The following is a 54,281-nucleotide window of genomic DNA, read 5'->3' on the forward strand; positions in this document are numbered from 1 at the left end:
TCCGATCCGCAAGTGAAAAGTATGACGTTATCATTGGCACTTGATCAGTTAGAAGACATTGAGATTCCTGAAAGAACGCATATTTTGATTACGAAACAGAGTGAAAACTAAAAAGCCGCTGATCCACAGCGGCTTCAGTTTATTTGGTTCACTCTTGTGCATAGACGATGTCTGCGATGGCGTGGACTTGCGTAAGTATTGACTCAGGATTATTGTAATGAATTAGGCGAGGCGACAGAAGCAGTCTTATGGCTGCCGTGGGCGATTTTTGAATATGAACGCAGTAATTAGAAGCTAGTAATCATAAATTTTACTGGAGGTTTATTTAATGAATTATCTTGATCATTTAGAACAGCATTGCGGAGAATTCACGGAAGCATTTCCAATTGAGGAACTTGAACAAAAGAACGTCCAAATCTTGAAATTCAAAGATGCACCATTTAAGGAAACCTATACGATTGCATCCCTTGGATTACTTTTTCATCCACTCCAAACGGAAGTTGATTCACTGATGCATCAAGAAATAATGATGTCAGCGGAACAACCAGACGTTCAGGACGAGATCATTTATTTACTCTGGCAATTGGCTGAGTACGCTATGAGAACAGGACATGCATTTAATGCAGCAGAGTATTATCCACTCCCTGAAGGAATATTTGAAAAGTATCAGTTCTCCTCTGTTTATGTTACAAGTCCTGTATACTTTGATGAATCCTTCTTTCTATTTGAAACAGATTCTAATGTTGGGAATGAGCCAGATACCGTATTGCCAGTCTGGTTCGTACCGATTTTTGAATCTGAGGAGAAATATATTGAAAAACACGGAGCCAATCGATTCGAAGATCTTTTGTTTGAGACAGATGAGTTAGTAGATTTTAACCGTAAACCACTCGTGTAAATGGTTATTGATAGCTATTTGAAAGATAGAACATCGATCATACACGATCTGATAGAAAATCTTAGGGGTTTAGAGAATAATGGAGGATCAAATGAAGACGCCTCGTATACCTGACATCATAGCGAAATTAGAATTGGTTTTAGAAAATAAGCTTTCTAGAGAAGAAGTGTCTGATTGGGCTTATAAATGGATGATGGTTTTAGAAAATAAAGAAGGATGGGAGACTGCAGATTACGATATTTTAGTTTTCCAAGGCTTAACTACAGTGTATGGCATGGACTTACTCAATAGCCCTACCGAATATCTGCACTGTGAGGAAGATATCCGTGATTGGGTGAAAGAACTCCAAAAAATCGAGAATAACGATCATCAGAAGCTTAGAAAGAAGTTTAACTAAAGTCTTGATATATCGCACAATGACAGTAAATCATCTAGTGGATGCTTGAACTCCTCAAGTGAATTAGAAGAATTTCCATAACTGTTTTAAAAACAGGAGGTATGAATGAATAAGAATCAAATCATGGATTCAGGATGGAATCGTCAAACCATATGGCAGGGATGTATACTCGCTTCAATCGCTCATGCTATCTTTGTCGCGAATAACCCGGATTTTGCTTATGAACATTCGTGGGATGGTGATCATTACAGTACGAATGATGGTCAAGGCTGTAGAGGAACAGTAACATTTGGACAGGATTTTTTTGTGGCGGGCTTTCGAAACGAAGAATTTTTTGAAGAGACTATAGAAGCGAATGACTTGCTAATCGAAGCTCCAGAAAAAGTACAAAAAATAGCTGTAGATGATACTTTTCAATATCTATTAGATGATATTGAAGGAGTCATTCTCCCGATCGTCACTACTGTCTTGTGGGGAGATGATCGGCAATCTTTTTCTAGTCATCAATACGAAGAAATGATGGATCGGGGATCAAGTCTATTAGAAATACAGGCGTCGGGTTACGAAGCTGGACTGGTATATTGGGAAGAGTACTACGAACTCACGGAACGACAGCTGGTGCTCCTAGAAACATTATATCACTTGAAAATAGAGAATCCATCTCAGGTTATTACCTTATCAAATGAGGACATTCAAGTGTTAGATACGATTGATATGGAAGGAATTGAGGAGAGTACAACTTCTTTTTATGAGATTGATATTCATTGGTCTAGCGATGTATCTAACTAATCTATTCACTTACGTAATCTAGTTATGATTGCAAAGAAGCACACATCGTAAAAGAGATGTGTGCTTCTATTTTATAGACCCGAATAATAAACTTTCTTCGTCCGATTGATTTTTTCTACTACATCCTCGAACTTGAAATAAGATTATTAAGAGCAATCAGAAGTCAAACGTATCTGGATCCGGTCCACTCCGAAGATTTTCATTCAATTGGTTTAATCGCTCCATATCATCTGGAAGGATTTCGAAATCAGTAATACGCAGATTTTCTTGCATTCGTGAAGGCGTCATGGACTTAGGAATCGTGATGATATCCTGCTGAATATCCCATCGTAGAATGATTTGAGCAGCTGATTTCTTGTATTGTGTAGCGAGCTCCTGAACGATCTCATTTTCTAGAAGTTCCGCATTCATAAGCGGTGACCAGGCTTCAATTTGAATCCCACGTTCGCTACAGAATTGACGTAACTCTGACTGAGTTAGCTTCGGATGAAGTTCGATTTGATTGACGACAGGTATGATGGATGCATGTTGCAGTAAGTCTTCGAGATGGTGGATTTGAAAATTACTCACACCAATCGAGCGGACCTTGTCCGTTTGAACCAATTCTTCAAGTGCTTTCCAAGGAGCTTGATACTTGGCTTTCCCTGGCCAATGGATCAAGTAGAGATCGAGGTACTCCAACTGCATTTTTTCTAAGGATTCTGCGTAAGCAGCAAGTGTTTCTTCATATGATCCATGTGCATTCCAGACTTTTGATGTCACGAATAGTTCTTCGCGTGTTACGAGTCCGTCTTCGATAGCTTTAGCAATGCCTCTGCCGACACTTTGTTCGTTACCATAGATGGCTGCAGTATCGATGCTGCGATAGCCTTCGCGAATCGCAGTCACGACCGCTTGCTCGAGATCCGCACCGTCCTCGACACGAAATACGCCATATCCGACTTGTGGCATGTCCACACCATTGTTTAACCGTACTGTAGAGATTTTCATATTCATCTAGCTCCTTTATCAAAATTACAGCAAAAAAATCATGCTGTCTGTGTGACATCATCATATCGGGAGCAATCAGAAATAAGAAGACGGCACTTTAAAGTTCCATAGTCACCAAAAAGTGACTTTTCCTAAATCACAGGGGCGAGGGAAGTAAAAAAAAATCAAACAGCAAACAGCCCTGCATTCGAAAATGCAGGGCTGTTTAGGGAAGTACGGAAACATTAACAGCTATTCTTCAAGTGTTCATTTTGGAGATGCTGCTCTCCCCAGTCACATAAGACATCCATGGTCGATTTTAACGATCGTCCATAGTCCGTTAACTCATATTCGACCTTAGGTGGAGCTTGGTGATAGATGACCCGTCGAATGACACCGTCCTGTTCTAATTCTCTTAATTGCTGGACCAGCATTTTTTGAGAGACATTCGGCATGAGACGTTTCAACTCACTCGTCCGGTACTTATCTTTAAACAAGTGGCACAAGATGACGACTTTCCATTTCCCGCCGATTACTTTTAAAGCAGCTTCGACAGGGATGCTAAATTTACTCAACACGATAACTCCTTCATCCATAAAATTAAAATACAAAGACTGATTCCTTCGTTAAAAGAATTACCAAAACGAAATATAGCATAAGTTGTACTTTATTCAAAAGAAGTGAACTCGTATGACTATATCAACTAGTACTGAGCATTACTCGTGTTGTAAAGCAGGACGTTAGCAAAATATCCGATGTAGTTTTTCTTAGACGTAGCTGTACGTTATTTTATTTTGTTGCCTCTGCTTCATACTTCTCTAAAAATTCATTAACAGAGACCTTCTCATTTACTTCACTCGTTGATTTACTCGAGGAAATGGTGTGAGATGATCCTTTCAAATTATCTGGACTTGATTGGATTTCGAGCACTAATGTATCACCTAAACCCGTTTCAAGCCCACTTCCGAAGCTAAAAGTTCGTGTTACATAAGCTTCAGCATAATTTCGTTGATTTTCGGAGTACACTTTTACGTTAGAAATTTTATAACTAAATGAATGTAGCTGTTGTTTATCCACTTTTGTACTAGATAGAAAAATTAATACAGCCTCGTCGCGTGAAGATAATCTCGATTGATTGGTGTGTGCTAACGGCGTATTGTTTAAAAAATCCGCTTTTTGTTGCTCCAGGATGTTCGTGAAAAAAGTGAAGGCTTGCTCCTTTGAAATGGTTCTTTCAGATTTTTCCTGTGAAATATTAGAAGTCGCTATTGCGTTACTTATCAAAAAACCAGAAGATAGAAGTACACCTAGAGAGAGTGATAATAAAATAGTTTTCTTCAATATCAAAACCTCTTTCTGTTTTGTGGATAATGCTACTATATAACAAAAAAAACCAAAAAAGGAAAGATTGAAATGATGGGTAAATCGAATTCTAAGAAAATGAACAGAAAGAAAATAGTCCTGATCTGTTTCGGAACGCTAGCCATCATCATACTACTTATGCCGATTCTATCACCGGTTCTGTTTACGGATGCTTCGCCGAGGGGTGCTCTAAGACACGAACTCTATAAAGAAGGCTATTTTTATCAAAGTTACTTCGCAATCATTACGGAACAAGATCCACAAGCGGAGCGTTACCATATGTTTTGGTATCATTGGAAAAGTGAAACAGGCGGAACTCCTTTTGTCTGTTATTCGAAGAAGGTGAGTGAAGAAAAGTACGCGGTCTCTTGTGGTACAGGTCCATGACCCTATTTTTCGGACAAGAATTTTAATAAGAAAAGTGAATATATCATGCGAAATAGGAGTGCAGGCTGGTGCGATGGAAGCGTACATAGTTCTGCACTCCTTTTGTGAAAAATTGAGATATAAAAGAAAAAATCATACCCCAAACATCATAAATGTAGACCAGACATAGAAAAATTCCAATAAAACTTAATAAAAGAAAGTATCGTAATTAATAGTTGTATAATAACTTCATGAAACAAACATATTAAAAGAATACATAATCGGAGGAGACGTCGATGGTGGTACCGTTTATTGGTCTTGGTGTCGGGATATTCTTGTTGACGTTAGGCATCTATTTTATCCGCTCAAAGCATGCGAAAAAGACACCGCTAGCGGAACACGGGGGTAGCGTCGACACGGTGGATTCATTCGTACTCAGTATCATTTTGTCAATTGGCGTCATCTTATTTTGTTCGTTGACCGTCAGACATTATGGTTATGTCTGTGTCTTAGGTGGACTGTTCATACTATACGTGGTCAGCGCGGCATGGTGAGACCTATAAAAATGTAGAAGGTAAGATAAAGGGAGCACAAATCATGATTCAATTAGTAAAACAAATCGACGATCGTGTGTATCACATCGTCTTTCACCAAGAGGGGCGCACTTTATTCTGCCGGGAAGGTGTTGCCCAAAAAGAGCAGGCAATCGATAGCGAGGATATGGTGGAAAGGAATGAAGAGTCTGCAACGAAGCGGATTGTTTTTAAAAATCCGTTCCTCGCGTATCGTCAGAAAAAAACGTGGCTTCGTGAAAAATTAGACTATGGTTACATCCGGTCACCTTTTGCTCTGTCTGAAGCGATGGATTTTCGAGCCGACCGACGCATCATAAAGTTGCGTATTTTAAGCGCTCTATTGATCTTGTTCAGTGGATTACTGACGCTGACTGATATCTTGCCAATCCCAGGATACATAACACTCGTCGTTCTGATGATTTTCTGGCCGATGCATCTCGAAGGGAAATCTGCACGTGCTCGCATGTATCGCTGGTCAGGAGCACTTTTCATGTTAGCCTTAGCGGGCTCATCGAAAAACTATTTATCACCGATCAATCTATCGATTAACGGAGCGGTCTGTCTCATCTCAGGATTCATTCTCCTGTTGTATGCGTCAGGACAATTACAGGAACTTGCGACGAAAGGAATCACATATCATGACGAATCAACAAACGAAGGTGAGTGAACTCAAGCGCGACAATGGTCAAGCGACCGACTACTGGGTCAGTTACCGGATGGGGCGCACGCTGTATCAGGTATCCGTGCAAGAACAAGCGGATGGTCAAACGGATGAAGGGGAGGTCGTCAAAGAACGTTTTCCGTTTTATTTCGGGATGGCGAAACGAATGCTTGAGTTAGCGGAAGCGAAAGAAGCCCTTGGGTTTCGACCGTTGACCGAAGAAGAGAAAGCAGCGCCCGTCATCGAGGAAGAGGAAGCGCAGCTCGATCCTGCATTCTTTAAGCCCGCTATTAGGTACGCCTGGTTGATGCTTGGTCTCGGCATTCTTCTTTTTCTCCTTCCTTCGCCAATCCTGAACGGACTTGCGTTCGGGCTTGGCTTATACGTCTGGTATGAGACGTTCGGACAGCCAGGAATGCCGCGCAGCTATCAAAGGTATTTCCACGGGATGCTCGCGGGATTGACGATCTTACAGGTGCTATCAGCGTTAGAGTTCGAGCGCGTCGCGCAACCGTACTATGCGACGATTTGTGTGATTTCCGCGGTCGTACTAGTGCTGCTCGTCGTTCGGCACCGCTTGAAAGAGACCGATCAAATCGGTCAGGAGGAAAGTATTCGGGTTAGGAAAATAAAGGACTATTCTGACGTGGATCTTTAAAAACCCCTTTGCTTAACTTTTAGAAGGCTAGAAGAGTCTGTATTGCTGTAAAATATAGGTATCACTCGCATTTTATCAGCCTATTGAAAAGGAGAGTAAATCATGGAGTTACAATGGAACGATAATACTATTCTTGAACTCATACTCATCATCTGGGTGATCGGTGCCATCGTCATCATCGTGAGTCAGGCGCGGAGTAAGAAAAGCTTGAAAGCTAGCTTGATTAGCGGAACGATCATCAATCTTCTTTATACGACGGGCATTTCATTACTGTGGTTTTACACGATTGCTGTCGATGGGATCAGTCAGGTGTTAGTCGTCTATTTCTTCGTCGGCATCTTTACAATCCTTGAGTTTCTGTTCGTGATCGTTTTGTTGATCGTAAAACGCAAAAAAACAACAATTTCTTGATTAGTAAGGTAAGGTTAGTTAACACTAAAAAATCTTTAGTTTACATAATAAAGTGGAAGAAGGCATGTGTCTTCTTCTACTTTTTTGTAATTATGCAATCGATTGCATTCGTATGCTTATGTAACACCTAATAAGAGGAATTATATTTCTTGCAAAAAACTAGTTTTTATTTCACACGATTTATGCAAGAATAGAAAACAACAAACTGCGAGAATTTTTAGAAAAGTGAATGACTAGCTATTCATCCTGTTGAGTAGGAAAGAAAAGTCATCAATTTTCGAATTCTAAATAACTTATTTTTTGTAAGCCTGGAGGGGAACGTATGAAAGTGTTGAAGATGTGGAACCAAATCAGTTTAGTGAAACAAATCGCGATTGGCTTGATCGTAGGGATTATCTTAGCCATCACGATTCCTGAAGCGGCGAAATCCTTGACCATTTTTGGGACTTTATTTATTTCCTCCCTGAAGGCAGTCGCGCCGATCTTGGTCTTTTTCTTAGTTATGGCATCAATCGTGCAGCATAAAAAAGGACAGCAGACGAATATGAAATCAATCATTTTCTTGTATCTGCTCGGGACGTTCCTAGCGGGAGCCATTGCGGTCATCGTCAGTTTCGTTTTCCCAGTAAACATTCGATTGACGGAAGGTGCGGAACAATTGGCTGCTCCGGGTAACACGGTTGAAGTTCTTCAGAAACTTGTCTTGAATATGGTTGATAATCCAGTTAATGCGCTCATCCAAGCGAACTACATTGGCATTCTGACTTGGGCGATCGTGTTAGGAATCGCTTTAAAAAATGCGTCCGATACGACGAAGACATTTATCTCGAATTTTTCTGACGCCATTGCGAAAATGGTCGGATGGGTCATCAAACTTGCTCCTCTTGGTATCATGGGAATCGTCATTGGCTCTGTTACGGAAAACGGTCTTTCTTCATTGCTCGATTACGGGAATTTATTATTGGTATTGATTGGCACGATGCTTGTCGTAGCACTCATTGTTAATCCTCTCATCGTGTTCATCAACGTTCGTCAGAATCCATATCCACTCGTCTTCAAATGTATCCGGGAGAGTGGGATTACCGCTTTCTTCACACGAAGCTCAGCTGCAAACATTCCAGTCAACATGGAATTATGTAAGAAACTTGACCTCGATAAAGAGACGTACGGGATCTCGATTCCGCTCGGTGCCACGATCAATATGGCGGGAGCGGCCATCACGATTTCCGTCTTAACGTTAGCAGCGGTTCATACGCTCGGTATCCCAGTCGACCTTCCGACAGCCATCATCTTAAGTGTTCTAGCTGCCGTTTGTGCATGTGGCGCATCCGGTGTCGCTGGCGGTTCGCTCCTTTTGATTCCGCTCGCATGTAGCTTATTCGGGATTCCGAATGATATCGCGATGCAAGTCGTAGCAGCGGGTGTTCTCGTCAGTGTGTTACAAGATTCGTTTGAGACAGCACTCAACTCGTCGACAGATGTCTTGTTCACTGCGACAGCTGAATATCGAAAACGGTTGAAAGAAGGCGAACACCTCTCGATTAATCGTCAATCGATGAATGAGGAAGTAGCAGAAAAAGTCGTTAACGGCTGATTAGATTCACTATTATCTTAATAAGAAAAGGCATCCCAGTTGAGGATGCCTTTTCTTATAGACAACCCTCGTTTCGTGATTGAAATAAGGGGTTTCTACAAGCTATAATCCATTTAACCTTCTCCTAAAGCAACGTATTTTTTTAATTTCCCTTTAAAACTCACCAAAAGAATTTCATTCCTTTCTTTCGTAGAGTATATGACGGTACCCTTTGAGAGCTTCGTAGCAGTTCCATTATCAAAATCGTATTGATCAGAACTCATTTTCTTGATTTCTCCGACTTTTTTACTCTTGGTGACTTCTGTTTCCTCTGCCCATTTTACATCTGATTTGTAGATCGTATCATTTAGTTGAAAAATGTCAGCAGTAGAATCTTCTCCTAATACGTCTAGTGCTGTCGGTTTTTCACTTGTATGTTGCATTTTCACTTCATTACTACAAGCAACTAACGGCCATACAGTTATAATTGAGAGAGCGCATAACAAAACGATTCTTTTCATGACATAACCTCTTTCCCGTTTTTGTATGTTACTCCATGTCGACCATTTAACAACGGACTATCGGCAAAACAGGTCACAGGTTTCTGTTGTTCCATTCGTTTTAAATCCTGTCCGATGTATGCCCATCTGCTCACGAAACAGTCGAAGTGGGGCACACCCGTGACACGTGCGTTTCAGGAAATCGTCCTCGACCAATTCATGAAGTCAAAGTGAATCGAGTATCTCGACCCAAACTTGATAATAGATCTCTTGATCGAGGTGAACCGTTGCCGAACGTACGCGATAGTCTGGATTTTCCGCTAGATAAAAAGCAAGAATCGATGCGACTTTAAAGTCAAGGGTGCAATAACCGGTGATTGACCGACCATGGATCTCGTTCGTGATCGACTCCGCCCAGACTTCTGCTTCACAAAGCGTCTCGAACTGAAGCATCTCTTCCTTCCAACGAATCGACATCTTTATGTCCTCCTCTACTGTAGTTAATGTTATTATATGGAAGAAATAGTATGTTGTTCAAGGGGGGAACGTCAGACATGAGTCGTTTTGGAATGCATCGGGAAGAAATCAATCCGCCGCTCGGTGCTGCCTTCATCGGTTATCACCGAGAAGTCGGTATTGCAAGCATACACGATCCGCTATATGTCACAGCGAGTATCTTTGAAAGCGAGCAGACGACATCGGTCTTCGTCAGCATCGATAACATCGGCATGCTCGTCGCCGATACGGATGTCATCCGTGAAGGAATCGCGGGTCAGCTAGACGTGTCGAAGGAACAGATCACAGTCGTTTACACGCATACGCATTCGGGACCAGCGACAGCAGGAAACGAACCGTTGACCGTCGCCTATAAAACGATCTTGACGCAACAAGCGATCGTATCTGCCGTCAAAGCAAGCGAAGTGATGCAGTTGGTCGAGATTGGTTGGGGTGTGACGACCGGAAAACTCGGCGTCAACCGACGGGAGAAAATAAATGGACAAGCGGTGATGGGAACAGATCCGTCTGGGGTGGCGGATGACCGAATTGGAACATTGTTAATTCGTCGGACCGGTGATGCGGGTCTCGTCGGAGCGTTTGTCTTTTGTACGGCGCATCCGAACGTCTTGAAATCAGACAGTGTCGTCTTATCCGGTGATTATCCGGGAGTCACTTGAACGATACTCGAACATGCACTCGGCTGCCCGGTCGTGATTGTTCAAGGCGCGACGGGGAACATCAATGCGAAATATCGTGGTGACATAGAGAGTCTTCAAAAAATGGCATTTACTTTAAGTGGTCATGTCTTGACGACGATTCCAGACGTGTCGTTTCAACCGTTAACGCACCACCGGATTCAGTCATGCATTCATCCGATGCGCTTAACAGAAGTACCGGCTATGAACGTATTACGAGACATGGCGGATTACGCTGAACAGACATGGGGCGTCAGTGCAGCACGCTGGTTGGCATACGTTCAGGAACGATCGGGAGCAACACTCACCATCCCGCTCGAAGTTCAATTGTTTGAACTAAACGAAGGGTCGTTCTCAGGCATTCCGATGGAGCCGTTCTGTGAGACAGCGCTACAGATAAAGCAAATCCGTCAAACGGAACTCGCTTTTTTCGGGGGCTATACGAACGGTTACATCGGTTATTTGCCAACTGCGGAAGAACATCCGTATGGGGGTTACGAAGTGGCAATCAATCCCGTCGTCTACGGTCCAGTGACAGGGCTTTGGATGCCACCTGTACCGGGAACGGCGAACGACATCGTGAGTCACATTCGTCAACTCTATGAAACGAACAACAACCCGGCTTCTCTCCTTTGAGAGGCCGGGTTGTTGTGATTACGACTTGATTTTTTTGATGATCCAGAATAAAGCGAAAACAAATCCGCATGTTAGGAAGATAAATAAAAAGAGCAGAATGAGTAAGTTAGACATTTGTAGCATCGGAGACCTCCATGAATAGGTACAGCTAGATTTTCGAACTTTTCGAATAGTAATAGAGTAACATAGTAATTAACAAAATATAGGTAAATAGGTTGTTGTTTTAGATATTTCCTAATTTATTTACTTATTATATAAAAATAAGTTATTTTATTACATTTAGAAAAAGAGGGAATAACATGATCATCAAAAGACTTATTCTTAGTTTTGTCATCACTTATTTATTCCTCAGTTTGCTTTTATCCTTTAGCATCGGATATACGATCGATTGGATTCCCGAAGCAACTTTGACTCAAAAGATAAAAGGGTACGTCATTGAAGGGTTCACTCGTTTTAAAATTATAAAGCTTTTGATTGCTAAAGGTGGAGGTACTCGGTACAGCCTACTCTTCTTAAAACAAAGGGCATCGAGTTTATCAAAGCGTTGATTTCCTTTATTTTGAAACTTTTCTTTGCTTGATTCGTTTATTAGAATGAGGACGAGTCAACGTATTGGGGGAAATAAAAATGAAAAAGACAGTTGGTGCAATCATTTTAGCGAGCGGCATGTTGATACTCAGTGGTTGCGGAACAGCAGCAACACAAACCGATGTATTTGAACAACAAGGTACATATCTTGGCGATAACAGTAACGTGCGCGACATCGTTCAACAGTTACCACATGGCGATCAGTTAAAGAAAATGGAACTTGCGACGAAAGAAAAGCCGTATCAACTAACGTTACGTTATGCTGGATACGAAGAAGGACAGGTCGAACAAAAAAGTAATCGCACGGCAATCTATAATGCGACGGCACTGTTCACACTGATTCCGAATGTCGACCAAGTCAACATGATGATCGAAGATGCTTCGTATCACTTCACGAAACAACAGCTTCGCGATTGGTATGGAAAGGACTTTACAGCGTACGATAATGAAAAAGCCTTAAAGGCATTCACGAAGCCTTTTATTGAGGATGAACGGAAAGTAAAAGAAATACTAAATTGAAATGAAAAGTGGAAGTAGATGAATTGTTCATCACTTCCACTTTTTTGATATTGATTATTTTCCCGGCTTCGTCTTGTAGAAGCTGTAGAAGACGCTGATCAAGATGACGATGACGATCGTACCGAGCGACATCCAGATTGGCATTTTGTAGACGTCACTGAAAATCATCTTCGCTCCGATGAAGACGAGCATGAAGCTTAAACCGTGTTTCAAGTAGTAGAAACGATCAATCAAGTTCGCGAGGACGAAGTAGAGACTACGAAGTCCAAGGATCGCCATGATGTTCGCATAGAAGATGATGAACGGATCACGCGAGTATGCGAAGCTTGCAGCGACTGAGTCGACGGCGAAGACGATATCCGATACTTCGATGAAGAGCAGTGTGATCAAGAGAGGCGTGAAGAACAACTTCCCATCAATTCGTTTTGCGAACTTACCAGACGAGATGTCTTGTGTGATCGGTAAACGTTTCTCTAACCAACGAATCGTTTTGTTGTCTTCGAGCGACGTCTCTTGACCGATGTTCTTGTACATCATCCAGCCTGTATAGACGAGGAACGCTCCGAAGATGTAGTACACCCAAGCGAAGTTCTCAAGCAGCGAGACACCAGCGACGATGAAGATGACGCGGAAGAAGATTGCACCGAGAATACCCCAGAACAAGACTTTGTGCTGGTACTTCAATGGAATCGCGAAGTACGCGAAGACGAGTGAGAAGACGAAGACGTTATCAATCGCGAGAGCCTTCTCAATGAAGTACACGCTCGTATATTCGACAGCAGCGGCGCTACCTTGATCAATATAGAGCCAGCCTCCGAAGGCGACAGCGATCGCGATCCAGACGAACGTCCATGTCCAAGCCTCCCGAAGCGAAACTTCATGTGCCTTGCGATGAAAGACTCCAAGGTCAAGGGCGAGCATGATGAAAACGATGGCTAGAAAAGCAATGAGTAGTGTCAACAGCGCTTCCTCCTTTAAAGTGATTTGTTTTCTTTAATTTATTATAAGTTCATGAGAACTCAAAAGTAAAGAGGTAAGCGTGCTCTTTTTTGAAATTGTGAACAAAATCCGCCAAAGGCACTGCTCATGCGAACAGTGCCTTTGGCGGATTATGTGAGAGCTAGAGAATAAGGTACGGCATACAGAGCGAGCGTATCGACGATTGTAGTCGAGCTCATCGTACAATCATGCGATCGTTAAACATGAAAATCTTCTTTTACTGCTGTTCGAGACGACGTGAGACACCAGTCAAGATGACGGCAAGAATGACCATGATAGCGCCGACCCATGGCGTGTGGACGAGTCCAATCGTATCGGTGACGAGACCACCAATCGTTGCTCCGAGTGCGATCCCGATATTGAAGGCTGCGATATTCAAGGCAGACGCAACATCGACTGCTGCTGGGACATATTTTTCAGCCAACTGAACGATATAGAGCTGGAGTCCAGGGACGTTCATGAACGCAAGGAGTCCCATTAAGATGATACCGATGATACCGGCGACCTTGAACGGAATCATGAACGAGAGAGCGATCATGACGATAGCGTGAATGATGAACATATAGAACAAAGCTTTAATCGGATTACCATTCGCGAGTTTTCCACCGACGGTGTTCCCGATCGCAACCGCGATTCCGTAGACGAGCAGAATGATACTGATTAAGCTCGGACTGATTTTCGTGACGTCCTGCATGATCGGCGTTAAATAAGTAAACGCGACGAACGTCCCACCGTAACCGAAGGCAGTGATCAAGAAGCCCAGCATCAATCGTCCGTTCGTCAACAGTTTGAACATGTCGGAGAACTTAGCAGGTGGTGATTGTTTCAAGTCTTTTGGAATCAAGAAGAAGCTTGCGATGATCGCGATGATTCCGAGTGCGGCAACCGCGAAGAACGTCGCGCGCCAACCGAATGATTGACCGATGAATGTCCCGAGTGGCACACCTGTAACCGTTGCGACTGTCAGACCTGTGAACATTAAGGCGATGGCACTCGCTTTTTTATGCTCCGGTACGAGCTGGACAGCAATCGTCGCACCGATTGAGAAGAAGACACCGTGCGAAAAGGCAGTGATGAAACGGGCGACGATCAACAATTCAAACGTCGGTGAAATCGCTGAGACGAGGTTACCAGCGATGAAGACGACCATTAATGCCATCAGTAACGTTTTCCGATTCATTCGGTTCGTTAGTGCTGTCAAGATCGGAGCACCGACGGCGACACCGATTGCGTAACCAGAGATGATGAGACCAGCGAGTGTGATGCCGATATTTAAGTCACCAGCGATCGCTGCGAGCAGTCCGACGGGAACGAATTCCGTCGTACCGATCCCAAAGGCGCTGATTGCTAGAGCGAGCAGGGCAAGTCCACCGTTTCTTGGGACCTGTTCCTCCTGGATCCGTGAGTTTAATTGATTCATGGGGATTCCTCCTAAAAATGATTTCAGTAGGGATCGTGTTCAGTGGGCCCGACCGAACATGATCCGATTGACATAACCCCAGCATAACGGGGGTTGTTCCTTTCGGGAAGTACGTACTTTAAAGTGCGATAGGCACTAAAAAGTACCCTACTCCTTCATTTAGATACAAGGTCTAAAAGGAGGTTGTACTTTCCGTTGACAATTGCTATCATATAGCCAGCTAATCTGCTTGGGAAGTACGCACTTTCAAGTACGATAGGCACTAAAAAGTACCTATGCCCTTAACAGAATCACGAAAGGATGGAACATATATGCCATACAATATCCCGGTAGAAGCAACACTTGAAGTCATCGGTGGAAAGTGGAAGGTCGTCATCATGTGTCATTTGATCAAAGGCGAGCGTCGGACGAGTGAGCTCCGCAAGCTAATGCCGACGATCACTCAAAAAATGCTGACGCAACAATTGCGCGAGTTAGAAGAAGACGGCGTCATCATCCGGACGGTCTTTGAACAAGTCCCACCGAAAGTCGTCTACTCGTTATCCGAGTACGGCTGGTCGCTGAAGCCGATTCTTGACGCGATGTGCGCGTGGGGAGAAGGACATATTGATTTGACGGGTGGAGAAGTCGTCTCGTCATGACGAACAAAAGTGAGTCTCGCTCGAGGCTCACTTTTTTTGAATACATATGTAATGCGGGGAAAAAGATGGAGCAATCAATTGTTCAGTTCGATTCGATTACAGTCAGTTTCGAGAATAAAGCCGGCAGACGACAGTCAATTGATGAGTTTGCACAAGGATTCGAGCACGGCATTTTGTTTTTCGGTCATCCGCCGGAAACCAATGATATCAAAGTCGTCCTTGATCTGAAGACAAACTTTGGTGAACGGACGTTTCGATTTAACTTTTGCCGGATGGACCGGGCAATCGGTCATTATCTAATCGATGGGTTGGTCTGGAAATGGGTCATCTTGTGGGAATGGTATTACCAGTAGAGTTATCAAACGGGTGAGTCCTACCATATCAATCGTCCAAAGGAAGGAATTCGTGATTTTTATCGACAAATCGATGTACAAAATGAGACCTGTTCGAATGATTATTTAGAGTCAGGCATTCACGAGGAGGACGTATCGTGTACGGATAGTTATACAAATTTTGAGAACCTAGATTGGGTCACCGAAGGAGATCCGATTAATACATTAGAACGGATGCGGAACCAAGGTGTCTTTTTCGAGTATTATTTTAAAACCTGGATTGATTTAGAGCATTCATTGCCCGCGATTCGACGCGTCATGGATGAATTGTATGCACTATACTTGAATAATGCTTAATCAAATAAACACCGCTCCCTCTGTCATTGACAGAAGGAGCGGTGTTTTGGTTAGAACGCTTTACGTAGACCTTTTAAAATCGTCTGTTGCAGAGGACCAAAGTCCCCTGGAACCGTCCGTTCCATGAACAGGTACGGTTTTCCATCGACGATGAATTTTCGATCTCCAAGATACTCGAAGTGGCGACCGTCATCCTTTAATCTTCGCTTAACAGCTTGAATATGGTCTTCATAATGGATGAACCGCTCGTTAAACGTCATGACGATATTTCCTTTTTTGAATCCGAGTAAGAAGACATAGTAAAACCAATAGCCAACGAGACAAATACCAACGGCCAATAACAAATCATACATGTGTGTCGAGCTCCTTTCGTGTATACAGATTTTTACGAAACAATCTGTAAAAAGATTCAATCAATTTCAATTAAAAGTAAAAAAGTATTCATCCGAAGATGAATACTCGTTATTTTTGAGCGATATATCTCTTTTGATCGAAATCATATTTAAATTCAACGATCATCCAATCATCACCCGTTGGATTTCGATACGAGTAAAAGAGTGATGTCTGTTTTTCTGGATATTCGACTGTATTGTCATTATAGGCTTTTCCCATCTTAGAGTAATCTTCTGTGCGGTGAGCCGTCATGACACCGAGCCCTTTACCCGAAAGAATATGATCGAATTCAGCTATCGTCATGCCTGGTTTAAATTTCTTTCCTGGCAAGAGTCGTTTTTTCGAAGGCGTTTTAGGGGTGTATTCCTTTTACACAAGATATAACGTGTGACCTTTTTGTTTCGTTTTGAAGATCAGATGCATGCGCTGTAAAGACCAATGATCGTTTTTTTCATCGTACGGATAAAATGAGAAAGCGTATAAAGCATAGTCGTCTTTGATCTCACTCAATACTACCTTGTGATTGAGTGTTGTGACGCCATGTTCTTTCTTTATGTATTTCTTATGTGATTTTCCGTAGAGCGATTTTGCGACGTCTGTCGCGGTCATACCGAGTTTTAGTTTTTTGTACGACGTATATTCCTTTGTTGCCGCGTCGACAGAATGAGGTGCGAAAATAGCACCAATCATCGAAAGCGTGATCAGAAGCGCGAAGAGTACTTTAAACTGAAGAAGGTGTAATTTTTTCGTACGTGCCATCATGATTGTGTCTCCTTTGACAAACTTATTAAAAACCGTGCGTTTCTTTTCGTTTGAGATACCAGAGAAGTCCGAGTGTAAAGAAAAAACCAATCGCACCTATGATTCCGATGAACAGGAAACCAATGAGATCATTGCCGATATTCTTTTGAAAAAAATAGAATGAACCAAAAATCGCAGTGGTAATCATGAAAATATTCCGTAGATGGCGAAGTACTTGGACTATCATGGATAACCCTCTTTCTTAGTTTTTCGTTCGACGGATCTCGGTCGCGACAATCGAGTCCTTTGCAAACGTCACTTGAATCGTATCACCCGTTTGAATGGCAGACGTGTTATCCGTTTTGCCATACACGATCGTGTCCGTTGTGACGCGAATCTCTGTTAATGCATACTGCTCGTCCGGATGTTGTTCACTTGGAGCGACGAATAACGTATCACCTGTAATTTTCTCGACGGTACGTGCATCGTTCTCGTGTGTACAGGCACTAAGCGGTGTACAAAGGAATAGAATAAAAGCGAAAAGCCACCGACGTGTCGGCATAAACCAGGCACCTGCTTTCGTCTGTTAATAGGGTTAGATGAAATCTTATTATTATATAAATTTTACCAGTTATGATACTGATTGATGCGAATTAAAAAAACTTTCTTACTCCAAAACAACAGGAATTCGGATCGAAATCGGCGTATGATTAAAGGAATACCATCATCTCGATCAGAGGAGGAAATACGATGAAGGCAGCCATCTGTACCCGCTACGGATTCCCGGACGTCTTGCACATCACAGAGGTACCTCGTCCGGTTCCAAAATCAAACGATCTACTGATTAAAGTACATGCATCTGCCGTCCATTCCGGAGATCGTCGCATGCGTTCGCTCGATGTCCCACTGTTAGGGAAACTTCCAATGCGTCTGGCTATCGGCTTCAAGCGACCGCGACAACCAATCCTTGGCGTTGTTCTTGCCGGTGAAGTCGTCGAAGTCGGTCAAGACGTCAAGCAGTTTCAAGTCGGAGACCGTGTCCATGCCTTGACGGGATTTGGCTTCGGTGGATACGCCGAATATGCGTGCGTGTCTGAGAAACGTTGCATTGCTAAAATGCCACAGCACGCATCGTACACGGAAGCCGTCTGTCTCCCGTTCGGTGGTACGACGTCGCTCCATTTCTTCCGGAAACTTCAAATCCATCAGATGAAGACAATCTTGATTTACGGTGCGTCAGGCGCTGTCGGGACGGCTGCCGTTCAAATCGCTAAAGCAAAAGGGCTGCAGGTGACGGCTGTCTGTAGTGGACGAAACACGGAAAGGGTCAAAGCGCTCGGTGCCGATCACGTCATCGATTATACAAAGGACGGTTACGATGGATTGTTGCTGAAGTACGATGCCGTCTTCGATGCATCCGGGAAAATCAATAAGACGCAAGCGAAACGGCACGTCAAACAAAACGGTGCCTTTGCATCCGTCGCGGGGCAGGGTGTCGCGAGAGAACGGAAAGAGGATCTACACTATTTGAATGAACTGTTTGAAGCGGGACGATTCAAAGCCGTCATCGACCATATCTATTCGCTTGATGAGATCGTCGAAGCCCATCGTTATGTCGACGCTGGGCAAAAATTCGGTAACGTCGTCGTGTTAATTGCAGAAGAAATAAAATGATTCAGTAGCTTGGAAGCCATTGTTTTTGAGTGTTCATTGCTCGAGAAAAATGTATAACATACAAAAAAACGAATGAACTACGATATCGTTCAGCGTAAATAATATCATTCAAAAAAGACCTTCTCGATTGTATCGGGAAGGCTTTTGATTTAGTTTCACTTTGGCAAATTGGTCATTCAACGCCTATCATCTTGAAGATGATACAGGATGTATTCTTGTTGAAGTCCTAAAATCGTTTAGATGATAATTCTAATTCAATATGTTCTAGAATACCTGCCTTTCCATGTAGGCGTTTGATTTTTGTGGTGTATGCTTGAATATGGTTACGATCTAAATCGTTCCGAACGTCTTCAGATAGTTCAAAACCATTTGTAAAAACAACTAAATCTTTTGACCAATTGAAAACGAGTTTTGCTAAATGGTGAGCAAAAGCTGGATCTTCGGCAATGACGGCTAAGGGTAAGTCTCGCATCTCCCAGCCATCGCAATAGGGGCAACTAAACAAACTTTTTCCGTAATACTCCTTGATTGCCTCCAGGGGGAATTCTTCTTGAATTCCGGTTGCGAGTAGTAGTGTTTCAGTTGTATAACGATGCTGACCAGTTGAAACTTCAAACAGATGATTCTGATTATCTTGTTTTACTTCGATGACTTTTTCGTTGCAAATCGTAATGGACGGATATGCTTGTAGCTCTTTTAATCCGATCTCCCTAAACTCTGACGGTGTAATTCCATCTCGAGTTAGATAACCATGTGATTCTTGTGTGACACGATTTCGATTTGTAGCATCATCGAAAATTACAATATTTCTTCGAGCTCTTCCTAATGTTAGGGCAGCAGCTGATCCGGCGGCACCTCCGCCAATCACGATGCAATCATATACGTTCATGAACGTTTCCTCCTTTTAGATAACAGATATTAAAGAGTCATAGTGTCTGTAATTAAAGCATAAGACATCACATTGTTTCATATGGATGATGTCTCATTAACTTGAGTAGATAAGTCACTAATAAGCGTGTGTCTTAATGAATCTAAAAATTTGTGTTCAGCAGCCTCGATTGATTTCTGAATCAAGCAGTTCGGATTGTTATTCAGACAAGCGTCAGACATGGATGGTACGCCTTCAATTGCAATGATGACATCAAGCAATGAAATCTCTTCCCAACTTGGTTTTAATTTGTATCCACCTGTAGCTCCAGTAGTCGAGATCACCATACCCGTTTTGACTAGCTTAGTTAAAATCTTCGAGAGGTATGTGGGTGAAACGCCTTGTTGCTTGGCTAACGAGGCTACACCAATATGATCATGAGGCTGATTTACAGCTAAAAATAACATCGTATGAAGTGCATAATTGGTTGCTTTTGATAATTTCATATTCTCACCTTAATTACAGACTTGATGTGTCTATAATACCGTTATTCGTACGAATCTCCAAATGTTATCACTTAAACTAACGAAAGAAGGGTTTATCTACAATTTATAACCACCTGTGAAAGGTAGTTTTTTAGTCATTATCCAATATATGTTAAAATGAAATAGGCTATTTTAAGGATGGGGGATATAGAGATGATGAAACAGATTCATGCGTTTGAGACAAAAACGGACTATGACAAATACGAAGCGGTCACGCATCGCTTTCAAGCACGGTTAGACGAGTATCAAACGATCTTACAAGAGACGTATCAACTGATCGACGTGCCGAAAGGAATTGTTTGGACGTCAGCGGAACTGGCGACGACCGTCTTCTCGGACATTCCGATTCCAGCATTTACGAATAAGGACTTGATCTACATATCACCAGATGTTACAGAGTGGCGAACGTTATTTTTATCCCAACTCGACGGGAAGGACGTACCACATATTCGAGCATTCTACGAAACGCTCGCGGAAGATCACGTCTTGACGATTGCTGGTCATGAACTGACGCATCACTTGGATTTGTTCGTTGATGAATTCGACGATGAGAGAGCAGACGGGATCTGGTTTGAAGAGGGAATGTGTGAGTATCTACCCCGAAAGCATTTGTTGTCGGACGAAGCATTCAAGCGAATTACGACAATTGAGACAGAACTGGTCGAGCTCTTTCAGGAGGAGTATGGAGCGCGCTCGATTGATCAATTTGGGAGTGCCTCCTATGCCGGTAGTCTGTCGAGTATCATGTTTGATTATTGGCGGAGCTTTCTCGCGATCCACCATCTTATCGAGGAACGGTATGACGGGGACGTCTTACGTGTTTTTGAAGCATATCGGAACTGGCATGAACAGGGGCGGGTCGTGCCGCTATCGGAATACTTTAATCTTCAGACGGTAAGACGCTAAGCTGTGTTTGTAGTGGAGGAGGGCTTATGAATCGTTACAGTATTCTTTCGTTATCTGCATTCATCTGTTTTTGTTTCTTATTTTTCCTGATGAAGAGCGGAGTCAGTCTGAAAGGGTTTGGAACTGTCTATATCCTGCTTCTGTTTATCGTTCCGTTAGTCGGCGTATACACAAGGTACAAAACGAAGCATCGAGTACTTAGATGGGGATTCGTCGGCATTCATCTTATTACGTTCTGCATGATTTCGTATTTACTGTTACTGGCTTACGGTATTTCTGAGCCTTAAAAAGGTTGAACAAAAAGGTCAGTTGATTCCGAGTGGCAAAGGAATCAACTGACCTTTACTAATATGTAGTGTGAAATTAGAAAGCATCACGTGATTTAGTTTCGCTTCGGCAAACTAGTCGTCGTGCCCATCTCGACGACGTGATCATCTTGAAGACGATATAGCAAGTATTCCTCTTTTTGAAGTCCTTGCCCCTGTACTTTTACGGCAATCTTATAGCGTTTTTCCTTATCGCGGTGTTTGTCGTCATAAGCAGAATGGAGGGAAACGACATGAGCTGGACCATATTTTTTCTCGACATAAGTCTCAACTTTTGTGCTGACGTGATGCTCAAATCGTTCATCGTATCGGACGTCTAAGTAAAACAGCAGTCCACCTAATAGGAGTGAGACAATTAAAACGTTCATTCCGACTTTTTTCAATTCATCACTTCCGATCGTTCCATAGCATTAAACCTAGAAAAGCTGTTACAGATGATCGAAAGACGATGCATCATAACAGCGATTGAATCATTAATTTGAAAATCTACATCATTTGAGTGATTGCTTTAGAGATCGACTCCAACTAATTTAAGAATGATGACGATCGTGATAGCTGAGAGCGCAAAAGAACCGGCAAAAGCAAGTTGTTTTTTCAAATGGATCTCCTCCTTATGAAAAGGTTACCATTATTATGCCATTAATTGACACTCCCACGGCTAAAGCCGCAAGCCCACACCGTTGGTGAGGGTGGGATTCTCAAGTGCTTGGCGGACTCAATCCATTTCTGCTTCGTCCGAGCCTTGAGGTAGGGGTGTGCCATCACCCCTCCTGAGACAGACCGTATAGGTTCTCAGGCTGATGGACTGTTACCATCCATCACAGGTGCGTATCGAATGTTCATCGCACCGACGGCGTCCCGATGTCCTTTAAACCCACAGGCACACGTGTAGACCCTATCCCTCACCTTGTTCCTGACAGAACAGGATGGGCAGGTCTGACTCGTGTAGGCGGGGTTCACATACTCAACCTTGATGCCCGACAAGGCGGCTTTGTATTCGATGAAGGACGCGAGACGATAGAACGACCATGAGTGGAGGTTCTGGTTGTTTTTACGGCTTGTTCTTGCCGTCTGTCGGATGTTTGCCAAGAGTTCGAGGCGAATGACAGAGATTTTCTTCTGTCTTGCAAAATCGACGATGGCTCGGCTGACCTTGTGGTCCTTGTCCCGCATCCACCGCTGTTCCTTCTGATTGCGTCGTTTGATAGCCTTCGGCTTCTTCTTTTTGCCGAGTGCCTTCCGTTCCGCACGGAACTTGCGTTTCATATACTTGTTCTTACGACCGTTCCCGAAGAAACGGGTCGTGTCGTCATCGGTGACGGCGACCGCCGGCACTTTCAGTCCGAGGTCAACCCCCATCACCCGCACCCCCGTCCGAGGAACGGTCGGGACATGGACGGAAATTTGAGCAATCCACTTCCTTCCCTTCTTCGTGACCCTGAGCGTCCCGAGTTTATTGGCAAGGAGTCGGGTATTCCGATTGTCCTTGTCAACCATGGCAGCACGGAATCGCATCTTCACGGACTTCCCGTCCATCCAAACGGGGAAGGAGATGCTCTCGAAGTCGAAGGAATAGTTCTGATTGTTCCAGACGCAGACCGGCTTTTTGAGGACAGGGATGCGTTTGAAATCCTCTTTCCTCGCCTTCTTGTAGATGCCGACGGCATCTCCTGCGAGTTGGTTCTTCACGGCGCTCGGAAGGGGGGTGTCGATGTCCTTGCTCGACCACCTCTTCCCGTCCTCGGAGGCGACCATGTTCGCCACGACTCGGTTGGCGGTCTGGATATAGGTCTTGCCCATCCTTTTTAGGATGGCATCCTGACGACGCGTGGCATAGATTCGAACTTCTACCGTGACGACTTGACTCATCTTTGACACCTCCTTCATCCTAATAATCAACTCCATTATAGATTGACTATAAATGCATTTCATCAGGAAGAACAGTCGGGGACATGCGGTGTCTGAAGACACCCCGTCCCCGAACTCGCTATCATCCCATCCCTAAAGGAGTGGGCTTTCTCGCTCATACATTCTGTAAAATGTCTGTAAAATTAATTCCAATTAGAACCGTGAATTTTCATCACAATGTTTCAGAAAGGAATAAAAACATCCTTTCGTTAAGAAAGTGGGCAGATTGTTTGGTGACTTAAAAATAGTGATAGTGTGTCTTTAAATTATGTAGTGATAGATATAAAGTATTAAAAAACATATGTGAACGCTCTGAACGCGTCATATAAAAGGATTTTATTATATTTTACAACAAGTTTAGTAATAGTTGAGGCTGTTGGGAGAGTAAGTGATCGTTTGCGACGTAGTGATGATAGGACAATGACGAATCGTTCATATGAAAGAGCGTCAACTGCCGACTCTCGAAGTCGACTTCTTCTATGTAGACAAGTTCTGTAGGGCCACCGGAGTGATGGAGAGGAAGCAGTTTTAAGGATAATCTCTCCCGTAAAGCGATAAATAACATGACTTCCATTTTATAAGCCGTAGAAACGGAAGAATCAATAATGGATGAATCGATGGAGAAATAAATAATTGGATTCATAGTAGAGAACGATACCGGATGAGTCATTTCTTTTTGAAGGTGTTGCATGGTGGACCTCCTTATAATAAGAACGTATGTTCATATTATGGAGTATGAATCCATTTTTTGCAATCCTATATAACGTTTAAAGCCTAATGATGTTTTATCCATAATCGTTCGAGTTTTACTATGAAGTAGCGGAATATGCTTTTCGAAAAAATGCTGAAATTCTTATATATCTTGCGATAATCGAATCATATCCGTACATCGGATCCCGTTTTCGATGATCTCTTCTTCATAGTGTCTCAAGAAAAAGTTCGGATCGACTCCAACGATTCTGAATCCACATTTTTGGTAAAGTGCTAGCTGTCCAATACTTGAATTGCCTGTTCCGATTTCAATGGTCGTATACCCCAGTGCTTTCGCTGTACGAATCGCATGTCGTAAAAGACCTTTTCCGATACCTTGTTTTTGATGTGACTCATCTACTGAGATATTTACGATTTCAATCGTTTGGGGTCTTGTCGGGAGAAGTACATATACACCAATCCATTGGTCATTCCTTTCAGCGACGAAACAATGACTTCTTTTTACATAGCTTTCGACTAACTTTTGAGACGGGTCTGCTGCTAGCAACAGCTCCATCGGTGGATTTTCATGGACGGAAAATTGTCGGATGTTCATATTCTCTCTCCTCATAGATGTATTGGTATGCGTTTGACTTAGAAGTCAGTTTCACTCTATTGTCTCAATAGTTGATATAGCAGCGTTATGTAAGAACTTGTGAGCCTCCGTTCTTCTTAAGAGTACAAAAGAACATTTAAGAAAAAAAGTCGTCTTCCGTACAGAGTACCGGAAAACGACTTTCTTTCGTTAGATTAAGATCATGATCGTTTAATTAGACGGGAGGAGCTTTACGACATGCAAGGTAGATTTTTTCCGGTTCGTGATGGAGTAAGTGAGTTTCCCATCTTGCAGTAGAGGAGGGGATACCAGCTCTTCAAAGTCTGTTAAAGGAGCGACGGTCTTCGCTTTTAAGTCCGCATACATCAACTGATGGATGCCTTCGCGGAAGACGACTTTTGTATTTGAGAGGAACTGAATGCCGTCGATCGTCGTCTGGGCACTGGAAGCGGAATAGTTCAGCGTCTGTTCGTCCAATCCGATTGGGTGGAACATGGCGTCGCCTTCTGTTCCAAGAGCGAGATAGGTACCGCTGCGACTGAAATCAATTAATCCGGATATTTCTTTTTTGTAGGCACGATCCAGCGTCTCAAGCACACGGACGTTCTTTCCGTTGTTAAAATGAGACGTGTATAAGGTCACGCCGTCATCGCTATCGCGGTGCTCGTATGTGAATAGACCGTCTCGTGCCTTTCCTGTTTTTAAGATGAAGGACTGGAGTGGTGTAATCTTTCCGGTTTTTAAGGAATACGTTTTTATCGTGGAGACCGTTTTCTGTGCAGTCGCTTCTTGCGTGATCCAGGACGCACGAGTTGACGTGACACCGATTCTCGGAGGAGATGTATCGAAGCGACTTTCGCCTGTATCAAGTGTTTTCACTTGATTCGTCGTGATATTTAGTTGACGAATCGACCATTTCACACCTGTCTTTGTCGGCTGTTCCGTTTCGACCCATAGTAAAAACGCACCTGTACCCGTCATCATCGGGATTGCATGCTTCGTCGCATGAACGATTTTGTTATGCTGTCGTTTCGTATCGTATGTATAGATGACACTCTTGTTTTCTTGTAGGTCAAAGTAGAAGATCTGGTTTTGGTAGAAATACTGTGGATCGATCGAGACACGGTGTTTGCTCAGTAATGAAGAAAGGTCGTACGTTTTCGTTTGACCTAACGTGACGCGCTCCGTTTGCTTTTCTAATTCGATTGCTTGTTGGTTATTGGAGTCGGTCGTTGCTTTCTTCAAGGAAGTGTTTACTTGTTCAGGTGACGCGATTTTTTTTTGTGCTACACGCGGTGTTGCTTGTTCTTCCATCATGGTACAACCCGCTGTCGTCCAAACGATGGTCGAAAGACAAAAGACGGATGCGAATCGATGTAATTTCATATCGGATAGCTCCTTCGAAGTTTTTCGGAAATGTAGTTCATTGCTGTACCTCATGTGAAGAAGGACTCGAACGACGGGTGTAAAGAAATACGAGATACCACCACTTTAATGTGTAGGCGAATAAGAAGATACACATCCATGCCCACGGTCGCAGTGTCGTCAATCCTTCGTAAAAATGTTTGAATTCTGTAATGTCAAGACGGTACAAAGAGTTCCAAATGAATAATGCATACAGGAAAAGCATCACTACCACCGCTCGGATCGACGCTTTTCTCAAGGCTGGATGCTTGATCGCGACGAAGATCGTACTGATGAGCGTGATGAAAAAGAATGCGTAGGAAAGTACCCACACCCACATGTCATTGGTTGGTCCCATATGTATTTTCCTCCTCAGTTAATCATGGATGCGTCTAGACGATCGTCTAAACAAAACAGAAAGAATGACATCAATCAGTAAGCCAATCAAGAACCAACTGATCAAGGTCAGGATGTAGATCAGGAACAGAGGGACATGGAAGGAATCTAGCCACGTTCCAAGAAAGGATCGTGATTCGAGAAGCCAGAAAACAGGGCTCGTCAGAAACAACAAGATGTTTTTATCATCGTAGCCGAAGGCATTGAACAGACAGACAGCAAGTGAGAGCAAGGGTAGCCAGAGTCGAAAACCTTTACGCATGGTCATTCATCTCCTGTTTGAGTGGGATGGGTTTCATCGGACTTGAATCAAAAAGGCGGATAGACCGTCGCCATGTTCATTCCACCCGGCAACGACCTCATAGGTATACGTACCTTGAGCAGACGGTGCGATAAGAATATCGTTTTTTAATGAAACCTGTTCACTTTTCGTTTTCGAATCCCAGCGTACGACTTCGAGCGAATCGGGTTTACGATCAAACGAGAGATGAATTTTGTCAGAGGGTGAGACGATGACGGGTTTACTTTTTTCAGTCATGTGTAAAGCATCCACATAGATCATGTCCGCACATTGAGCACTGAACAAACTGGACCAGCAATAAGAACCTTGGACAGTTGGAATCGCTTTACCGTTTACTTCGACGTTTGGATCATAGGGTTCAATTCGAAACGGTTCAAAATAGATGAAAAAAGCAATCATAGCGATTAAACAACTAATCAAGATGTATTTCAGAATAGGAGCACCTCCTTAGAATCAGTATCGTAGAGTGGATCAGTCGGTTGTATCTAGCATATTTTTCCACAAGAAACAATTGAATTCCTTCTACTGGTGGATGGAGTTTCGGGATAGTCTGATATTATTGACTCATTCTTTAAATTAAAAGAAGGACAGTGGTTCATGAGCGAATTCGCTGAACCTCTGTCCTTTGGATGGTCGATTATACAAACTGATTTGATTTAACCAATCTTGTCCTCCGTATCCGGTATGGCGTTTCTTCGTTGACGCGATACACCGATTCCTAAAGCAATAGCAGCTCCAAGACAACTCGATAAGCAGCCGAAGAGTAAATACAGAGAGGGTGTGGATTCGCCGATCATGACGGATGCGATTCCGCCGATGACGGGGAAGAGCGCGACCATATAGCCGCTCTTCGCACCACCGATCCGTTCGACGAGTTTCAGGTAAAACAGCCATGCAAGAAATGATACGATCACGGTTAAATACAGTAAAGCAGAAAGATAGGTGACGGTTGTCGGGAGCGTAAGCGGTGTTCCTTAAAACCAGACGATAGCGCCCATCAGTAGAATCGCGACAGAAAATCCGATCGCGTTGGCATGAACCGGGTTGATTCGTTGCTTGGCGTTCCGCGCTGAACTGGCGTCACCCACTGAAGTCAATAGCGTGCCGACCAAGGCAATCAAGACACCTTTTAAATCGGTCAGTCCATGGATGCTACTTAGACTCGGAACAATCAGGACACCGACGCCGATGATACCAAAACATCCGCCAATCCAAACGTGCGCATGGAGGGTCTCTTTTAAAAACAAGCGCAGAGCAATTGGTGTCAGAATGACCTTGAGTGAGAAAATCAACGTCACGATGGCGGCAGAGCTTAACATCGTCGCGTAATAGAGACATAAGTAACTCAGAGCGAAGTTACAGACACCGAATACGACGATGAAAGGCATGTCCGACGCGGTAGGTTTGTTCGTTCGTTTAACGAATAACGCAAATAGAATGAAAAGAACAGCGGTCATCGCTAATCGATAGGTCAGGGATACTTCCAAGGCGACAGGTGTTCCTTGGATTTTGACAGCAATGAAGTTCAGTCCCCAGACGATCAAACAAAATAGATACATGAAATAGGTCATAGTAGGTCCTCGTTTAAGTAGTTTACTTCCAATTCTTTTCCTGTATTTCATCTTACCAAAAGTAGAACGTTAAGAAATTAATTTCGGTATAAATAGAAAAATCACTGACCGTCATATGACAGCCAGTGATTAAGTAGTAATCATAATTTGATTTTAACGGTGTAGAGAAAACCAGTGAATCCTGTTTTTACGTTCATGACGAAGGTGTTTTCATTTTTCGGTACGATGTAGATGACATCAATTTTTGAGTGTAACGGAGCGTAATAACCTAAGCTTTCTGAATAGGCTTTTTTGTTCAGATTGATCGTTTCTTCAGGCGTGTAGCTTTTCTTGTGACGATCAATCAATGGGAAAGAAGAGGGTTTATAGTCGATATAAGAGTCAGCTGAATCTTCACCCTTTACCTGCATCTCAAGTCTGACAGATACGGCTTGTTTATCTTTCGGAAGATTCTTAAGTGGAACACGTTTCGCCGAACTGACCATGAACCCACGTTCTTTCATTAAATTTTTATCACCAGCATAAGTCTGAAGACCACCTTTATTCATCAGTTCTTCGATGGCGTCTGTATTCGCTTTCTTTGACTGTTTCTTTTGTCCGGTCTTCACGGTGGTTGATGTAACATCTACAGCATCGACTTCGATTTTGACGGTCGTCGGCTTCGCAATGGCTTCGCTTGTCGCGAGAAGAACATACGTATTTTTATCACTTGGAACACGGAACACAAGATCGACGCGAGAAACGAAAGGTGGGAAATAGCGATAGCCGTCCTTCCAAGCGTCTGGGTTCCGGTTCTCATAATCGACAGCTTCGTATACATTACCGCTTGTATCCTCTAACGTGAATAGATTTGGCTTATAAATACCATATCCGCCATCTGCGTCTTTATCCTTGTAGTTCTCAAGGATGACGGGAACGGTAACATATTGTTCATCATCAAGAGCTGGTAATTTCAACTCCTTTGGAGGTGATAGGAGAAGTTTATCAACGCGGAAAATATTGCTTTTTGTTTTAGGATCTCCCGGATAGGTTTGAACGACTCCACGATTCATTAGTTGATCGAGCTTGCTCGAATTGACTTTTTTCGTAGAGGACGCTTTCTTTTTCTTGTCTTTTACATCTGCCAATTTCGTTCCTGTCGTCTTGACCGTTGGTGCAACTGTTTGTACCGGTTTCGTGGACGCAGGCCCTTCTTCTGTCGTAGCAAAGAAGAACAGGGAAGCGACACCAACGACAAGGGAACCACCAACTGCGGATAAGGCGAGTCGGAAACGTCGTTCCGTCGCTTTCGTATTCGTTGTGACACTTCCAATCGCAGCGTTCGGTGTAATGCTGACGGCGCGTTGAGCGGGTAAGAGGGCACCGAGAACTCCCGTGATGGCAGGAATCAACAACATAACACTCAAGAAACCGAGCTCACCTGTTGGGAACTGGTTATAGACGAAGCCGATCATCGCAAGAGCGATCAGTAAACCGATGATTCCAGCGAACAGTCCCGTCATCAATCCTTCACTTAAGACGAGCGTCCGAATTTGACCATTGCGCCAGCCGGTTGCTTTTAAGACAGCAAGCTGACTTTTTCGTTCGTTGACGTTTTGCCACATGATCTCCGTCGTCGTCAGGATAGCGATAAGTAAAGCGACACCCATCGCAACATAATGCATCGTGCCGACTTCTAGTGCAACGTATTCGCCGAGCCATGTCGCATACAAGACACCTTTCAGTCGGAAGGTGATGAATAGGAAGAAAATGAACAGACTCGTCGGCAAGGCGATCGCGATTGTCGAGAGGATCGTCCGTTGCCAATACGTTGCAAGTTGGTTGATGCTCATCCCAAGGACACTTTGTGCCCGGACGAAGCGACGACCTTTTGAGACTTCACCAGAACGCATACTTTCGAATGGTTGAATCCGGCGGATGAGCGTCATCGGGACGAGCGTACCGCCCCAGTAAATCAATAGACCAGCAAGTCCAATCAAGATGATCCGTGATAAGGCAATCGGATGATCCGTCGTCAGCCAGAACGAACCGAGGATCGTCCAAGAAATCAAGGCGACGAGTGTGCCGAGTAACGTTGCTTCTAGGAACAGAAGCTTCGAGAGCTGACGTGGACGCCAACCGAGCGACAGTAAGATCGCGAATTCCTTCTTGCGGGCATAGAGTAAGATGATGTTTGAACTAAAGACATACACGAGAGCAACAGCGATGACGCTGGCGATGATGCCGCTCATTCCTACCTTCGCTTCTTGGAAAATTGCCATCGACGAACCGAGTTTGATCCACGGTTGCTGGATCCAACCGAGTGCCGATTCACCTTTTAATCCAGGGAGGTATGTCAGCGCGAGCTGTGGCGAGGAGCCAAGCGTGACGTCGGTGATCAGACCGGTCTTGTCCTCGATCTCTTGAGCAACAGCTTTCAACTTTTTCTCACTCGTCGCGTTCATCGTCTCGACACCTTTGACGTTGACACGAATGGCAGAGATGGCTTTATCACCACGTAACTTAAAGGCGGCGTCAAGCGTCGTCAGCATCGATGGTGGTTTCGTCAAGAAGTCATACGGATCGTTCGTCGGTTTGACTTCCCGGACTGGATTGACCGGTTTTTCATTCTTGTCCATGACCCATTGGGCTTTCGCCGGGAAATAGGTCTCCATCGGCAGTTCCGTCAATGGGTCCTTCGAGATGTTCAATTTCTTCGGATCAAAGACACCAATGTAGTTCAAATGCATTTTCGGTACTTTATCAAGATTACCCGTGTTGTCACCGAAGACACGTGCTTTTCGATACATCGATCGTTTCGAAATGAGGACGTCCTTATCGACCTCTTGAGGTGTTACTTGATAGGTGAACGGCCAACGTTTGGCAAAGGGACTAGCAATCGTTTGATAGTCGACAGACGATGGCTTTAAAAACATCCAGTCAAAGCTTCCACTTGCTTTTTCCGGAACCTTATCTTCGAGAATGTTCTTAATAAGTTGCTTTGATGCTTGCTCTGTCGAAATATAGTATTCCTTCGTATCTTTAACAGGAAGCGTCTTGAGGTAGGATTCGCCACCTTTTTTCATGATACTGCGCACCGTTTCAACCATTGAATCTTTGACGAGCGGGATATCGACTTTCTCGTAGCGATAGGTCCGCGAAGCATTGACGTACTCCTGACTATTCATGATCAATGGGATGTCCCAGACACCGTCACCATAATCGTTCACGACATCATCCTTCGTGAAATAACGACTATGCGTAGCCTTTTTGGTTGCCTGATCGAGTCCAACGAGTTGTGCTTCTGCTTCCGGATCAATCCCGGCAAGCATCACTGCGCTCCCGTAACCGTAGACCAGTATCTTGCATATCCGTAAACGAAATTTTGTAAATGCCCGGTTCTTTGAAATTATAGGTATCCGTTTCAGCATTCGTATTGTAGTTCCCAATCATCGCAATCGGTGCTGCGACTTCTACGTCAGCAATCTGCTTGATCGTCTCGTACTGCTTGCGGGTGATTCCACCGTCGAGTCCGCTCATATAGTTCGGTTCGAGCAGGTTCAAGTCTTCCGTCACACTCCGGCTGCCTTCCGGACGGACGACGATATCGTACGACGATCCCCAGCGTTTTTGCAGTTCATCGACGACCGTTCCGTTGTTCGCTTGCGTCGTACCGATCAAGTAACTCAGTCCGGTACTGACGATCAGGACGCCGACGAGCAGCAAGATGAAACGCTCCTTGTTACGCCACCAGGAATTCCAGATGAATCTCAGCATGTACTATCCCTCGCTTTCGTTTGATTTGAAGAAAATTGTGTAATAGGACCTCCTTATCATTTATGTACATATCCATATATTTCTTTTTATTTTTCCATTATATACAAATAATAGTGAATTGACTAAAAAATCTGTTAATTAGTTATGTTCGTTTTTAATAGATTAGAAAAAGCACCTCACGAAGGAGGTGCTACATCAGGAGTGATTCTTTTAAGCATAGAGTGGACTACATTTCCGCATGATGATTTCGTCGAACGAACGCCCTTCATAGGATACAGCATCAGGAATCGTTTCTACGATGTCAAAGCCAACTTTTTTATACGCAGCGATGGCTCGCTCATTATGCGAAAACACTTCAAGTTCAAGGTGATGAAGTCGAAGTTCCTCGAAACAAAACCGGATGATACACGCGATCGCCTCTGTTCCGTATCCTTGACCGGTCCAGGGGAGGGCACGCATCGAAATACGAAAGCCCGCTTGTTTCAACTCTGCCTCAATGTCTAAAATGGAACACTCACCAATTATTTCACCGGAATTCAAACAGATTGCGAAATCGAAGCGCGATGGATCAGCTTGAATCGAAAGAATGTGTCGTTCGATCTGCTCGAGCGAAAACGTCGCCGTCGTACCAGTCAAATAACGTAATGTCTCATCCTGGGTTTGTTCGAATAAGACGTGCGCATCGGTCACGTCAAGCGGACGGAGGAAAATTCGTTTTGCGGTCAGGTTCATGAATATCTTCCTTTCTCATGACGAAAGTTTGATCGTTTCGTCCGTTTCCGTCGCAAAATAATGCCGTTTCGTTCGATCCTGGACGATCCAAACGATCCATCCACCGATGAACAGGAAGCTGACTGCAGCGACGGTATACGTCAAGCGAATCGAGGTCTCAGCATAGAAACCGATCAACGCCGTCAAGAGAATGACACCAGCTGACTGTACGACGTGGATACTACTGAGGAATCGTCCCATCGTTTCGACCGGAATGTGCGTTTGAGCGAACGTCATGAAGCCGGTGTTCGCAAACGCAAGGGCGAACGTCAGCAAGAAAAAGCCGATTGCTGCCGTCAGGAATGATGTAGCTGTGGCAAAGATCACATAACCGATTGGTGTCATCAGTGCTCCGAATTGAATCAAGAAGCGGAGCGACAAGCGATGCGTGAAGATCGCATTGACGGCAGAACCACAGATGATGCCGATTCCAGCGATACTGACGAGAAATCCATACGTGCTTTCATCCAGTTGCAACACGATCGTCGCAAACGAGGCTTCGAGCGAATCGAGTCCGCTCATCAGGACGATCATCAGCGCATAGAAGGCGTAGACGAGCGTGACGTAGCGCCGCGTCCGTGCAAACTGAAGCGTCTCTTTCCAGTCCGCAAGAATCACTTGGAGTGAGAAGGACGTCGCTGGAGTCTCTGCCTGGCGGACGTCGGGCAAGACGGACAGTAAGGCAGCAGAACACAACAACGCTCCCGCATTCAGGATGATCGCTGTTTCTGGGGAACCAATCAAAAATAAGAATCCAGCAATCGACGGTCCGATAATAAAGCCGGCTGATTGAATAAAGTTCTTCAACGCATTGAACCGTTGGCGACTCGTCTCCGGAACGAGCTTCGTCATGTAGATCAATGACGATGTCTCAAACAGTGTGTTGCCGATGTTCAGGATGAAGACAAGCGCATAGAGGACATACAACGAATCGATCAGTGTCAGTGAAAAGACGAGCCCGGCACGCGAGACGTCAAGCATGACGAGCAAGCGGCGCTGATTGATCCGATCGACGACACTACCGGACCAGAGGCTCGTCAACAGTGCGGAAATTGGCAACAGAATATAGAGAACGGAGACGGCGAACGCTGATCCCGTTCGTTCAAGGACGATTAAATTCAAGGCGATGAAGTAGACCCAAGCGCCGATGTTCGAGACACCGACACCAAGTAATAGCAATCCAGAGTATTTCCAATTCGACATATGACACACTCCTTTTTATTGTTTTTTAAGCCAATAAAAAAATCCCACCTCCAAGACGTTGGTCTTGGGGACGAGACTGTGCGTGTCGTGGTGCCACCCCTGTTCGCGAGACCGTCACCGGTATCGCCTTCATCGGTACGACCGTTTTCAAACGGCAAATACCTGAGCTCGATAACGGGAGCACCCGTCACGATATCCCCGATTCGGTTCCACCGTGCTGCTCAGAGGCTTGGTTCGGTCAATGGCTGATGCTCCTTCTCACCAATCGGAGCTCTCTAGGAAAAGCCGAGATGACGTACTGTTCTCTTCGACGCGTTTAATTCATATGATTTGTCTCATCCTAGCATATACAGAATGAAATCGTAAAGAATTTTATCAATTTTTTACAATTATTGAAAATGATACATAGAAATCAGAATTAAAAAAAGCGACCTAAATGGTAAAAGATGTAACAGGTTGTATGATACATTGTCATGGTCACACGTTCACTTTCAAGAAAGTCGTACGAAAGGAGGGAAAGAAATGAAACGTTTGATTTTTTTCATATTTCCACTCCTTGTTCTAACCGGAGCTGTCTTTTTCACGACGTTCCGTCCAGTCGAGCAAGCAATCTATTTCTTAATCTTATTTTTACTGACCTGTCTATCAGCGATGATTCTAGTGGAGCGTTTCGTCAAACGTCATGATGTGATCCGTCGACTAAATACGATCCATCCACTTATCGGAATCGTAATGGGGACAGTTGTGCTTGCCGTATTAGTCGGTGGTCTCATATGGTTAGCACCTTCGTTGACGAATCCGAGTCTCATTGGTCTTCTCGTCATCTTCCTTTCCATGTATAGCGGAATCCTCGTTCTCGGTTTCATCATCAGTTGTTTCTTCGAAGGCATTACGCGTCAACCGAAGGATCAATTGATTCGCCCAGTCTTTCTGTTCATCGGAACAGGCTATCTCATCTTGACCGTCTTCGGAATTTTGCAACTGTATCGTCAAACCGGATGATAGCAAACCCCACTGAAGTCATGAGACGACAGTGGGGTTATTGTATTTACTGCACTTTTAATAAGAATCCGAATTGTCCGTCTCCTTGTTTCCAGCGCGAGTTTAGTTCGTACGCATAGAGACCAGGTTCTGTCGGGGCATTGAACTGATCTTTTTTCAAAACGACGGGGGATTCCTGTTTTTGATCGTCCCACTGTGATAGTTTCACGCTTTTAAGATCACCGGATAATTCGACACGGACGGGTGATCCAGCAGAGACGGTAACTGGCGTTTTTCCCTTTGCTAGATCAAGACCGTCACGGTACGTCTTATCGACACATTGACTGCGGAGTAAGCTATCCCAGCAATAAGATCCTTGGACAGTCGGAACATCCTTTCCTTTTGCCTCAACTTCGGGATTCGGTGGCGCACCACGGAACGGTTCGAAAACGATGACGCAAACGACGAGGATCAGTAGAACGGCTAATGTTAGACCACGTTTCATGAGACACCCCCGATGGATTTTCTTTATTTTACCAAAATAAATCGAGATAAGCTGAGGTGTCTTTGAAAAAAAGGATATTCATTTCTTAAATTTCAAAATACTTCCGTTCCCTATTATTTTTCAGAAAACAGCTGCAATCGTTTGTTCAACAACTCCGCGACATAAATCGTTCCATCCGAACCGACCGCGATGTCGTGCGCAATCCGGAGTTGTCCCGCTTCTTTGCCCCACGCACCGAATCGTTTCTCAATCTTTCCTTGTTTGTTCAAGATGACGATTTGACTCTGCGCGTTCTTTTTTTGTCCATTTAAATAGTTTCCGCCATCAGCGACGTAGACTTTACCGTTCGCACCGACTTCGATCCCGTACGGTCGACCGAGTTCTTTTGACGACCACGTATCGATGTGTTTGCCGTTTCGATTAAAGATTTGGACCCGGGCGTTGTCCCGGTCCGCCACATAGAGATTCATCTCATCGTCGCTACTGATCCCATGCGGCAGATTGAACTGTCCGTCTTGTTTGCCGTGTTCATTGACTTCCCATTTTACTGTTCCTTTTGGGTCAAACATGACGATGCGACTATTCCGGTAGCCGTCAGATACGGCGAACGAGCCGTCCTTGAAAACGGTGACGTCTGTCGGACGAGCGAACGTCTTTTCATCCAGCTGTAGCGGGATGCTTGGCAAGACGTTTCGGATGCGCAGACCGACTTCCGTGAACGGACCATATGCGTTTCCGAACGTTTGCAAGACTTTGCCGGACGCACCGAGCTTGAAGACTTGGTTCAGACTGATGTCGGTAATCCAGATATTGTTTTGGTCATCGACTTCGAGACCGTGCGGTGACTTGAATAGTCCTGCGCCTAACCGCTTCTTCACCTGCATCGTCTTTCCGTCGAGCACAATCAATGTCGGTTCTGTGATGTAGGTGTCATCGCCGTATGAATTACTACCTCGGTGTAAATAGTAGACGTCACCGTTCGGAGCAACTGCGACGCCGCTTGCTTCGCTGGCAATCGAACGATCGCGCGTTTCAAGTGGCCAAGCGACCTGTCCGCGATACATCGTATATTTTGGGATGGGTGAATAGTTGTCTTTCATGACGGGATCTGCGCCACCTCTTGACCAGGAAATACCCAGCACCGTGATGGTTGCTAAAGTCCCTATAAAGATTAATCGTTTTTTCATACATCGTTCCTCCAGACGTGAATTCGTATCCATATTATATCTAGATATTAAACGAGGACGAATCATTCTATAGGAGGAGACTGCGGGTTACGGAAGCAGGATATTAAAATCAGGATAGATGGGTAAAGAAGAGAGATATCATATGAGGGAAAGAAAGTGAGGCAAAAACATGAAGGCAGTCACCGTAACGGGGCATGGTGGGCTTGAGCAGCTCGCCTATATCGATCAAGAGATACCATAACCGAAACAAGGCGAGGTACTGATTGAAATCAAAGCTTGTGCCTTGAACAATACAGAAATTTGGATGCGGGAAGGCGCCTATGGTGCAGAGAGTGAATCAGGCTGGAAAGCAGAAGGTGTCAAGTTCCCCCGGATTCCCGGTTCAGACATCAGCGGACGGATTGTCGCGGTCGGAGACGGTGTCGCCGAGACGGAAATCGGGCGCGACGTCGTCTTGTTCCCGTTCACGGCAAGTGGAGAAATCGCTGACGAACAGAGTGCCGTGGACTTATCATTCATCGGCTCCGAGTATGACGGCGGATACGCGGAGTATGTCTGCTGGCCGCTCGAACTCTGCTACGACATGCCGCTTGCTTCCTATACGGACAGTGCGGTCTTCTCGGTCAGTGGATTGACGGCGTGGCACATGGTCGAACAACTTGACTTACAAGAAGGACAGACGGTACTCGTAACAGGTGCCAGTGGTGGTGTCGGCTCACTCAACGTCCAGATTGCGAAACGTGTCTTCGGAGCCCGTGTCGTCGCACTCGTCGGTGACTTGAAGCTGACGGATCAAATACACGAACTTGGGGCGGACCTGGTCGTTTCCTACCGTGAGCCGGACTGGGATCAGCAGGTCATGCAAGAAGTCGGTTCGGTCGATGCGATTCTCGACGTCGTCGGCGATGCGGTGTTTAAACAAGGACTGGATCTGCTGAAGCGCGGCGGAACGTACTGTATTTCCGGATCGTCCGGGGGGCAGGTGACGTCGCTCGATTTTCGGACGCTTTATTTGAAACATATTCGTCTACAAGGATCCGTCCTTGGCAATCGCCATGATTATGAGAAATTACTGGAGGCCGTTCGGACAAAAACGATTCAGCCGGTCATCGACCGGACGTTCCCGCTCGCTGAAGCGCGAGAAGCCCAAGCGTACTTTAAACAAGCTGGCAAATTCGGCAAGGTCGTCTTGCTACCATAAGAGAAACCGAACAAAACGAGCTATCCTCTTCCTGTGATGGAAAGGATAGCTCGTTTTCGTATCGTTAACGGTTAGGCAAGATGTAAAAAAGCGTGACGATCAAGCTGACAGGTGTCTCTTCCGTATAATCGATGAATTCCTCCTGTGATTGATGAATCGTATACCGGTTGCTCGGAAAGAGTTCCGTTACCCAGGTCGGAACGTGTGAAGCGAGAGGGAACGACTGAATCCGCTCAAGTGGGAATGGGGTTCCGTCCGGATTCGGAGTGTGGACATGTAGTGCGTCTTGTGAAGCATCCTCGAGAACAATCGTTATGTAAACCTGATGTTCAATCTGTTTTTCCTCTAGTTTTTGTCGCATGTTTTGCAAAGCGCTCAATGCAATCCGAAGATGTGCTTTACGAATACGCAGACTCGCGTTGCCATGTCCATAAAAGTCAGGATGCTCGTGCCAGTCGTTAAACCAAACGTCTGAATCAATATAGGCTGGAGAAGAAAAACTGTTGAATTCCAGTTCGAGATTTTTAAAATAACGGCGTTTGCCGCGGAATTTTTTCATGAGCAATGTACCTTTCGTTAAAGGGATTTTTTATTTTTCATAAGTGAAATAAGGCGAACACACTAAAAACGGGTAAATAAAAACCAATGACTTAAATGTTGTGACTCGTTTTAAGTGACGAACTGATTGCGCGGACGTTCCCGGTGTCGTAATCGCCACCGCCTTGCTGCCACCGTCTATAACAGCATTGCGAATCAAAACATGATCTACGCGCTCGGTGCAGATATCTGTTTCTGTACAACTGTAGTTTTATTTTGATCGCGACGTTGCTCGGTGTCAAATAGCTCCTACGGACGGATCAAAGTTTACAACGAATCGATTATTTCCTGATCTCTGACTTGAATCAACTTGATCCTGACCAACTAGAGAAATTGTTCAATGAACGTGCTCCGTGATGACGGAACTGAGGAGGAGAGAGCATGCTGGCGTTCTTTATTTTGATCCGAAATTTTTTTCATGTCATTCGTATCTTATTCAAGCAAGAAGAACAGAAGGCATTGATGATCATGGTCGGGGCACTTTTTTTGATTGGAACGGTCTTCTATCACAATGTCGAACAGTTCAGTATTCTGGACGCCTTTTATTTCTCCGTCATGACGCTCGCAACGGTCGGATATGGGAATCTTGTCCCCCAAACAGCGTTCGGTAAATTGTTTTCGATCGTTTACGTCATGCTTGGCGTAGGTGTTCTCAGTGCCGTCATCGTAAACGTCAATATGGCATTAAAACAATATCACCGGGAGAAGAAAAAGAAAGAAGAGCAGAAATGAAATCAGATTTGACGCTTTTCTTGCAATGATCCGCGGAGCAATCGTTGAGTTCTATATAGAGGAACTTCTAACGAAACATTTTGGAAATCCTCTCTCATTATGCGATAAATAAATTTATGACTTACTAAATTATTCGTTATTTGTCTTATGGATTGAATGAATCTATACTTTTTAGAAAGACCAAGCAAAAGGAGAAACCATATGATTGATTTTGAATGGTATCGCAGTTTCATTCATGTTTACCAACAGCGTTCCGTCTCGGCAGCGGCAAGAATTCGTTTTTTGACGCAACCGGCGGTCAGCCAGCATATCGCGGCACTAGAAGCAGAACTGGAGACATCCTTGTTCATCCGTGCGCCACGGCAAATGATTCCGACGGACGCGGGAACAGCCCTCTATACACAAGTCGTCGGATTGATTGATCGGCTCGAGGAATTATCGCTTGAGATGAAGTACGAAGCAGGGGAACAACCTCGTCCGGTCCTGAAATTCGGGGGACCTACGGAATTCGTCACGCATGGGATCGTGCCGAAGCTACCGCTCGATGTCGCACAGTTCACGGCAGTCTTTGATTTGACGGTTCCTCTTTTGCAACGCTTGCTTGCGAATGAGCTCGACTTCATCATCGCAACGAAGCGGATCGATGAGCCGGGCGTCCAGTACGTCCCGATTGCTGACGAACGCTTTCATTTGATCGTCCCGATTGGCTACGATGCTCCGGAAGCGGATCTAAAGGAATGGATGGACCGACAGCGCTGGATCAGTTACGGACTCGAGTTACCGATCATTCGTCGCTACTATCAGACGCAGTTCGGAGAACGACCGGGCATTCGTCCGGAAATGATCTTACCAAACGTCGATGCGATACTAAAAGCGATCGAAGCAGGGCACGGCATCAGCGTTTTGCCCGATTATCTCGTCGAAGCAGCGGTCAGCGCTGGACGAGTACAACGGATTGCACCGGAACGATTCGCGACGAATCAGTTATATGTCGCTTATCGAACGGACTCGCGCCACGATCCGGTTTTGCAACAGGTGATTAAGGCGTTAGGTTGAATTGTATGAAAAAAGTCCAATCCACAAGCAAATGCTGAGAGGATTAGACTTTTTTTGTATGAATTACATATTACTTTGATACGTCATCTAAGAACGTCAAGTATCGATCAACGACGAGATTGGCACTGTCTGCTCGATAGGCTTGATAGTGTGGTGAGGCGACATGCTGATCGAAAGCGTCTTGATCACGCCATTGTTCATAAAAGTAGAAGACGTTCGGATCATCGATAGCGCGATGTGTCTGATACGTCAGGCACCCTGCCTCGGCACGCGAAGGGGCGATCACACCTTCGATGATAGAAGCGAGCTGTTCGCCTTGATTCGGATGCGCTTCGATCCGGGCAATCAGTTGAATCATCGATAGAACCTCCTATGAAGAGAGATCCTTCATCCAAAGGATCTCTTGTTTCGATTAGTTGAGTGTATTAATGACGGCTTTCGCGACCGCGATCGTTGATTGTGGATTTTGACCCGTGACGAGGTTTCCGTCGACTTGGACGTTTTCCGTAAAGTTGTCAGCCGTGATGATGTTCGCACCGAGTTCACGAAGGCGTGTCTCGAGCAAGAATGGCATGTAGACGTCAAGACCTGTCGCGCGTTCTTCTTCATCCGTGAACGTTGCGATCGTCTTTCCAGCGACGAGTGGTGTTCCGTCTGAGAGTGTCGCACTGACGAGTCCAGCTGGTCCGTGGCAGATCGCAGCGACCGTCTTGTTCGCTTCAAACAATGTCCGAAGGGCGTTGTTCAAGGCATCACTTTGTGGCAAGTCGAACATCGTTCCGTGTCCACCTGGCATGAAGATCGCATCAAATGCTGAGAAGTCCTGGATTGCATTTAAATCAAGTGTCTCTTTCAAGAGTGGAGCTGTCGCTTGGATTTCAGCTGGGACTTCGTCTTCAAGGCTCCGTGCGTCGATTGGTGATTCGCCGCCGTTCGGGCTTGCGACCGTTACTGTATATCCTGCGTTTTTGAACTCAATGTATGCCTCTGCGAACTCCGACAACCAAAGTCCTGTCGCGTGACCTTCCTTCATTTCCTTTGCGTTCGTGACGACCATTAAGATGTGTTTACTCATGATATGTTCCTCCTTTTTCGTTTGCCGATTGGCTACGTGATTAGAATACGCCCGCTTGAATCAAAAAACAAATTAATAAAAGTGAGCTTATCGATAAATAAATTTATACATAAAAATAAAAACTACTTCCACCATGATGGCGGAAGCAGTTTGAAAGATAGATTAACGTACGTCAGAAGAATAGTTAGTGAACATCGAGTGACTTCGCACTATCACGATGACACTGGCAAGACTCGCGACCGTTCCAAGGACAGCGACGATGATCGTCGAGGATCCGTTCGGAATCAAGAAGCCGACGGGAATCAGTCCGACGAAGCTAAAGACGATTAAGGATTGATAGACGACATTGATGATCTTCAGGACAGGATGTTCGAAAAATGATAGGACGAGCGGTGGTACGAATAAGAAGACAATTAGTCCAATCGCGATGTAAACCGATAATGGCTCTTCAAACGAAATGGTGTTTCCAGTTGAGTGGCGTGCAGCGACAAGGATGGCGACGATCGCGACGCATAAGGTCACACAAACGAACGTTAACCGTTTTAACATATGAACCCCTCCTTTTTACTCTGATTCCATAATAAACCATTTTTCAAATGGGAGACAATCTTTTTCCGGACGTCCAGTAGTGACGAATCGCTTCGATGATGACGTCAGGGCGATCCCAGTGTAATAGATGTCCTGTCTCCGGAACGAAATGGACCGTCGCTTGTGTCATCTCATGTAATCGGTTCGTTGCCTGCTGACGGATCGATGCTTGATCTGTCGGTAACGTTGCGACGTACAACTGAATGTCCGCTGGTGGAACGTCCGGGAGGAAATCAAGAACATCCTCGTGGTGAAGCGCGCGTACGATCGCAGCAGCCGTCTCTCCTCGCGCATGCCAGTGGAATCGTCCTTCCTCCATCCGAAGGAGGTCGGCACCAGCTAAATCGAGGGAGTGCGAGCGACGTGCATCCGGAGCATAGACAGCAACGTCTAAAAATTCGTCCCATGTCGAAACGGAATCCTCGAAATTTTGTTCATAAAAGACGACTTCTTCCTCTACGGAAAGACCGTAAAGCCGTTTACTATGATAGCCGCCGTCAATCAGAATCGTGCCGAGCACACGATCCGCATGTTCAATCAAATAATAGAGCGAGAGAACACTTCCCCACGAGTGCGACAAGGCATAGAACCGCTTGACATCAAGGATGTGTAAGACTTCGTCGATCCAGTCCGTAAAGGGTTTCATGCGATAGTGTAGGGAATCTGAGAAAGCTGGTGTTTTGCCGTGACCGGGTAAATCAATCGCAATCAGACGGAATTCGTCCGCGAGCGCTTCAGCGATTTCGATGAAGCTGAGACTTGTACTGCCGAGTCCGTGCAGACAGACGATCGTCGGAAGCTGTTCGTTTCCCCATTCCGTAATGTGGACGGATTGTTGCTGACAGGTGATCGTATAACGTTTCATTTACCGTCTCCTTTTTTCTTTTACTGTACCATGAGGAGAATGTTGGGAATTGAAAAATAAGGAAACTTTCTTTAAGGAGTAGCGTAGAGTAAGATGACACGTCATTTACATAGAGGAGAATTCACATGGAAACCATCATCACGATGCTCTTAACAGCCGTTACCTTATATGGGCTCGGTGTCCTTGTCACGAAAGTAAAAGAACGCTTGCGTTAATCAAAAATATGTCCAAAGGAGTCCGTCATGTTTCCAATCGTAAAACAAGAATTCACGAGCAGCTTCAAAAGCATCAAAGCGATTCTATTGATTCTTTTTCTGACGATCACGTCCGTCTTCACAGCATCGTATTTGACGAGGCATCCGGAACTGCTTGCTGGCGTTAATCAACCGTCTGCCTATACTTCAAGCATTAAGTTCTTCATCCTGTTCTTCGGTTTTCTGTTCGTGGCTGCGTTATCACACGACATCATCAATCGTGAAATCGAGACACGGACGATTCGTTTACTGGTCACGAAGACGTCGCGTCTGCGAATCGTTTTGGAGAAGTTTCTCGGATCATTGTTATTCTGGTGCGCGACGCTTACGATCAATTTCCTGATTGTCTCGCTCTACGCGCAGCAATGGTTCTGGATCGATTATCTGACGGTTCTGATCGTCATCCTATACATCACCAGTTTCAACATCTTTTTATCTACGATGATTGCGAAGCCTGGTTTGACGATGTTTCTCGGTATATTTCTCGGGATTGTCGTCCCGATCATCGGTCTCTGGTCAGCGTTCTCGGAAAAATGGTACCTGGTACCGTTTCAATACATCTTGCCGTACCACGCTGTCATCATGTCTGGGACGTTATTACTGTTACCTGTTTTATGGAGTGGGTTGTTTTTGACAGTCTCCTATCTCACGTTAAAGCGAAAGGATTTGTAATATGAGTGCGATTGAAGTAAATGGGTTGAAGAAATCGTTCGGTGCGAAGGAAGTCTTACGAGAAGTGAACTTGACGGTCGAACGAGGAGAAATCTTTGGTTTTTTAGGTCGTAATGGTGCTGGGAAATCGACGTTCATTCAGATTATGACCGGAATCACACAAGCGACAGGCGGAACCGTCGCACTTCTCGGTGAATCCGCTGATCGTCTGGATGCCATCAAACAACGGATCGGGGTCATGCCGGATACATCAAATCTGTATCATGATATGACGGCACGTGCGTTTCTTAACTATATGGCAGGATTATCAGGAGTTCGCATCACGAAGCAAGAAGTTAGAAGATTGCTTGAACAAGTCGGATTAAGCGGGACGGAGCGACAAAAAATCGGGAGCTTCTCGTTCGGGATGAAGAAAAAGATCAGTATCGCACAAGCGCTCACCGGAAATCCGGAATTACTCTTTTTAGATGAACCGACGTCCGGTCTTGATCCAGAATCGGCGATCGAGATCCAGCGATTGTTGCTTGCATTAAAAGCGGACGGAAAAACGATTTTCTTAACCTCGCATAACTTGAATGAGATCGAAAAGATGTGTGACCGTGTCGCCATCATGACGGAGGGAAGAATCGTCCGCTGTGGAACCGTTGCGTCCTTACAAGAAGCAATGAGGCAGGAGATTCAAATCCGTATTCGGACTGTTCCGCGATTAGCGCCATCGCATCTGCCAGCATACGCTCGGCTTTTGTCGCAAGCTGATGATTGTACACGGCTTGATTTATCGACGGAAGAGGATATTCCAGAGTTACTCGTCATGCTTGCGGAACAAGACGTCAAAGTCTACGAGGTGCAGATCGAACGTCAATCGTTAGAAGAGATTTTCTTAGCGGTCTGACCGACTAGCCTCTGATTCCGTCTCCGGAACATCTTCGAGTAAAAGACGACCCCCGTCATTCCACTGACCGTACATCTGATTCCGTTTCGTTTTTTCAATCAACGTCTGCAGACGTTTTTCATAGAGAACGGGATCCTTGCGTACACTTTGAATCGTATCGATCCGGATGCGTCGATAGAGCTCCGGGAAGTCATTAAACTGTTCATAGACGACCGGGTCTTCTTGTAGGCGCGCTTGGATCGTGTCATCAATGACGAACGCATCAGCACGCATGTCTGGTAGAACCTGTCGTCCGGACGGTTGTATCAAGCCGAGGCGCTCTAAGCGACGGACTCGTTCCTTGTTCAGTTCGGTCCAGTTGCTGTTTTTTCGACGCGGGGTGAATCGTTGCGCCAGTTCGCCGTCTTCGGTCTTCTTTGCAATTCCATCAATCCAGCCGAAGCAAAGTGCCTCTTCGACGGCATCGAGATAAAGTAAACCGTCCCCGATTTGTTTTCGACTGAGAATCACCCAACAGAAGGTCGCGCGATTCGCGTGTTTCGTCAGCCACTGTCGAAAGCCATCGCGATCGGTAAAGCGTAAGACATTCGTGATTTCCACGTTCGTTCCTCCATTTCAGATAGCAGTGCCCCCTCCACGTCACGCGAGGGGGCACTTTTCGTATTCATCGCAACGGGTCATGATGAAAGACACAATTCCGACCACTCTTCTTCGCTTGATAGAGGGCAGCGTCTGCCTGCTGGATCGTCTGCAGAAAATTATGGGTCTCAGACGGTTGATGAGTTTGGCGAGACACCCCAATCGATAACGTCACTTGCAACGGTTCCGTCGCTGATAACTCATACGTCCGTTTGGCACTGGCTTCACAGATTTGTTCCGCGAGTCGACGCGTCTCCGGCAACGAATGCTCCGGCAACAGCATCATGAACTCTTCACCGCCGAATCGTCCGAGCACACACGTTGGGGGACAATACGATGCTAGCAAAGAGCTGATTTGCCGTAAAATATGATCGCCGCGGTCATGACCGTAAGTATCATTGACCTGTTTGAAATGATCGACATCGATGATCATGATTGAAAAGTCCGTCTGTTGTGATTTGTAACGTAGGACGGTCTCTTCTAAACGACGTCGATTATCAAGCCCTGTCAACGTATCCGTCAAGGCAAGACGCCGATGCATCCGGACTTGAGTGAAGTGCCAGCGGACTTGATGCAAGATGCTGTGCAAGAGGAGACCGGCGCAACCATTCCCGACGAGAAAGATCGTCATCGCTGTCACGTCATTCGGTTGAACATGTTGAACGTACGGTAAACAGAGAATGAGTGCAATGCCGAAAATGATCGGAAACGAGATGAATCGATCCGGTGCTTCATTTTGTAAGTACAAGACAACGATGCTGACGATCAGATACGTACCGATCAGCCAATAGGCATGAGCGGAATCAAAAACGAACGTTTGAAGGAAAGCGAAGACGAGGGTCGTGATGAAGCCGCTACTGATGCCTCCATAAATGAAGGCGATGACAATCAAGGTAATCGATAAGTCGAATTGAAATCCCTCATAGGTGATGGCATTATGGATGACCCAGTAGCCGGCACCTGTCGCAAGAATCAGTACTAACAGATTTTTCTTCAACCAGCTGTCGAACGTGTTTCGAAACTGAAATCGTTTAAAAAAGAACAGGGAGATGAGCACGAAGAAAAAGGTCAGAGCGACGTTGAGGATAAGATGGTTCAGCGTATTCCACATATTCGTGTTCCTCTCAAATGAGTTCTGAAAAATAACTACAAAAAAATGTTTCATTCAATGAATATTTATTCTATATAGCCAACGATACCCTAAAGATGTATGAAAATATCTTAATTTCCGTATATTTTAAAAAAGATTAGATTTCTTCAACTAAGTTAATAATACTCTGAGATTTTCTCACGTGAAGACTCGACGAGATAATCAAGTGAGACGAAATTGCGAATGAATGCATACGAGCCAATTTCCTCGATGGATACGCCTAATCTCTCTGCCTGTTGATTGCGGTCATCTTCTTGCGATTGCAGCATCTCGAAGCCTGCTGCTTGCATCCGCTCTCCGTCGAATTCGAGCGTAACGACATCTCCATCCTGCCAATCATTTTTTAATTGATGAAAGTGCGTTTGATACGCTGCGCTTGGAGGATCGACTTCAAAGGCGATCCAGCCTGTTGGTGCATCGATTTGAAATGTCGGTGACAATCCACCGCGCGTCACGATTGATTTCATGTGATGCCGATGTGTCATATGGCGTAATAGCATGGTCAGACCACTCCTTTTTTTATCTATTATTACGCGACAGCGTCAGAATATCGAGAAAAATTTTTAAAAGAGATGGAAGACTCTTGGATTTTTCTGGTATACTACGTTTTCGGAAAGCGTTTGCACAAAAGGGGGAGAATACATGCAACCATATGCCGTCAAAGCAACAGGACTGACGAAACACTATCAAATCCTACAACGGGAACCGGGATTACGCGGAGCGATCAAAGCGTTGTTTCACCGGACGTACCGGACGAAAGAGGCGGTCAAAGCGATTGATTTGACGATCGCGCCAGGAGAAAGAGTCGGCTATATCGGTTTCAACGGTGCCGGGAAATCAACGACGATCAAGATGCTCGCTGGTGTCCTGCGTCCGGACGCGGGGAACGTCCGGGTGTTCGGACTTGATCCACACGCCGACCGCGTCAAGAACGCGTCACAAATCGGAGCCGTCTTCGGTCAGCGGACACAACTGTTCTGGGACATTCCGGTCCAAGAATCGTTTGAGCTGTTGAAGGAAATCTATCAAGTGCCGACGTCCGAGTTTGCCGAGACGCTCGCGTGGTTTCGGGAGAAGCTCGATCTCGCACCGCTCCTAGACGTACCGGTCCGACAACTGTCGCTCGGACAAAAGATGCGCTGTGAACTAGCCGCAGCCTTCCTGCATCGACCAAAAGTCGTCTATCTCGACGAACCAACGATTGGGCTTGATATCGAGATCAAGGAGACGATCCGTCACTTCATCCGCGAGATGAGTGATCGCTGGGGGACGACCGTCATCTTGACGACGCACGACATGCAGGATATCGAGGAAGTCTGTGACCGTGTGATCGTCCTCGACGACGGTAAAATCATCTATGACGATACGATCGATCAGTTAAAGGCATCGTTCAGTCACGAGCGGACACTTCGAATCACGCTCGAAGAACCGGTGCCGTTCGCTTTACCGACAGTGTTGATCAATCGTGTGATCATGTTTGAGACGGATGAACTAACGTATGAGCTCGCCTTCGACGACCGAGAACTGTCAAGCGGTCAAGTCATCAAGGAAATCGTTTCGCTGTACGCCGTTCGGGACGTCTCCGTGTCCGTACCGAAGATGGAGACGTTAATCCGTAAGCTCTACCAAGCGGGGATCAGTGCATGAGAATCCGTAAATATACCGCGTTGATGCGGTCCCAAATCAAAGTTGATCTCGCCTACACAGCCTGGTACTGGGCAAGCATGTTCAGCGTGACGATGCGTCTGTTCATCCTCTATTTCTTCTGGCAAGCCGTGTATGCCAATAAGACCGATGTTTCCGGTATCTCGCTGTCAACGATGCTGACGTATGCGGTGCTTGCGACGATGATCGATCAGTTCCGCGGGGGTGCCGGACGCGATCTCGCCCGGATGATCAAACAAGGGGCGATCGCAATCGAGTTACTCCGTCCGTATCACTTGCTCGATAAGTTACTCGCTCAAGATATCGGCTCAAAAGTCTCGGTCTTGTTCCGCTCGATCCTACCACTTGTCCTCGTCTCGATCTTGTTTATCGGCGTGGATCGACCACCGTCGTGGTTGGCTGGACTCGCTTTCGCCGGCAGTGTCCTTTGCGCCGTGTTGCTCGCGACATTGATTGATCTGCTCGTCGGGATCTTCGCGTTCTATACCGTCAACATTTGGGGACTATCCGTCCTACAGGACGCTGTCATCACGATCATGTCTGGTGCAATCGTTCCGTTGACGCTGTTCCCGGACTGGTTTCAGACGATTAGTCTATACTTACCATTCGCTTCACTCGTCTACGTCCCGGTCGCGATCTATACGGGAGAGATCGCAGCAAGCGGCATCTTGCAAGCGTTACTGATTCAAATCGGCTGGTTGATCGGATTCTTCGTCATCTTGCGAATCACGTTCGCGCTCGCGATCCGGAAAGTGACGGTGTTCGGCGGATGAAACGATACATAAAACTCTACTGGCTATATGCCAAAAGTCATTTTAAGGTCATGATGGAATACCGAATTGATTTCCTGATCGGTGTCTTGTCGGTCTTTGGTCAACAGTTCGCCTCACTCTTTTTCCTGTCGGTCGTCTTTCAGCATATCGAGACGCTAAACGGTTGGGACTTTTACGAGATCCTATTCATTTACGGGATTGCCTTTTTAGGGCGAGCCTTACACCACATCTTCTTTGATAACTTGTGGACGATCGGCTGGCAGTACATCCGGACCGGGAATCTGGATCGGTTGTTGATGCGCCCGGTCAATCCACTGTTTCAAATCGTCGCCGAGCGCGTTCAGCAAGACGGGTTCGGTCAACTATTGATTGGCGGGGGGGTGCTCTATGTTGCTTCCGATCACCTCGACATGATCTGGAGCTTCGGTGATGTCTTGATGTTGATCGTACTTGTTCTTTCGAGCGGATTGCTCTATATCGCGATCAACCTGTTTTTTGCGACGTTCTCGTTCTGGATGGTCGACAGTTTACCGGTCGTCTCAGCGGTCTTCAGTCTGAGTGATTTCGCCCGTTATCCGATGACGATCTACTCGAAGGTGTTGATGTTCGTCTTGACCTACATCATCCCGTTCGGCTTTACTGCCTTTTATCCGGCGATGTATTTCTTTGACGGAAGAGGCTATGGTGTAATGGCAGTCGCGACACCACTCGTCGCGATCATCGCCTGTTTGATTGCTTATCGGTTCTGGTTGTTTGGACTGAAGGCATTCGCGAGTACGGGATCTTGAAATAAGAAGAACCTTGAAGTGTTGCGACGCTTCAAGGTTCTTTTTGTTTCTAATCAATTTAGATATGGATTTCTTTATGTAAAATATGAAACTTTTGTTATTAAATGACAGTATAAAATATTGAGACATGAATCTGAGGGAGGGGTTACATTGAAAAAGGGATGGCTCGTATTACTGTGTTTGGTCTTGGTTACCTTATCGGGGTGTACCGTTTGGGAAAGGACAGAAAACTTCTTTTCACCGAACGACGAAACGATTAAAAACAAGACGATCAAGATTGGTCAAGAGGATCAGGTCAAGATTGTTCCGCTCTATACGCAATACAATCAGTACTTAGAAGAAGCGATGCAGACAGGAAACTCAGACGACAATACGAACAGTTACCTAAAACATGTCTTAGGTTACATCAATGAAATCGGTGAGCAACAAGATCTCGATCTAACATATATGAAAAGTTACTTTATGCTACAAGCAACTGAGTATAAAGAACAATTGATGAGTCGGACGAAAGAGCTGATGAAACAAGATACAGAGATCAAAAAAATCATTGAAAAAAGTTACACTGCTTCACATCGGGCATTACCAAAACAAACGAATACGATATTCATCGTGCCTGTTAACTCGGAATTCATGGAGCGTATGGATGTCATGGGAGGGGTCGCAGGATTGGCAACTAGAGATTGCTTCATGCTATTCCTTACCGCTGACTACGATAAGAAAATGTTGGAATATGCAGTAGCCCATGAATATCACCACACTGCTTTATATGATCGGATGAAGCTAGATACTTCCTTAGGAGAGGAAGCTAGTCCACTGATCCATTCACTCCTCCTTGAAGGGAAAGCGGATCAGTTCGCGAAACGCGTCGTTAAAGGTGTGACACCAGCTTGGGTCGAGCCATTAGAAGAAGAGACGAAACAGCGTGTTCTACGTTTAATGAAAAATGGTGAGTTAACGCAAGATGATATCATGGACGGCAATAAGGAACAGGATGTACCTATGTGGAGTATGTACCGATTAGGTAAAGATATCATGGACGCATATCTTGAAAAATATCCTTCAGAATCGATAGCAGATTGGACGACTAAAGACGCGGAAACGATTTTAAAGGATTACAAGTATAAAAATGATCTACTTTGATTCAAAAAATAGACCCGTCAGCATAAAGAAGCTGATGGGCATATTTTTATACTTTTGAAATTTTTCGAAATTAAGTCGAACGCTTTTGAACGATGGATGAACAGAAATAAAACGGCGAACGTGTTGTTTAGGAAATATCAGTTCGGGCGAGTGAACGGATAGCGTTTGACATGGCAGGGGAGACAGGATGAATCTGTTCGATGTAATCGAGGATCACTAGTGCAGCCGTTTTATTATGTGAATAGCCTGGCATCATCTCTGAGAATCGGTTGACCATTTCTGGGAAACGTTGCTCAATCCGACGTTCCGGAGCAAACGGATCAACAGATGTCGCTTCCTCTTTTTCAAATGAGGACAGAACGTGTAACAATTGACCAACGGCAAATTGTTGAATCAAACGGAAGGCTGATAATGTTTCGCCACGTGTTTCGCGACAGAGCCCGACATATAGATTCGTCAGTGCTTCATGGATGGCGTAATCGACGGATGGATGTTCGCTCGAACTGTTATGTGGTTGTGGGACTAAGCGTTCAAACGCGTCGAAGGAAGGATCGCACCACACGATACGACCAGCGGAAAATGCAATTTCAGAAAGTTCATCTAGTTCGAAGATGGCGAATTCGGCATAGATACCGTCGTCAAACATGACTTTATGTCCATCCTGCGTATTTTGAAATTGAAAGTGTAAAGGGTATGTGTTTTCTAACCAGTCGAGTTGCTCGATGAATCGAGCCTTTTTACCGGGCTTTGCGATGATGAAAAAGTCTAAGTCCGAATAGTCATCGAGTCGTTCAAGTTCTTGACCGACAGAACCGAGTCCGAGCAGGACAAGCGCATCATCTGTTTGTGCAATCGTTTGCCCAATTGCGTCTAATCGTTCCAATAAAACGTCTCTATGTGTCATCTCTGTTGCTCCCTCTTTATGGTGTTTAAATGTAAGAATTGCGGACACCTCATTAGGGAAGCGTCCGCGAGTGTCGGTAGGGCGATCAAAAATGATCGCTTTGCATCTTATGGAGCAATTGGTCGAACGTCTCGTGGTCCTTTGATGTAAAGGCACGGAAATAACGATCATCAATCTCTTCGATCTCGGGAGCTGACGTTTGAATCAGCGCTGCACCATCTTCCGTCAAGAGAATCCGTTTTTCCCGGTTGATTCGTTTTCGGATGACGAGGTGTTCCGCGAGTAACTTCTTCACCGTTTGCGAAATGGCACCGCTTGAGAGTTCGAGCGTGCGTTCAAGTGATTTTTGTGTCGCACTCTCTTGATGATACAAGGTCATCAATAAATCGAATTGGGATTTTGAGAGTCCTTTTGGTTTCAATACATCGTTGACTTCTTTCGAATAACGAGAATGGATTCGCTGAATGGTGTTCCAGTGTTGCATTGAAGATTCGAATGTGAAGGTCATGATTTTTCCTCCTCTTCTGTCACGCAGGATTGAGCTTATCGAAGAAACGGATTAATTCTTCCTGTTGTCGCGCAGTCAAAGCAGCGAATTGTTCTTGTTGAAAACGTTCATAGGCAGGCAACACTTCTTGCAGAATGGCTGTTCCTTTTTCCGTCAAGAGCAAATAGTTCGTCTTCCATTTGCGTTTGCGGGTGATGAGTTGCCGATCAAATAAACGTTTGATTCCGTGTGAAATCGTGCCATCGGTCACTTGGATCCGTTCAGCGATTTCCTTCTGGCTCGTGCATGAGGTCGTTTGTAGGCAACGCAATACTTCAAGATTCGTATGGGAGAGATCCCATTGTTTCAAGAACGCATTGACTCGCTTGATTTGTTGATTATGATACGTCGAAATCGTATACCAGCATGTCATGGGATATGTCTCTGTCATTATTGTCATGAGGAACCTCTTAAATGTAGAATGTACTGCTGATGAATTACTTTTACCATACCATATTAAAAATATGTAGTGCTACTAGTTTGAACGCAAACCCATCACTTCCCATCATTGCCTAGGAACTGTACAAAAAAGACCTGAACGTGTCAGGTCGGTTCAGGAAGGAATCCCATTCGAAAGCGTGAGATAGGAATCCGTTAACTGGAATCCATATTTCGTAAAACATTGATCTGAGACGCGTCCTTGTAAGGTGATCGTCGCATAATCGCCACGAATCGCGTAATGAGTGTACTTTTTTTCAATATCATGAATCAATGACTCAAGTAACAGACCACGCTCGCCGAGTCCTTCTTCCCGAACGTTGATCTCAAGTAAACAGAATGTACCGTATTCGGTGAGGGATGTGCGCTCCGTTCGTTCATGAAGCACCGTTAAGAACGAACGTTTTGAAATAAGGGATCGACTATGGGGTGGTTCTAGAATCGTGACGTAATAACTGAGAGCTGGTGGACGTAAATTACGCGTGACTTCGACGACTTGCCGCTGATTGTTGTACGCGAGACCAACGAATTGTTCCTGCGGATGATGCGGCACGGTCAGTCCTTCTTGCTCACAAACGGTTTGCCACTCGGCTTCTGGAATCCAGACAGCCTCTTCGGTTTTCGCTAAAGCTTTAAAGAACTTCACGTTAAACGGATGACCTCCTATAGGGTATGTAAAATGATTATTCCTATCATGCCTGATGGCTAGACAAAAAACGAGTTACAATCTGACGACAAATGCACTTCCTTTGCTATAAGTATACCGTGAAATTTCATTTTAAAACAGACTACACCTGAACGAATCGACTGTCTATACTGAATGTATCCAGTCAGGAGGCGAGCATATGAAACCAGTCGAAGGTCCGTTTTTCCATGGCACGAAAGCCACGTTGCAAATCGGTGACGAATTGAAACCAGGGCACGCGTCGAATTTTCGTGAACAACCGCTCCAGCACGTCTATTTCACGGCAACATTTGATGCAGCGAAGTGGGGCGCAGAGCTCGCACGATCTGACGCTCCGGAACGTATCTATCTCGTCGAACCACTCGGAGCGTATGAGGATGATCCGAACTTGACGAACAAACGGTTCCCAGGCAATCCGACTCGGTCGTATCGTTCGACGGAACCCGTGAAGATCATCGCTGAACTCGGAACGTGGGAACGGCATACCGATGAAGAGATTGAGACGATGAAAGCATCCCTGCAGCGGTTACGCGCAGAAGGGAAGGATACGATCATTGACTAAAAGAGCAAGGGGAGAAGACTTGCCTGTATATGATTTCAAATCGATCCAACCGACGAACGTGAACGTCATTGATCAATTATTGGTTAATCATTTGCATGCCATCCGCCTGAATCAAGACGACGAGCGTTTGATCGCGATCCTCGAAGATCCATTCGTTCCACCTGTTGAAACGATCGTTGCAGTCTATTGTGTCTATCGAAAATCAATTCTTGATCTGTTGCAAGGTAGGATTGCCTCCATCGAATCGTATGACTTTTAGAATGCATCTGTGAAAGACAAACTCATGACAGCAGAAAGCGTCGAAGGAGTGCTTGATATGGCGACATTCGTCGTCATTGCCTCAGAAGACAACACCTATATGTCTCACTATTTTATCGGCGGTGAGGCAGAGAAACTTAATTCGATACTAAATGTATGCTTTGGTCATCCGAATTTGATTGACGATCAATCGACGAAGCGTTACATCAAACGC

At 45.1% G+C, this 54,281-nt stretch carries 69 protein-coding genes and 2 pseudogenes (1 of these 71 running past the window's edge); 29 read left to right on the top strand and 42 right to left on the bottom strand.

Annotated features, from left to right (window positions below):
- Window positions 1-328: 328 nt before the first annotated feature.
- The 3 genes from KNQ12_RS00005 (at window position 329) to KNQ12_RS00015 (ending at window position 2,084) form a co-directional block, all read left to right on the top strand.
- Window positions 329-898 (top strand): suppressor of fused domain protein, encoded by a 570-nt coding sequence (locus KNQ12_RS00005; RefSeq protein ID WP_214745469.1) that lies wholly within the window; start codon window positions 329-331, stop codon window positions 896-898.
- Window positions 899-977: 79 nt separating this feature from the next.
- On the top strand, window positions 978-1,295 hold the full coding sequence (locus tag KNQ12_RS00010; RefSeq protein WP_214745472.1) for a hypothetical protein: 318 nt from the start codon (window positions 978-980) through the stop codon (window positions 1,293-1,295).
- A 105-nt stretch (window positions 1,296-1,400) separates the two neighbouring features.
- On the top strand, window positions 1,401-2,084 hold the full coding sequence (locus tag KNQ12_RS00015; protein WP_214745475.1) for a hypothetical protein: 684 nt from the start codon (window positions 1,401-1,403) through the stop codon (window positions 2,082-2,084).
- Between the two features lie 156 nt (window positions 2,085-2,240).
- Here KNQ12_RS00015 and KNQ12_RS00020 read toward each other — a convergent pair whose 3' ends face one another.
- From KNQ12_RS00020 to KNQ12_RS00030, 3 genes are all read right to left on the bottom strand, one after another.
- On the bottom strand, window positions 2,241-3,074 hold the full coding sequence (locus tag KNQ12_RS00020) for an aldo/keto reductase (RefSeq protein ID WP_285222516.1): 834 nt from the start codon (window positions 3,072-3,074) through the stop codon (window positions 2,241-2,243).
- Window positions 3,075-3,298: 224 nt separating this feature from the next.
- Window positions 3,299-3,628 carry a winged helix-turn-helix transcriptional regulator gene (locus KNQ12_RS00025; protein WP_035397757.1) on the bottom strand — a complete coding sequence of 110 codons (330 nt, stop codon included), beginning with the start codon at window positions 3,626-3,628 and terminating at the stop codon, window positions 3,299-3,301.
- A 214-nt stretch (window positions 3,629-3,842) separates the two neighbouring features.
- Entirely contained in the window at window positions 3,843-4,394 is a 552-nt protein-coding gene (locus KNQ12_RS00030) for a hypothetical protein (RefSeq protein ID WP_214745481.1), read from the bottom strand.
- A 99-nt stretch (window positions 4,395-4,493) separates the two neighbouring features.
- Between KNQ12_RS00030 and KNQ12_RS00035 the strand changes: the two genes are divergently transcribed.
- The 6 genes from KNQ12_RS00035 (at window position 4,494) to sstT (ending at window position 8,680) form a co-directional block, all read left to right on the top strand.
- Window positions 4,494-4,802: a hypothetical protein gene (locus tag KNQ12_RS00035; RefSeq protein ID WP_055969459.1), complete on the top strand. Its 309-nt coding sequence runs from the start codon at window positions 4,494-4,496 to the stop codon at window positions 4,800-4,802.
- Window positions 4,803-5,077: 275 nt separating this feature from the next.
- Window positions 5,078-5,335, top strand: coding sequence for a hypothetical protein (locus tag KNQ12_RS00040; protein ID WP_214745484.1), 258 nt, complete (start codon window positions 5,078-5,080; stop codon window positions 5,333-5,335).
- A 43-nt stretch (window positions 5,336-5,378) separates the two neighbouring features.
- Window positions 5,379-6,023 (top strand): hypothetical protein, encoded by a 645-nt coding sequence (locus KNQ12_RS00045; protein ID WP_214745487.1) that lies wholly within the window; start codon window positions 5,379-5,381, stop codon window positions 6,021-6,023.
- A complete protein-coding gene (locus tag KNQ12_RS00050) occupies window positions 5,995-6,675 on the top strand; it encodes a hypothetical protein (RefSeq protein WP_214745490.1) in 681 nt (226 codons plus the stop codon). The genes KNQ12_RS00045 and KNQ12_RS00050 overlap by 29 nt, the downstream gene beginning before the upstream one ends.
- Window positions 6,676-6,777: 102 nt before the next feature.
- A complete protein-coding gene (locus tag KNQ12_RS00055) occupies window positions 6,778-7,086 on the top strand; it encodes a hypothetical protein (protein ID WP_214745493.1) in 309 nt (102 codons plus the stop codon).
- 322 nt (window positions 7,087-7,408) lie between these two features.
- Window positions 7,409-8,680 (top strand): serine/threonine transporter SstT, encoded by a 1,272-nt coding sequence (gene sstT / locus KNQ12_RS00060; protein WP_214745496.1) that lies wholly within the window; start codon window positions 7,409-7,411, stop codon window positions 8,678-8,680.
- 113 nt (window positions 8,681-8,793) lie between these two features.
- Here the strand turns inward: sstT and KNQ12_RS00065 are convergent, their stop codons facing one another.
- A complete protein-coding gene (locus KNQ12_RS00065) occupies window positions 8,794-9,180 on the bottom strand; it encodes a hypothetical protein (RefSeq protein WP_214745499.1) in 387 nt (128 codons plus the stop codon).
- A 21-nt stretch (window positions 9,181-9,201) separates the two neighbouring features.
- On the opposite strand from KNQ12_RS00065, the gene KNQ12_RS00070 reads away from it, so the two are divergent.
- Window positions 9,202-9,393, top strand: a complete 192-nt coding sequence (locus KNQ12_RS00070; RefSeq protein ID WP_214775373.1) for a hypothetical protein — start codon at window positions 9,202-9,204, stop codon at window positions 9,391-9,393.
- Here the strand turns inward: KNQ12_RS00070 and KNQ12_RS00075 are convergent.
- Window positions 9,385-9,636: a hypothetical protein gene (locus KNQ12_RS00075; RefSeq protein WP_214745502.1), complete on the bottom strand. Its 252-nt coding sequence runs from the start codon at window positions 9,634-9,636 to the stop codon at window positions 9,385-9,387. The genes KNQ12_RS00070 and KNQ12_RS00075 overlap by 9 nt on opposite strands.
- 77 nt (window positions 9,637-9,713) lie before the next feature.
- Here KNQ12_RS00075 and KNQ12_RS00080 point away from each other — a divergent pair.
- Together KNQ12_RS00080 and KNQ12_RS00085 are read left to right on the top strand one after the other, a co-directional pair.
- Window positions 9,714-10,988 (top strand): annotated as a pseudogene (locus KNQ12_RS00080) (neutral/alkaline non-lysosomal ceramidase N-terminal domain-containing protein).
- A gap of 627 nt (window positions 10,989-11,615) precedes the next feature.
- Complete coding sequence (locus KNQ12_RS00085; RefSeq protein ID WP_214745505.1) at window positions 11,616-12,095, top strand: DUF4825 domain-containing protein; 480 nt, start codon at window positions 11,616-11,618, stop codon at window positions 12,093-12,095.
- 54 nt (window positions 12,096-12,149) lie between these two features.
- Here the strand turns inward: KNQ12_RS00085 and KNQ12_RS00090 are convergent, their stop codons facing one another.
- Both KNQ12_RS00090 and KNQ12_RS00095 read right to left on the bottom strand, forming a co-directional pair.
- Window positions 12,150-13,055: a TerC family protein gene (locus KNQ12_RS00090; protein WP_214745508.1), complete on the bottom strand. Its 906-nt coding sequence runs from the start codon at window positions 13,053-13,055 to the stop codon at window positions 12,150-12,152.
- 256 nt (window positions 13,056-13,311) lie between these two features.
- Window positions 13,312-14,514, bottom strand: coding sequence for an MFS transporter (locus tag KNQ12_RS00095; protein ID WP_214745511.1), 1,203 nt, complete (start codon window positions 14,512-14,514; stop codon window positions 13,312-13,314).
- Window positions 14,515-14,825: 311 nt separating this feature from the next.
- Here KNQ12_RS00095 and KNQ12_RS00100 point away from each other — a divergent pair, with 311 nt between their 5' ends.
- Together KNQ12_RS00100 and KNQ12_RS00105 are read left to right on the top strand one after the other, a co-directional pair.
- On the top strand, window positions 14,826-15,155 hold the full coding sequence (locus KNQ12_RS00100) for a winged helix-turn-helix transcriptional regulator (protein WP_023468096.1): 330 nt from the start codon (window positions 14,826-14,828) through the stop codon (window positions 15,153-15,155).
- Between the two features lie 65 nt (window positions 15,156-15,220).
- Window positions 15,221-15,508 carry a hypothetical protein gene (locus tag KNQ12_RS00105; protein ID WP_214745514.1) on the top strand — a complete coding sequence of 96 codons (288 nt, stop codon included), beginning with the start codon at window positions 15,221-15,223 and terminating at the stop codon, window positions 15,506-15,508.
- A gap of 386 nt (window positions 15,509-15,894) precedes the next feature.
- Here the strand turns inward: KNQ12_RS00105 and KNQ12_RS00110 are convergent, their stop codons facing one another.
- The 5 genes from KNQ12_RS00110 to KNQ12_RS00130 all read right to left on the bottom strand — a co-directional run bounded on the left by KNQ12_RS00110 (window position 15,895) and on the right by KNQ12_RS00130 (window position 17,540).
- Complete coding sequence (locus KNQ12_RS00110; RefSeq protein ID WP_214745517.1) at window positions 15,895-16,197, bottom strand: hypothetical protein; 303 nt, start codon at window positions 16,195-16,197, stop codon at window positions 15,895-15,897.
- Window positions 16,198-16,306: 109 nt separating this feature from the next.
- Window positions 16,307-16,540 carry a hypothetical protein gene (locus KNQ12_RS00115; protein ID WP_214775375.1) on the bottom strand — a complete coding sequence of 78 codons (234 nt, stop codon included), beginning with the start codon at window positions 16,538-16,540 and terminating at the stop codon, window positions 16,307-16,309.
- A gap of 66 nt (window positions 16,541-16,606) precedes the next feature.
- A complete protein-coding gene (locus KNQ12_RS00120; protein WP_214745523.1) occupies window positions 16,607-16,999 on the bottom strand; it encodes a hypothetical protein in 393 nt (130 codons plus the stop codon).
- A gap of 25 nt (window positions 17,000-17,024) precedes the next feature.
- Window positions 17,025-17,225 (bottom strand): hypothetical protein, encoded by a 201-nt coding sequence (locus KNQ12_RS00125; protein WP_214745526.1) that lies wholly within the window; start codon window positions 17,223-17,225, stop codon window positions 17,025-17,027.
- A 15-nt stretch (window positions 17,226-17,240) separates the two neighbouring features.
- Window positions 17,241-17,540 (bottom strand): hypothetical protein, encoded by a 300-nt coding sequence (locus tag KNQ12_RS00130; RefSeq protein WP_214745529.1) that lies wholly within the window; start codon window positions 17,538-17,540, stop codon window positions 17,241-17,243.
- A 188-nt stretch (window positions 17,541-17,728) separates the two neighbouring features.
- On the opposite strand from KNQ12_RS00130, the gene KNQ12_RS00135 reads away from it, so the two are divergent.
- Window positions 17,729-18,652, top strand: coding sequence for an NAD(P)-dependent alcohol dehydrogenase (locus KNQ12_RS00135; RefSeq protein ID WP_214745532.1), 924 nt, complete (start codon window positions 17,729-17,731; stop codon window positions 18,650-18,652).
- Between the two features lie 226 nt (window positions 18,653-18,878).
- Here KNQ12_RS00135 and KNQ12_RS00140 read toward each other — a convergent pair whose 3' ends face one another.
- On the bottom strand, window positions 18,879-19,541 hold the full coding sequence (locus KNQ12_RS00140; protein WP_251055680.1) for an FAD-dependent oxidoreductase: 663 nt from the start codon (window positions 19,539-19,541) through the stop codon (window positions 18,879-18,881).
- A 77-nt stretch (window positions 19,542-19,618) separates the two neighbouring features.
- Window positions 19,619-20,026 (bottom strand): RrF2 family transcriptional regulator, encoded by a 408-nt coding sequence (locus KNQ12_RS00145; RefSeq protein ID WP_056061047.1) that lies wholly within the window; start codon window positions 20,024-20,026, stop codon window positions 19,619-19,621.
- A gap of 192 nt (window positions 20,027-20,218) precedes the next feature.
- Between KNQ12_RS00145 and KNQ12_RS00150 the strand changes: the two genes are divergently transcribed.
- Window positions 20,219-20,971 carry a collagenase gene (locus tag KNQ12_RS00150; RefSeq protein ID WP_251055681.1) on the top strand — a complete coding sequence of 251 codons (753 nt, stop codon included), beginning with the start codon at window positions 20,219-20,221 and terminating at the stop codon, window positions 20,969-20,971.
- 382 nt (window positions 20,972-21,353) lie between these two features.
- On the opposite strand, the gene KNQ12_RS00155 is transcribed toward KNQ12_RS00150, so the two are convergent.
- The 14 genes and pseudogenes from KNQ12_RS00155 to KNQ12_RS17265 all read right to left on the bottom strand — a co-directional run bounded on the left by KNQ12_RS00155 (window position 21,354) and on the right by KNQ12_RS17265 (window position 34,064).
- A complete protein-coding gene (locus tag KNQ12_RS00155) occupies window positions 21,354-21,665 on the bottom strand; it encodes a hypothetical protein (protein WP_214745535.1) in 312 nt (103 codons plus the stop codon).
- A gap of 424 nt (window positions 21,666-22,089) precedes the next feature.
- Window positions 22,090-23,166, bottom strand: coding sequence for an RNA-guided endonuclease InsQ/TnpB family protein (locus KNQ12_RS00160; RefSeq protein ID WP_214745538.1), 1,077 nt, complete (start codon window positions 23,164-23,166; stop codon window positions 22,090-22,092).
- Window positions 23,167-23,551: 385 nt separating this feature from the next.
- Complete coding sequence (locus KNQ12_RS00165) at window positions 23,552-23,896, bottom strand: hypothetical protein (protein ID WP_214745541.1); 345 nt, start codon at window positions 23,894-23,896, stop codon at window positions 23,552-23,554.
- 162 nt (window positions 23,897-24,058) lie between these two features.
- Window positions 24,059-24,511: a GNAT family N-acetyltransferase gene (locus KNQ12_RS00170; protein ID WP_214745544.1), complete on the bottom strand. Its 453-nt coding sequence runs from the start codon at window positions 24,509-24,511 to the stop codon at window positions 24,059-24,061.
- 210 nt (window positions 24,512-24,721) lie between these two features.
- The gene (locus KNQ12_RS00175; protein WP_214745548.1) at window positions 24,722-25,897 is read right to left on the bottom strand and encodes a hypothetical protein; all 1,176 of its coding nucleotides are present in this window, start codon (window positions 25,895-25,897) and stop codon (window positions 24,722-24,724) included.
- Between the two features lie 37 nt (window positions 25,898-25,934).
- Window positions 25,935-26,273, bottom strand: coding sequence for a hypothetical protein (locus tag KNQ12_RS00180; RefSeq protein ID WP_214745551.1), 339 nt, complete (start codon window positions 26,271-26,273; stop codon window positions 25,935-25,937).
- Between the two features lie 18 nt (window positions 26,274-26,291).
- Window positions 26,292-26,573 carry a hypothetical protein gene (locus KNQ12_RS00185; protein WP_035397676.1) on the bottom strand — a complete coding sequence of 94 codons (282 nt, stop codon included), beginning with the start codon at window positions 26,571-26,573 and terminating at the stop codon, window positions 26,292-26,294.
- A 33-nt stretch (window positions 26,574-26,606) separates the two neighbouring features.
- On the bottom strand, window positions 26,607-27,032 hold the full coding sequence (locus tag KNQ12_RS00190) for a hypothetical protein (protein ID WP_251055682.1): 426 nt from the start codon (window positions 27,030-27,032) through the stop codon (window positions 26,607-26,609).
- A gap of 236 nt (window positions 27,033-27,268) precedes the next feature.
- Window positions 27,269-28,183 (bottom strand): annotated as a pseudogene (locus KNQ12_RS00195) (DMT family transporter).
- 140 nt (window positions 28,184-28,323) lie between these two features.
- The gene (locus KNQ12_RS00200) at window positions 28,324-31,494 is read right to left on the bottom strand and encodes an ABC transporter permease (protein ID WP_251055683.1); all 3,171 of its coding nucleotides are present in this window, start codon (window positions 31,492-31,494) and stop codon (window positions 28,324-28,326) included.
- Complete coding sequence (locus KNQ12_RS16910; RefSeq protein ID WP_251055684.1) at window positions 31,478-31,939, bottom strand: hypothetical protein; 462 nt, start codon at window positions 31,937-31,939, stop codon at window positions 31,478-31,480. Before KNQ12_RS16910 ends, KNQ12_RS00200 begins: the two co-directional genes overlap by 17 nt.
- A gap of 210 nt (window positions 31,940-32,149) precedes the next feature.
- Window positions 32,150-32,671 carry a GNAT family N-acetyltransferase gene (locus KNQ12_RS00205; RefSeq protein ID WP_214745554.1) on the bottom strand — a complete coding sequence of 174 codons (522 nt, stop codon included), beginning with the start codon at window positions 32,669-32,671 and terminating at the stop codon, window positions 32,150-32,152.
- 15 nt (window positions 32,672-32,686) lie between these two features.
- On the bottom strand, window positions 32,687-33,913 hold the full coding sequence (locus KNQ12_RS00210) for an MFS transporter (RefSeq protein ID WP_214745557.1): 1,227 nt from the start codon (window positions 33,911-33,913) through the stop codon (window positions 32,687-32,689).
- A 25-nt stretch (window positions 33,914-33,938) separates the two neighbouring features.
- Window positions 33,939-34,064, bottom strand: coding sequence for a hypothetical protein (locus tag KNQ12_RS17265; RefSeq protein WP_423752121.1), 126 nt, complete (start codon window positions 34,062-34,064; stop codon window positions 33,939-33,941).
- A 371-nt stretch (window positions 34,065-34,435) separates the two neighbouring features.
- Here KNQ12_RS17265 and KNQ12_RS00215 point away from each other — a divergent pair, with 371 nt between their 5' ends.
- Window positions 34,436-34,915, top strand: a complete 480-nt coding sequence (locus KNQ12_RS00215) for a hypothetical protein (protein WP_214745560.1) — start codon at window positions 34,436-34,438, stop codon at window positions 34,913-34,915.
- A 46-nt stretch (window positions 34,916-34,961) separates the two neighbouring features.
- Here the strand turns inward: KNQ12_RS00215 and KNQ12_RS00220 are convergent, their stop codons facing one another.
- Window positions 34,962-35,399 (bottom strand): hypothetical protein, encoded by a 438-nt coding sequence (locus tag KNQ12_RS00220; RefSeq protein ID WP_214745563.1) that lies wholly within the window; start codon window positions 35,397-35,399, stop codon window positions 34,962-34,964.
- A 113-nt stretch (window positions 35,400-35,512) separates the two neighbouring features.
- Complete coding sequence (locus KNQ12_RS00225; protein ID WP_214745566.1) at window positions 35,513-36,586, bottom strand: peptidyl-alpha-hydroxyglycine alpha-amidating lyase family protein; 1,074 nt, start codon at window positions 36,584-36,586, stop codon at window positions 35,513-35,515.
- 259 nt (window positions 36,587-36,845) lie between these two features.
- Here KNQ12_RS00225 and KNQ12_RS00230 point away from each other — a divergent pair, with 259 nt between their 5' ends.
- Entirely contained in the window at window positions 36,846-37,787 is a 942-nt protein-coding gene (locus tag KNQ12_RS00230; protein WP_353047610.1) for a zinc-binding dehydrogenase, read from the top strand.
- Window positions 37,788-37,851: 64 nt separating this feature from the next.
- On the opposite strand, the gene KNQ12_RS00235 is transcribed toward KNQ12_RS00230, so the two are convergent.
- The gene (locus KNQ12_RS00235; protein ID WP_214745569.1) at window positions 37,852-38,346 is read right to left on the bottom strand and encodes a hypothetical protein; all 495 of its coding nucleotides are present in this window, start codon (window positions 38,344-38,346) and stop codon (window positions 37,852-37,854) included.
- A 419-nt stretch (window positions 38,347-38,765) separates the two neighbouring features.
- Here KNQ12_RS00235 and KNQ12_RS00240 point away from each other — a divergent pair, with 419 nt between their 5' ends.
- On the top strand, window positions 38,766-39,116 hold the full coding sequence (locus tag KNQ12_RS00240; protein ID WP_214745572.1) for a potassium channel family protein: 351 nt from the start codon (window positions 38,766-38,768) through the stop codon (window positions 39,114-39,116).
- Window positions 39,117-39,317: 201 nt separating this feature from the next.
- Window positions 39,318-40,172, top strand: a complete 855-nt coding sequence (locus KNQ12_RS00245; RefSeq protein ID WP_214745575.1) for a LysR family transcriptional regulator — start codon at window positions 39,318-39,320, stop codon at window positions 40,170-40,172.
- Window positions 40,173-40,242: 70 nt separating this feature from the next.
- On the opposite strand, the gene KNQ12_RS00250 is transcribed toward KNQ12_RS00245, so the two are convergent.
- The 4 genes from KNQ12_RS00250 to KNQ12_RS00265 all read right to left on the bottom strand — a co-directional run bounded on the left by KNQ12_RS00250 (window position 40,243) and on the right by KNQ12_RS00265 (window position 42,700).
- Entirely contained in the window at window positions 40,243-40,530 is a 288-nt protein-coding gene (locus tag KNQ12_RS00250; protein WP_064299947.1) for a putative quinol monooxygenase, read from the bottom strand.
- Between the two features lie 54 nt (window positions 40,531-40,584).
- The gene (locus KNQ12_RS00255; protein WP_214745578.1) at window positions 40,585-41,247 is read right to left on the bottom strand and encodes a type 1 glutamine amidotransferase domain-containing protein; all 663 of its coding nucleotides are present in this window, start codon (window positions 41,245-41,247) and stop codon (window positions 40,585-40,587) included.
- 162 nt (window positions 41,248-41,409) lie between these two features.
- Entirely contained in the window at window positions 41,410-41,796 is a 387-nt protein-coding gene (locus KNQ12_RS00260; protein WP_214745581.1) for a hypothetical protein, read from the bottom strand.
- 43 nt (window positions 41,797-41,839) lie between these two features.
- On the bottom strand, window positions 41,840-42,700 hold the full coding sequence (locus KNQ12_RS00265; protein ID WP_214745584.1) for an alpha/beta fold hydrolase: 861 nt from the start codon (window positions 42,698-42,700) through the stop codon (window positions 41,840-41,842).
- A gap of 242 nt (window positions 42,701-42,942) precedes the next feature.
- On the opposite strand from KNQ12_RS00265, the gene KNQ12_RS00270 reads away from it, so the two are divergent.
- Together KNQ12_RS00270 and KNQ12_RS00275 are read left to right on the top strand one after the other, a co-directional pair.
- Complete coding sequence (locus tag KNQ12_RS00270; RefSeq protein ID WP_023468151.1) at window positions 42,943-43,626, top strand: ABC transporter permease; 684 nt, start codon at window positions 42,943-42,945, stop codon at window positions 43,624-43,626.
- Window position 43,627: 1 nt separating this feature from the next.
- Window positions 43,628-44,518, top strand: a complete 891-nt coding sequence (locus KNQ12_RS00275) for an ABC transporter ATP-binding protein (protein WP_035397616.1) — start codon at window positions 43,628-43,630, stop codon at window positions 44,516-44,518.
- Here KNQ12_RS00275 and KNQ12_RS00280 read toward each other — a convergent pair.
- From KNQ12_RS00280 to KNQ12_RS00290, 3 genes are all read right to left on the bottom strand, one after another.
- A complete protein-coding gene (locus KNQ12_RS00280; protein ID WP_214745587.1) occupies window positions 44,507-45,118 on the bottom strand; it encodes a YdeI/OmpD-associated family protein in 612 nt (203 codons plus the stop codon). The two genes, KNQ12_RS00275 and KNQ12_RS00280, sit on opposite strands and share 12 nt — an antisense overlap.
- A 64-nt stretch (window positions 45,119-45,182) precedes the next feature.
- A complete protein-coding gene (locus tag KNQ12_RS00285; RefSeq protein ID WP_214745590.1) occupies window positions 45,183-46,268 on the bottom strand; it encodes a diguanylate cyclase in 1,086 nt (361 codons plus the stop codon).
- Between the two features lie 155 nt (window positions 46,269-46,423).
- Complete coding sequence (locus tag KNQ12_RS00290) at window positions 46,424-46,807, bottom strand: hypothetical protein (protein ID WP_214745594.1); 384 nt, start codon at window positions 46,805-46,807, stop codon at window positions 46,424-46,426.
- A gap of 142 nt (window positions 46,808-46,949) precedes the next feature.
- Between KNQ12_RS00290 and KNQ12_RS00295 the strand changes: the two genes are divergently transcribed.
- The 4 genes from KNQ12_RS00295 (at window position 46,950) to KNQ12_RS00310 (ending at window position 50,673) form a co-directional block, all read left to right on the top strand.
- On the top strand, window positions 46,950-47,954 hold the full coding sequence (locus KNQ12_RS00295; RefSeq protein ID WP_035397608.1) for an ABC transporter ATP-binding protein: 1,005 nt from the start codon (window positions 46,950-46,952) through the stop codon (window positions 47,952-47,954).
- On the top strand, window positions 47,951-48,745 hold the full coding sequence (locus KNQ12_RS00300; RefSeq protein ID WP_214745597.1) for an ABC transporter permease: 795 nt from the start codon (window positions 47,951-47,953) through the stop codon (window positions 48,743-48,745). The genes KNQ12_RS00295 and KNQ12_RS00300 overlap by 4 nt, the downstream gene beginning before the upstream one ends.
- Window positions 48,742-49,533, top strand: coding sequence for an ABC transporter permease (locus KNQ12_RS00305; RefSeq protein WP_214745600.1), 792 nt, complete (start codon window positions 48,742-48,744; stop codon window positions 49,531-49,533). The genes KNQ12_RS00300 and KNQ12_RS00305 overlap by 4 nt, the downstream gene beginning before the upstream one ends.
- Before the next feature lie 150 nt (window positions 49,534-49,683).
- The gene (locus KNQ12_RS00310; RefSeq protein ID WP_214745603.1) at window positions 49,684-50,673 is read left to right on the top strand and encodes a DUF2268 domain-containing putative Zn-dependent protease; all 990 of its coding nucleotides are present in this window, start codon (window positions 49,684-49,686) and stop codon (window positions 50,671-50,673) included.
- Between the two features lie 127 nt (window positions 50,674-50,800).
- On the opposite strand, the gene KNQ12_RS00315 is transcribed toward KNQ12_RS00310, so the two are convergent.
- The 4 genes from KNQ12_RS00315 to KNQ12_RS00330 all read right to left on the bottom strand — a co-directional run bounded on the left by KNQ12_RS00315 (window position 50,801) and on the right by KNQ12_RS00330 (window position 53,208).
- The gene (locus KNQ12_RS00315; RefSeq protein WP_214745606.1) at window positions 50,801-51,577 is read right to left on the bottom strand and encodes a hypothetical protein; all 777 of its coding nucleotides are present in this window, start codon (window positions 51,575-51,577) and stop codon (window positions 50,801-50,803) included.
- 85 nt (window positions 51,578-51,662) lie between these two features.
- Complete coding sequence (locus KNQ12_RS00320; protein ID WP_214745609.1) at window positions 51,663-52,085, bottom strand: MarR family winged helix-turn-helix transcriptional regulator; 423 nt, start codon at window positions 52,083-52,085, stop codon at window positions 51,663-51,665.
- A gap of 19 nt (window positions 52,086-52,104) precedes the next feature.
- Window positions 52,105-52,497, bottom strand: a complete 393-nt coding sequence (locus KNQ12_RS00325) for a MarR family winged helix-turn-helix transcriptional regulator (protein WP_214775377.1) — start codon at window positions 52,495-52,497, stop codon at window positions 52,105-52,107.
- Window positions 52,498-52,677: 180 nt separating this feature from the next.
- Window positions 52,678-53,208: a hypothetical protein gene (locus KNQ12_RS00330; protein WP_052017138.1), complete on the bottom strand. Its 531-nt coding sequence runs from the start codon at window positions 53,206-53,208 to the stop codon at window positions 52,678-52,680.
- 199 nt (window positions 53,209-53,407) lie between these two features.
- Here KNQ12_RS00330 and arr point away from each other — a divergent pair, with 199 nt between their 5' ends.
- The 3 genes in view from arr to KNQ12_RS00345 are tightly spaced (at most 24 nt apart) and all read left to right on the top strand, a layout consistent with a single transcriptional unit that may run on beyond the window.
- Window positions 53,408-53,809 (top strand): NAD(+)--rifampin ADP-ribosyltransferase, encoded by a 402-nt coding sequence (gene arr, locus KNQ12_RS00335; protein WP_058265846.1) that lies wholly within the window; start codon window positions 53,408-53,410, stop codon window positions 53,807-53,809.
- Between the two features lie 19 nt (window positions 53,810-53,828).
- Window positions 53,829-54,068 carry a hypothetical protein gene (locus KNQ12_RS00340; RefSeq protein WP_214745615.1) on the top strand — a complete coding sequence of 80 codons (240 nt, stop codon included), beginning with the start codon at window positions 53,829-53,831 and terminating at the stop codon, window positions 54,066-54,068.
- Between the two features lie 24 nt (window positions 54,069-54,092).
- Window positions 54,093-54,281, top strand: partial view of a hypothetical protein gene (locus KNQ12_RS00345; protein WP_214775379.1) — the 5' portion only. Its footprint extends 63 nt past the window's final position; 189 of the gene's 252 nt are visible here — the first part of the coding sequence; the start codon lies at window positions 54,093-54,095; its stop codon lies beyond the right edge, outside the window.

This window comes from Exiguobacterium sp. s11 (assembly GCF_018619015.1).
GTDB classification, from domain to species: Bacteria; Bacillota; Bacilli; order Exiguobacteriales; family Exiguobacteriaceae; genus Exiguobacterium_A; species Exiguobacterium_A indicum.

Excerpts from the sequence above, each read along its gene's own strand:
- KNQ12_RS00005 (WP_214745469.1), top strand. The coding sequence starts at position 329 with ATGAATTATCTTGATCATTTAGAACAGCATTGCGGAGAATTCACGGAA.
- KNQ12_RS00010 (WP_214745472.1), top strand. The coding sequence starts at position 978 with ATGGAGGATCAAATGAAGACGCCTCGTATACCTGACATCATAGCGAAA.
- KNQ12_RS00015 (WP_214745475.1), top strand. The coding sequence starts at position 1,401 with ATGAATAAGAATCAAATCATGGATTCAGGATGGAATCGTCAAACCATA.
- KNQ12_RS00020 (WP_285222516.1), bottom strand. The coding sequence starts at position 3,074 with ATGAAAATCTCTACAGTACGGTTAAACAATGGTGTGGACATGCCACAA.
- KNQ12_RS00035 (WP_055969459.1), top strand. The coding sequence starts at position 4,494 with ATGAACAGAAAGAAAATAGTCCTGATCTGTTTCGGAACGCTAGCCATC.
- KNQ12_RS00040 (WP_214745484.1), top strand. The coding sequence starts at position 5,078 with ATGGTGGTACCGTTTATTGGTCTTGGTGTCGGGATATTCTTGTTGACG.
- KNQ12_RS00045 (WP_214745487.1), top strand. The coding sequence starts at position 5,379 with ATGATTCAATTAGTAAAACAAATCGACGATCGTGTGTATCACATCGTC.
- KNQ12_RS00050 (WP_214745490.1), top strand. The coding sequence starts at position 5,995 with ATGACGAATCAACAAACGAAGGTGAGTGAACTCAAGCGCGACAATGGT.
- KNQ12_RS00055 (WP_214745493.1), top strand. The coding sequence starts at position 6,778 with ATGGAGTTACAATGGAACGATAATACTATTCTTGAACTCATACTCATC.
- sstT (WP_214745496.1), top strand. The coding sequence starts at position 7,409 with ATGAAAGTGTTGAAGATGTGGAACCAAATCAGTTTAGTGAAACAAATC.
- KNQ12_RS00065 (WP_214745499.1), bottom strand. The coding sequence starts at position 9,180 with ATGAAAAGAATCGTTTTGTTATGCGCTCTCTCAATTATAACTGTATGG.
- KNQ12_RS00075 (WP_214745502.1), bottom strand. The coding sequence starts at position 9,636 with ATGTCGATTCGTTGGAAGGAAGAGATGCTTCAGTTCGAGACGCTTTGT.
- KNQ12_RS00085 (WP_214745505.1), top strand. The coding sequence starts at position 11,616 with ATGAAAAAGACAGTTGGTGCAATCATTTTAGCGAGCGGCATGTTGATA.
- KNQ12_RS00095 (WP_214745511.1), bottom strand. The coding sequence starts at position 14,514 with ATGAATCAATTAAACTCACGGATCCAGGAGGAACAGGTCCCAAGAAAC.
- KNQ12_RS00100 (WP_023468096.1), top strand. The coding sequence starts at position 14,826 with ATGCCATACAATATCCCGGTAGAAGCAACACTTGAAGTCATCGGTGGA.
- KNQ12_RS00105 (WP_214745514.1), top strand. The coding sequence starts at position 15,221 with ATGGAGCAATCAATTGTTCAGTTCGATTCGATTACAGTCAGTTTCGAG.
- KNQ12_RS00110 (WP_214745517.1), bottom strand. The coding sequence starts at position 16,197 with ATGTATGATTTGTTATTGGCCGTTGGTATTTGTCTCGTTGGCTATTGG.
- KNQ12_RS00115 (WP_214775375.1), bottom strand. The coding sequence starts at position 16,540 with ATGACGATAGCTGAATTCGATCATATTCTTTCGGGTAAAGGGCTCGGT.
- KNQ12_RS00120 (WP_214745523.1), bottom strand. The coding sequence starts at position 16,999 with ATGATGGCACGTACGAAAAAATTACACCTTCTTCAGTTTAAAGTACTC.
- KNQ12_RS00125 (WP_214745526.1), bottom strand. The coding sequence starts at position 17,225 with ATGATAGTCCAAGTACTTCGCCATCTACGGAATATTTTCATGATTACC.
- KNQ12_RS00130 (WP_214745529.1), bottom strand. The coding sequence starts at position 17,540 with ATGCCGACACGTCGGTGGCTTTTCGCTTTTATTCTATTCCTTTGTACA.
- KNQ12_RS00135 (WP_214745532.1), top strand. The coding sequence starts at position 17,729 with ATGAAGGCAGCCATCTGTACCCGCTACGGATTCCCGGACGTCTTGCAC.
- KNQ12_RS00140 (WP_251055680.1), bottom strand. The coding sequence starts at position 19,541 with ATGAACGTATATGATTGCATCGTGATTGGCGGAGGTGCCGCCGGATCA.
- KNQ12_RS00145 (WP_056061047.1), bottom strand. The coding sequence starts at position 20,026 with ATGAAATTATCAAAAGCAACCAATTATGCACTTCATACGATGTTATTT.
- KNQ12_RS00150 (WP_251055681.1), top strand. The coding sequence starts at position 20,219 with ATGATGAAACAGATTCATGCGTTTGAGACAAAAACGGACTATGACAAA.
- KNQ12_RS00155 (WP_214745535.1), bottom strand. The coding sequence starts at position 21,665 with ATGAACGTTTTAATTGTCTCACTCCTATTAGGTGGACTGCTGTTTTAC.
- KNQ12_RS00160 (WP_214745538.1), bottom strand. The coding sequence starts at position 23,166 with ATGAGTCAAGTCGTCACGGTAGAAGTTCGAATCTATGCCACGCGTCGT.
- KNQ12_RS00165 (WP_214745541.1), bottom strand. The coding sequence starts at position 23,896 with ATGCAACACCTTCAAAAAGAAATGACTCATCCGGTATCGTTCTCTACT.
- KNQ12_RS00170 (WP_214745544.1), bottom strand. The coding sequence starts at position 24,511 with ATGAACATCCGACAATTTTCCGTCCATGAAAATCCACCGATGGAGCTG.
- KNQ12_RS00175 (WP_214745548.1), bottom strand. The coding sequence starts at position 25,897 with ATGAAATTACATCGATTCGCATCCGTCTTTTGTCTTTCGACCATCGTT.
- KNQ12_RS00180 (WP_214745551.1), bottom strand. The coding sequence starts at position 26,273 with ATGGGACCAACCAATGACATGTGGGTGTGGGTACTTTCCTACGCATTC.
- KNQ12_RS00185 (WP_035397676.1), bottom strand. The coding sequence starts at position 26,573 with ATGCGTAAAGGTTTTCGACTCTGGCTACCCTTGCTCTCACTTGCTGTC.
- KNQ12_RS00200 (WP_251055683.1), bottom strand. The coding sequence starts at position 31,494 with ATGCTTGCCGGGATTGATCCGGAAGCAGAAGCACAACTCGTTGGACTC.
- KNQ12_RS16910 (WP_251055684.1), bottom strand. The coding sequence starts at position 31,939 with ATGCTGAGATTCATCTGGAATTCCTGGTGGCGTAACAAGGAGCGTTTC.
- KNQ12_RS00205 (WP_214745554.1), bottom strand. The coding sequence starts at position 32,671 with ATGAACCTGACCGCAAAACGAATTTTCCTCCGTCCGCTTGACGTGACC.
- KNQ12_RS00210 (WP_214745557.1), bottom strand. The coding sequence starts at position 33,913 with ATGTCGAATTGGAAATACTCTGGATTGCTATTACTTGGTGTCGGTGTC.
- KNQ12_RS00215 (WP_214745560.1), top strand. The coding sequence starts at position 34,436 with ATGAAACGTTTGATTTTTTTCATATTTCCACTCCTTGTTCTAACCGGA.
- KNQ12_RS00220 (WP_214745563.1), bottom strand. The coding sequence starts at position 35,399 with ATGAAACGTGGTCTAACATTAGCCGTTCTACTGATCCTCGTCGTTTGC.
- KNQ12_RS00225 (WP_214745566.1), bottom strand. The coding sequence starts at position 36,586 with ATGAAAAAACGATTAATCTTTATAGGGACTTTAGCAACCATCACGGTG.
- KNQ12_RS00235 (WP_214745569.1), bottom strand. The coding sequence starts at position 38,346 with ATGAAAAAATTCCGCGGCAAACGCCGTTATTTTAAAAATCTCGAACTG.
- KNQ12_RS00240 (WP_214745572.1), top strand. The coding sequence starts at position 38,766 with ATGCTGGCGTTCTTTATTTTGATCCGAAATTTTTTTCATGTCATTCGT.
- KNQ12_RS00245 (WP_214745575.1), top strand. The coding sequence starts at position 39,318 with ATGATTGATTTTGAATGGTATCGCAGTTTCATTCATGTTTACCAACAG.
- KNQ12_RS00250 (WP_064299947.1), bottom strand. The coding sequence starts at position 40,530 with ATGATTCAACTGATTGCCCGGATCGAAGCGCATCCGAATCAAGGCGAA.
- KNQ12_RS00255 (WP_214745578.1), bottom strand. The coding sequence starts at position 41,247 with ATGAGTAAACACATCTTAATGGTCGTCACGAACGCAAAGGAAATGAAG.
- KNQ12_RS00260 (WP_214745581.1), bottom strand. The coding sequence starts at position 41,796 with ATGTTAAAACGGTTAACGTTCGTTTGTGTGACCTTATGCGTCGCGATC.
- KNQ12_RS00265 (WP_214745584.1), bottom strand. The coding sequence starts at position 42,700 with ATGAAACGTTATACGATCACCTGTCAGCAACAATCCGTCCACATTACG.
- KNQ12_RS00270 (WP_023468151.1), top strand. The coding sequence starts at position 42,943 with ATGTTTCCAATCGTAAAACAAGAATTCACGAGCAGCTTCAAAAGCATC.
- KNQ12_RS00275 (WP_035397616.1), top strand. The coding sequence starts at position 43,628 with ATGAGTGCGATTGAAGTAAATGGGTTGAAGAAATCGTTCGGTGCGAAG.
- KNQ12_RS00285 (WP_214745590.1), bottom strand. The coding sequence starts at position 46,268 with ATGTGGAATACGCTGAACCATCTTATCCTCAACGTCGCTCTGACCTTT.
- KNQ12_RS00290 (WP_214745594.1), bottom strand. The coding sequence starts at position 46,807 with ATGCTATTACGCCATATGACACATCGGCATCACATGAAATCAATCGTG.
- KNQ12_RS00295 (WP_035397608.1), top strand. The coding sequence starts at position 46,950 with ATGCAACCATATGCCGTCAAAGCAACAGGACTGACGAAACACTATCAA.
- KNQ12_RS00300 (WP_214745597.1), top strand. The coding sequence starts at position 47,951 with ATGAGAATCCGTAAATATACCGCGTTGATGCGGTCCCAAATCAAAGTT.
- KNQ12_RS00305 (WP_214745600.1), top strand. The coding sequence starts at position 48,742 with ATGAAACGATACATAAAACTCTACTGGCTATATGCCAAAAGTCATTTT.
- KNQ12_RS00315 (WP_214745606.1), bottom strand. The coding sequence starts at position 51,577 with ATGACACATAGAGACGTTTTATTGGAACGATTAGACGCAATTGGGCAA.
- KNQ12_RS00320 (WP_214745609.1), bottom strand. The coding sequence starts at position 52,085 with ATGACCTTCACATTCGAATCTTCAATGCAACACTGGAACACCATTCAG.
- KNQ12_RS00325 (WP_214775377.1), bottom strand. The coding sequence starts at position 52,497 with ATGACATGCTGGTATACGATTTCGACGTATCATAATCAACAAATCAAG.
- arr (WP_058265846.1), top strand. The coding sequence starts at position 53,408 with ATGAAACCAGTCGAAGGTCCGTTTTTCCATGGCACGAAAGCCACGTTG.